Consider the following 55,734-nt stretch of genomic DNA (forward strand, 5'->3'; position numbering starts at 1 on the left):
CCGCGTTCGCGGTCAAGCTGCTGGGCGTCACGGTCTACCGCTACCGGCATTCGGCGGTCGAGCACTGGCGCGGCGACTGCCTGCGCCGGCTCGATGCCGACACCAACGACGACGGCGACCGCTCCGAGGTGCGCGCCGAGCGCGAGGCGGAGGGCGACGGCCCCGCGCTGGTGGTCGTCACGCCGCGCGGGCGCAGCGCGATGCCGGGCTGCGTGATGAGCTTCGCCTACTGGAACCCCGCGATGCGCGCGCAGCAGCAACTGCTCAATGCGCAGACCGGCAAGCTCGAGCCGGTGCGCATCGTCGCGCTCGACGAGGGCCGCGTCGAGGTGCGCGGCCGCGGCGTGGCGGCCCGGCGCTGGCGCGTCAGCGGGCCCGAGCAGCCGATCGACCTCTGGTATGCGGTGGCCGACGGCGAATGGCTGGGCCTCGATGCCCAGGTGCGTGGCGGCAAGAAGCTCAGCTACCGGTTGAAGTAGGCTTCGCGGCCAGCGCGCTCAGCACCGCCGCCGTCATCGCCTGCACGCCCGTCGTGATCGAGGGCTCGGGCACCGGCGCGAAGAACGGCGAGTGGTTGAAGGGCAGGGGCTTGCCGCCTTCCTTCTGCGAGTTGGCGACCTCCTTCGGATCGTTCACGCCGATGAAGAAGAAGAAGGTGGGCACGCCGTCCACCGCGAAGTCCGAGAAGTCCTCGCTGGCGGTGATCGGCGGCACCTGCACCACCTTCGCGTCGCCGAGCTGCGCCTTGAGCGCGGCCACGGTGCGCTGCGCGAGCGCCTGGTCGTTGATCACCGCGGCGTTGCCGCGCGCCGGGTCGAGGCCGATGGCCGGCTCGGGCGCGCCCGCCATCGCGGCCGAGGCCAGCGCGGTGCGGCGCACGCCGTCGATCAGCTGCTTGCGCACCTGCGGCTTGTAGCTGCGGATGGTGCCGCGCAACAGCGCCGAGTCGGGAATGATGTTGCCGGCGGTGCCGGCCTGGATCGCGCCGACCGTCACCACGCCGAATTCGGCCGGGTCCTTCTCGCGGCTCACCACGGTCTGCACGTCGGTCACGAAATGGGCCGCCTGCACGATGGGGTCGATCGCATGGTGCGGTGCCGAGCCGTGGCCGCCGCGGCCCTTGAAGTCGATCTCGAAGCCGTCGGAGGCCGAGGTGATCGGCCCCGCGCGGTAGCCGACGTAGCCGTACGACGAGGGCGAGGTGTGCAGCGCGAAGGCGGCATCGGGCTTGGGGAAGCGCTTGTAGAGCCCGTCGGCCAGCATGCCCTTGGCGCCGCCGCTGGCCTCCTCGGCCGGCTGCGCGACGAACACCAGCGTGCCCTGCCACTGGTCCTTGAGCGCGAGCAGCGTGCGCGCGGTGCCGACCCAGCTCGCCATGTGCACGTCGTGGCCGCAGCTGTGGGCGACGAAGGTCTCGCGGCCCTGCCAGGTGGCCTTGGCCTGGCTCGCGTAGGGCAGGCCGGTCTTCTCCTGCATCGGCAGCGCGTCGAGCTCGGTGCGCACCAGCACCGTGGGGCCGGCACCGTTGCGCAGGACCGCGACCACGCCGGTGCGGCCCACGTGCTCGGTCACCTCGAAGCCGAGGGCGCGCATCTGCTCGGCGAGCTTGCCGGCCGTGCGCACCTCCTGGAAGCCGAGTTCGGGATGGGCGTGGATGTCCTTGTAGAGCGTGTCGAGCTGCGGATAGGCCTCGCGCGCGAGCGACTCGATGCGCTGGGCGTTGGGGGCGGCGCCTTGCGCCATGGCGGCGGGCACGGCGGCGCAGGCGAGGCAGGCGGCGAGGGAAAGCTGGCGAAGGGAATGCATGAAGGGACCTGTCTCCTGGGTGAGGTGTGTTTGCTTGTTCTGGAAAGGGACCGGCCGCGAATCTAGGCAATGGCTTGCCAGGCGTCCAATGCATTGTTCTATCCACAGCCATAATTCCGATGCATGAACAGGCCCCTCCATGCCATGACCTTCGTGCAGTTGCGCCACTTCCTGTCGGTGGCCGAAACGGGCTCCTTCACGCGCTCGGCCAAGGCGCTGTCGATCACGCAGCCCGCGCTGAGCCGCAGCATCCATGCGCTCGAGGAGGTGCTCGGCCGCGCGCTGTTCGACCGCGTGGGCCGGCGCAGCGAGCTCTCGCATTTCGGGCGCGAGATGCTCGCGCGCGCGCGCCACCTGGTCGGCGATGCGCAGGAACTGGTGGCCAGCGCGCGCGGCGGCGGCGGCGCCCACCTGCGCGTGGGGCTCGGCGCCGGGCCCGGCGCATTGCTGGCCACGCCGCTCTTGCAGCGCATGGCCTACCGTGGCGCGCCGGTGCGCATCGACATCCTGCGCGGCGACACCGACCGGCTGGTGCAGGCGTTGCGCCAGCGCGCGCTCGATGCGGTGGTGGTGGAGTTCCGCACCGTCACGCCGAGCATCGATCTGCGCGTCGAGCCGCTGGTGGAGATGGGCGGCGCCTTCATGTGCCGGCGCGGCCATCCGCTCGCGCGCAAGCGCGGGCCGATGACGTTCCAGAGCTTGAAGGACTACCCGCTCGCGTCCACCGGCCTCGGGCGCGACGTGGTGCGCGCGATGGTCGATGCCTACGGCCCCGAGGCGCATCCCGACCAGTGCGTGACCCTGCGCTGCTCGGAGCTGTCGAACCTGGTCGAGCTCGCGCGCGACAGCGACGCGATCCTGCTCGCGGTGCGCGCGGTGGCGCCCGACCTCGTCGCACTGCCGGTGCACCCGCCGCTGGGCCGCGCGCGCTTCGGCCTCGTGACCCTGGCCGGCCGCAGCGAGGCGCCTGCCTTGCCGCTGCTGCGCGAGGTGATCGCCGAGCGCATGCCGGCCGAGCCCGGCTGAAGTCGTTTCAGGCAGGCAGCGCGTCGGCGCCGATGCGCTCCCACAGCCGCGCGACCGCCGGCCGCGCATTGAGCCGCGCGCGCCAGGCCACGATCGCGACCTCCACGTCCCAGGCGCCGTCGCCCACCGGCACCAGTTCGCCGAGCCGGCCCGCGACGAAGGAGCTGTCGGGCAACCAGGCCATGCCCATGCCCTGCTGCGCGAGGTCGCCGAGCACGTCGGTCATCTCGGACTCGAAGGCCCGGTAGCCGGTCAGCGGTTGCGCCGACTGCTCGATCGCGGTCGCGACCACGCGCGCGAAGTAGCCGCTGGGCGAGTACATCAACAGCGGCAGCGGATGGGTCGCGCTGCCCGGCAGCGCGAAGCGTTCCGAGGCTGCGAGCGCGCGCGACACGTAGGGCCGCACGCGCTCGAGGCCGAGCTCGCGACGCTCGAAGCGCGTCGCATCGAGCTGCAGCGGATGCGCCGCCTGGTGGAAGCCGATCAGCACGTCGGCCGAGCCCGCGCTGAAGGCCGTCAGCGTGTCGTGCACGTTGCCGACCTCGAGGCTGCAACTGAGGTCGCCCGCGCCCGACCAGCGCGCCCACCAGCCCGGCAGCCGCGTGCTGGCCAGCGCATAGGTCGAGGCGATGCGCACGTGGTTGCGCGCGGGCGCGTCGCCGATCTCGGTGCGCGCATCGGCGATCTGGTCGAGCAGGCCGGCGGCCACCTTGCGGAAGCGCTCGCCCGCGGGCGTGAGCCGCGTGGGATAGGCCGCGCGATCGATCAGCTTGGCGCCCAGCCATTGCTCGAGCGCCTGGATGCGGCGGCTGAACGCGGCCTGCGAGACGTTGCGCATCTCGGCCGCGCGCGTGAAGTTCTGCACCTCGGCCAAGGTGACGAAATCCTGAAACCAGCGTGTGTCCATCGCGCCTCTTGCTCCTTTGCGTGCGGCGCATTCTGCAAGCCGCGTGCCCATCGGTTGCGTGCATGGGCGATGCGTGCGGCGCATCGCGCCCGGATGCAAACTCGACATTGGACCGCGTGCGCGGGCCTCGCGACCATTGGCGAATCCACTCACCACTTCAGCAAAGGATTCGGACATGAGCGAACAACTGCGCGCGGCCGCCAAGGAATACATGGTGCGCTACGGCGGCGACACCTTCCCCTACCTGTTCCGCAGCGCCCGCGGCGCGGTGGTGGTCGACGACACGGGCCGCGAGATCCTCGACTTCACCTCGGGCCAGATGTGCGCCACCATCGGCCACAACCATCCGGCCATCGTGCGCGCGGTGCACGAGGCCGGCGAGAAGGCCTTCCACCTGTTCAGCGGCATGATCCCCGAGGTGGTGGCCGAGCTGGCGCAGAAGATGGCCACCGACTGGATGCCCGCGCCGCTCACCAAGTCGCTGTTCGTGAACACCGGTTCCGAGAGCAACGAGGTCGCGCTGCGCATGGCGAAGATGTACACCGGCGGCTTCGAGATCCTGGCCGTGGGCGGCTCCTGGCACGGCGTGACGGGCGGCACCAGCGCGGTGTCGTTCGCGAGCGACCGCAAGGGCTACGGCGTGCACGTGCCCGGCGTCTACCTGATGCCCGAGCCCAACGCCTACCGGCCCTACATCCGCGGCATGTCGGGCGAGGAATCGGCGCTGGCCTGCCTCGAGCTCGGCCTCAAGATGTACGACATGGCCTCGACCGGCCGGCGCGCCGCGATCATCATCGAGCCGATCATCAGCGCGGGCGGCGTGCTGGTGCCGCCCCGGTCGTACATGCAGGCGCTGCGCCGCGCCGCCGACGAGCGCGGCATGCTGCTGATCTTCGACGAGGCCCAGACCGCGTTCGGCCGCATCGGCCACCGCACGGCCTCCGACTTCTACGGCGTGGTGCCCGACATCATGTCGGTGTCGAAGACCATGGGCGGCGGCCTGCCGCTGGCCGCCGTGGCGACCAGCCCGCGCATCGAGCAGGACGTGCACGAGAAGGGCTTCACCTTCTACACCAGCCATGTTTCCGACCCGCTGCCCGCGACCGTCGGCCTGGCGGTGCTCGACACCATCCGCAGCGAAGGCCTGATCGAGCGCGCGCGCACCACCGGCGCCTACCTGCGCGGGCAACTGCTCGAGCTGCAGCGGCGCTACGAGGCGATCGGCGACGTGCGCGGCGAGGGCCTGCTGCTCGGCGTGGAGCTGGTGCAGGACCGCGAGTCGCGGCTGCCCCATCACGAGCTCGGCGCGCGCACCACGAAGAAGTGCTTCGAGCTCGGCCTGAGCATGAACATCCGGCGCCGGCCCGAGCGCGGCTCGGTGTGGCGCATCGCGCCGCCGCTCAACGTGGCGCACGAGCAGATCGACCGCGCCATCGAGATCCTCGACCGCGCGCTGCGCGAGAGCCTGGACGAGATCGCCCATCCCGCGCCGGTGGCGCTCGCGGCCTGACGCGCCGGAGGACGCCATGAAGACCCCGAATCGAATGCTCGCGGGCGCCGTGCTCGCGACCGCCGCGCTGGCCGCGCTCGCGCAGGAACCCGGCGGCACGCTCGCCAAGGCGAAGGCCGCCGGCACCGTCGTGATGGGCGTGCGCGAAGCCTCGCCGCCGCTGTCGTACGCGGTGGGCGGCGGCTACGTCGGCTACCACGTCGAGCTCTGCGAGCAGATGCTCGCGAAGCTGCTGCCCGGCGTGGCGGTGCGGCCGATGGTCGTGACCTCTCAGAATCGCGTGCCGCTGCTGCAGAACGGCACCGTCGACATCGAGTGCGGCTCGACCACCAACAATGCCGCGCGCCAGCAGCAGGTGGCCTTCGGCAGCACCACCTACATCACCGAGGCGCGCTTCGCCGTGCGCGCGGCCAGCGGCATCGAGTCGGCGGAGCAGCTCAGGGGCAAGACCGTGGTCACGACCGTGGGCACCACGCTCGTGCAGCGGCTGCGCAAGCTCGAGCAGGACAACAAGGGCATGGCGCTGAACATCGTGCTGGCCAAGGACCATGCCGAGAGCTTCCTGCTGCTCGAGAGCGGCCGCGCCGATGCCTTCGCGATGGACGACAACACGCTCGCGGGCAACATCTCGAACGCGCGCAACCCGGCGGACTTCCGCATCGTCGGCAAGCCGCTGGGCATCGAGCCGATCGCGATCATGATCCGCAAGGACGACCCGGCCTTCAAGCGCGCGGTCGACGGCTACCTCGCGAACGCGATGGCCTCGGGCGCGCTCGAGAAGCTCTATGCGCGCTGGTTCATGGCGCCGATCCCGCCGCGCAACGCCGTCATCAACATCCCGCTGAGCGATTCGCTCAAGGCGGCCTTCCAGTCGCCCAACGACCGGCCGGCCGAGGCCTACGAGGAGCGGCTGCCCTGAGGAGCGTGCGGCGGCCTCAGCGCGCGGCCGCCGCCACCGGCGCATCCGCCGGCGAGGGGCTGCGCCCGATCAGCCAGGCGCAGAAGGCCGACACCACGCCCGCGAACAGCACGTACAGGCAGATCTGCCACGGCTCGCCGCCGCCCGACTTGAGCAGCGCGGTGGCGATGATCGGCGTGATGCCCGAGGCGAAGATGCCCGAGAACTGGTAGACGAAGGAGATGCCGGTGTAGCGCACCTTGGCGTCGAACAGGTCGCAGAACAGGGCGGCCTCGGGGCCGTAGACCGAGGCGTAGAGGATGCCGAAGGGGATCACGATCGACAGCCACACCAGCAGCACGTTGCCCTCGCTGTGCGTCATCAGCCAGAAGCCCGGGAAGGCCGACACCGCCGTGATCAGCGAGCCCCACATGTAGACCCGGGGCCGGCCGAGCCGGTCCGACATGCGGCCGAAGAAGGGGATGGCGAAGCACATCACGATGGCCGCGGCCATCACGCCGAGCAGCGCGTCGGTGCGCCCGAGCTTGAGCGTGCCCGTGAGGTAGGCGATGGAGAACACGCCGAAGATGTTGAAGAACACGCCGTCGATGTAGCGCGCGCCCATGCCCTTCAACACATTGCCCGGGTAGCGGCGCAGCATGTCCATGAACGGGATGCGCAGCTCGGCGTTGCGCGCCTTCACCGCGGCGAACTCGGGCGTTTCCTTCACGTGCAGCCGGATGTACATGCCCACCGCCACCATCAGCCCCGAGATCAGGAAGGCGATGCGCCAGCCCCAGGCCATGAACTGCTCGTCGGTCAGGAGCCACGACAGCAGCGCGACCACGCCCGAGGCCAGGCACAGGCCGATGGCCAGCCCGATCTGCGGCAGCGAGGCATAGAAGCCGCGCTTCTCCTTCGGTGCGTATTCGTAGGCCATGAGCACCGCGCCGCCCCATTCGCCGCCCAGGCCGATGCCCTGCGCCACGCGCAGCACCAGCAGCAGCAGCGGCGCCGCGATGCCGATCTGCGCGTAGGTGGGCACCAGGCCGATCAGGAAGGTGGCCACGCCCATGATCATCAGCGTGATGATCAGCATGCTCTTGCGCCCGATCTTGTCGCCGAAGTGGCCGAAGATCACGCCGCCCAGCGGCCGCGTGACGAAGCCCACGGCGAAGGTGGTGTAGGCCAGCAAGGTCGCCACCACCGGGTCGCTGCCCGGGAAGTAGAGCTTGTTGAACACGATGCCGGCCACCACCCCGTAGAGGAAGAAGTCGTACCACTCGATGGTGGCGCCCACCAGCGCCGAAATCACCACCCTGCGAATCGTTTTCTCGTCGTCGCGTGCACTGCTCATGTGTTGTCTCCGATGAGTGTTGTCGTGGCGGCCTCTTGGTCTTCGCTCTCGGCGGGCCGTGCGGGATGCGTTGCTGCTAGTGCGCGGCCGAAGCCGCCCTGTGGTCCTCTCTGATCATGTCGACGGCCTTCTCGGCCATCATCACCGCGGGGGCGTTGGTGTTGCCCGACACCAGCGTGGGCATGGCCGAGCAGTCGACCACGCGCAGGCCGCCGATGCCGTGCACGCGCAGCCGCGCATCGACCACCGCGAGCGGGTCGTGCCCCATGCGGCAGGTGCCCGTGGGATGGAAGATGGTGGCGCCGTTGTTGCGGCAGAACTCGAGCAGCTCGGCATCGCTCGCGGCCTGCGCGCCGGGCTTCACCTCGCGCTTGACGTAGGGGCGCATCGCGGGCGCCTCGGCGATGGCGCGTGCGGCCTTCACGCCGGCCACCGCGGTGGCGCGGTCGAGTTCGGTTGCGAGGTAGTTGGGCTGCATCTCGGGCGGCTCGGCCGCGTCGGTCGAACGGATGCGGATGTGGCCGCGCGACTCGGGCCGCAGCTGGCACACCGAGAAGGTGAAGCCCGAGTAGGGGTGCACCTTGCCGCCGGCCATGTCGGCCGAGAGCGTGGCCACGTGGAACTGGATGTCGGGCGTTGCGGCCACCGGGCGGCCCGCCTCGTCCTTGAGCGCGCGCATGAAGCAGCCGCCCTGGTTGATGCCGATCGCGAGCGCGCCGCTGCGGTGCAGCAGCCATTCGAGGCCCAGGCCGAGCTGGCCGGCCCAGGAGTTGAGCTGGTCGTTGGTGGTGATCGGCTTGGTGCACTCGTAGCCGAGGCGGATCTGCAGATGGTCCTGCAGGTTCTCGCCCACGCCCGGCAGTTCGTGCACCGGCGCGATGCCGAAGCGATCGAGCAGCGCGCGCGGGCCCACGCCCGAGAGCTGCAGCAACTGCGGCGACTGGATCGAGCCGGCCGAAAGCAGCACCTCGGCGCGGCAGCGCGCGGTCTTCTCCACGCCACCCTGCCGATAGCGCACACCGGCCGCGCGCCGGCCCTCGAACACGAGGCCGGTGGCCAGCGCCTCGGTCTCGATGCGCAGGTTGGGGCGATGCCGCGCCGGCGCGAGGTAGGCCTTGGCGGTGCTGCAGCGCAGGCCGCGGTGCGTGGTGAGCTGGTAGTAGCCCGCGCCTTCCTGCGCGGCGCCGTTGAAGTCCTCGGTGCGCGGCACGCCGGTCTGCCGGGCGCCTTCGATGAAGGCCTCGATCAGCTCGTGCCGCGCGCCGATGTCCGACACCTTGAGCGGCCCGTCGCCGCCGTGGAACTCGTTCGCGCCGCGCTGGTTGCCCTCGGAACGCACGAAGTAGGGCAGCACCTCGTCGTAGCCCCAGCCCGGGTTGCCGAGCGCGGCCCAGTGGTCGTAGTCCTCGCGCTGGCCGCGGATGTAGATCAGGCCGTTGATCGAGCTCGAGCCGCCCAGCGTCTTGCCGCGCGGCCAGTAGATGCGGCGGCCGTTCATGTTGGGGTCGGGATCGGTCTCGAAGCGCCAGTTGTAGACCGGGCTCCACATGGTCTTGCCGTAGCCGATCGGCAGGTGGATCCACGGCGAGCTGTCGCACGGCCCGGCCTCGAGCAGCAGCACGCGCGTGGCCGGGTCCTCGCTCAGGCGCGCGGCCAGCACGCAGCCGGCCGAGCCGGCGCCCACCACGATGTAGTCGAAGACTTCTTCACTGCGAGAGTCAGGCATGCGTGCGGTCCGGCGATGGAACAATGGCCTCGATCCGCTGCATCCTAGGTTATTGATTTTCGGAACGCAATGTTCCATTTTAGAGGTTTACCCGCATGCCCCGTCCCGCGCGTTCCGCTGCCGCCCCTGTTGCCGCGCCCGTGGTTGCCCCTGTCGAGGAGCCCGTTTCCGGTTCCTCGGCCGAGCGCAGCCTGCGCCTGCTCGCGCTGCTGGCCCACGAGGGCCGCGCGCTGTCGCTGGCCGATCTCGCGGCGCAGCTGGGCCTGCCCAAGGGCACCGCGCACCGCATCTGCACCCAGCTGCTGGCCACCGGCTTTCTCGCGCGCGACCTCGACGAGCGCTCCTTCGTCGTCGGCCCCGCGCTGCGCCAGCTCGCCTTCGACACGCTGAACCACGGCAGCGTGCGCGGCCTGCGCCACGAGGTGCTGGCCGCGCTGGTGCAGGAGGTCGGCGAGACCTGCAACCTCACCACGCTCGACGGCGCGCGCGTGCTCTACCTCGACCGCGTCGAGGCCCAGTGGCCGCTGCGCCTCACGCTCGACGTGGGCTCGCACGTGCCGCTGCACTGCACCGCGAGCGGCAAGCTCTTTCTCGCGCAGATGCCGAAGAAGGCACGCGACGCGATGATCGACGGCCTGCCGCTGCCGCGCATGACGGCCAGCACCCTCACCGACCCCGCCGCATTGCGCGCCGAGTGCGACGCGATCGCGCAGGACGGCTTCTCGCGCGACCGCGAGGAGTTCATGGCCGGCCTGGTGGCCGTGGCCGTGCCGGTGCGCGACGCGGCCGGCGCGGTGCGCGCCGCGCTCGCCGTGCATGCGCCGACCGCGCGCATGTCGATGGCCGATGCCGAGCGGCGCATCGATGCGCTGAAGGCCGCGGCGCTGCGCATGGGTGGGCTGCTGTGAGCGACGGACGGTGCGCGCCGCGGGCCCGCGGTGCTTGGCGGGGCGTGACAAAGCGCACAGAATGAAGCTGACCGTGCGCCGTTGCCGCACGGTTTCTTCCATGCGAACCCATCTTCTTGCCGCCACGCCCTTGCGCACGCTGATCGTCTCGGCGGTCTTCGTGCTGGGCGCGTCGGCGAGCTCGGCCGAGGTGGTGCGCTGCCTCGATGCCAACGGCGCCACCGTCTACACCGACGGTGCCTGCCCGAGCGGCACGCGCTCGTCGCGGCCCGTGCAGATCGCCGAGCCGCCGCCGCCTTCGGCCCTGCAGCCGGCCCCGTCCGCGCGCGTGCCCGACTACGCGCCGCCGCCCAGTGCCGCCGCGCCGGCGCCACCTTCGAACCCGGGGCTGTCGATCATTCCGCGCTATCCCGACGAAGGGCGCGCGGCGCAGGCCGATCCGGAGCCGGTCTATCTGTGGGGGCCCGATCCCTATCCTTACCCGCCACCACGGCGTCGCGTGCAGCCTCCGCCCCCGCATGTGCACGACCCCGGTCCGGGTCGCCGGCCCTGCGCCCACATGGCGGGGCTGCGCCGAAACAACTGCTGAGGCGCCCGCTTCAGCGCCACTGCAGCAGCAGCGACCAGGGTTGCCGGCTCATGTGCCGATCGATGCATCCCGCCGCGTCCGTCGCGCAGCCTTCGGGCAGGTAGCTTGGATCGAGCGTCCGCGTGCCCGGCGCGAAGTCCAGCCGGCGCAAGGTGACCGACTGCAGCACGTTGCCGCCGACCGCGTCGAAGCCGCGTGCGTCGACGGCCGTCACCACGTCGCAATGCATCGGCAGCGCCGCGCCGCCCGTGGGCCGCGTCGCGAGCACCGTGCCGATCTTGGCGAAGCTGTCGAGCGCCGAACGCGCGCCGCGCGTCTGGCACACCAGGTCGCCCACGCGCGGCGGCGTGCGTGCGAGATCGCAGGCCCGCAGCGCGAAGCGTGTGGCACGGCCCGCCGCTTCGTCGGCGCCGGCTTTCCAGGCCGCGCCCGCGTAGTCCACGTGCGCCTCGGAGAACACGAACTCGTCCGCGCCCAGGCCCGCCTGCCGCGCGAGCCAGCTGATGAAGGCGGCCGACCAGGGCGTGTCGATCACCGCGACGCGGTCGATCGCCGCCGCCATCGCGCGCAGCTCGGCCGCGTCGAGGCCCTGGTCGGGCCCCACGCCCAGCCCCATCAGGCGCGACGCGCTGGCCTGGTTCAGCGCCTCCAGCAGCAGCGTGCGATCGGCCGGCCGCAAGGCACCGAAGCGCACCAGCGAGGGCAGCTTCACGCGCGGCTGGTCGACCGCGTCCCAGTAGCCGAGCACGCGCTGCCATGGCGCGGGCGCGAAGCGCGAGACGCGGCCGTCCTCGGCCTCGGAACTGCCCGCGTCGACCATGCGGCCTTCGGCATCGAGGGTCTGGGCGCCGAAGGCCTCGTGCTCGCGTTGGGCGGCGGCGGCCATCGCGAGGGCGCGCGGGGGCGGCGGCATATTCGTGGCGGCATCGAGGCACGCCGAGGCCGCGGCGGTGCCGGCCGATGCGAGCAGCAAGGCCGCGGCCGCCAGCCGCAGCCGCGCACGAGGGAGCAGGGAGAGGAACAGCATGCGGCTTCGAGCATAGCCAGCAGCCGGCACGGCCGCGCGGGATCCTCGATGCGGCCAGCTCTTCTTTGAAGCCTTGTGTCGCCGGCGCTACCATGCGCCCCAAAAAACGGCAGGGAGAATCACATGGCTGGATGGGACGAAGGTCTCCGGGACGCGGTCGTGACGGCGGCCGCGGCCGCATCGGATGCGTCGCGCTGGCGAGAGGTGCTGGCGGCCCTTGCCCGGCGCTTCGGCGCCACGGCGGCGGCCTTGCACACGCCCGGCGCGCCTTCGCCCGAGCGCTCGCTGTTCGCGCAGGTGGGCCTGCCGGAAGACAGCCTCGCCACCTATGTCGCGCACTGGGCCACGCAGGACCCCTGGTTCGCCGGGGCCGACGCCCGGGGGATCGCCGACCGGACCGGCTTCTGCGGCGTGGGCCGCGAGATGTGCGATTGGACGGCACTCGACCGGCTGCCCTTCTACAACGAGTTCGCCAAACCCAGTGGCGTGCGCGGCCTGGCGTTCCTGGTGCTCGACGATGGCTCGCAGTCCGTGCGGTCGCCATTCGCGCTCCTGAGCCTCTACCGCGCGCCCGGCCTGGACGAATTCAGCTTCGCGGACCGTGACGCGCTGCGCTCGGTGCATGGCCCGCTGCAGCTCGCGTTGCACGCGCACTGGGCCTTCGATCGCACGCGCAGCGACCGGCGCATGGCGGTCGATGCACTCGCCGCCACGCCGAAGCCGCTCTGCGTGCTCGCCGCCGATGGCCGGCTGCTGCATGCCAACCCGCTCGGCGCGGCGCTGCTGTCGCGGTCCGGATGGATCGCCACGGCCCAGGGCGGCCGGATCGTGAGAGTCGGTGGCTCGGACGCGCAGGCTTTCCAGGCGGCGCTGCGCTGTGCCGCGGCCGGCATGGCACAGGTGCTGCCGGCATGGATGGCCGAGGCCGCCCCGGTGCCGGCACGCATCGCGCTGGCGCGTCTGGTGCCGCTGGGCGAGGACAACGCCTGTCGATCGGCGTGGCCGCAGGCGCGCGTGCTGCTGATGCTCGACATGCCCGAGCCCGATCGCCCGCAACGCCACCTGCGCGCGATCGCCGAGCGCTACCGCCTCACCGCCGCCGAGGCGCGGCTGCTCGCCCACCTGGCCGATGGCGCCAGCGCGGCGGAGATCTCGGCGCGTCTCGAGGTTTCCGTCCACACGGTGCGTGCCCATCTGCGCCACCTGTTCGACAAGACGGGCGCGCGCCGGCAGAGCGATCTGGTCCGGCTGTTCCTGGCCGGCACCGAGGTGAGCCGGCCGTGGCCATGAATGCCCGCACCGATCGGTTGCTCGATGCGGTGCTCGCGGCATCGGCCGCGGTCTCGGAGTCGGGACGGTGGGGCGAGATGCTGGCCCTGCTGGCGCGGCATTTCGGCGCCACCGCCGTGGCGCTGCATACCGTGGGAGAGGCCATCGAGGAACGTGGTCTGGTGGCCGGCTTCCAGCTGCCGCCCGACATCTGGGCCAACTACGCCGGCGGCTGGCACGCGCAGGATCCGTGGGTGGCCGCGCTGCATCGGCGCCATGCCGGCAGTGGCGAGATCCTGATCGGGCGCGAGGTCTGCGATTGGTCGGTGCTCGAGCGCACCGACTATTTCCACGGTTTCTGCATACCGCATGGGCTGCGCTCGTTGCTCGCGCTGGTGATCGATGGCCGGCATCCCGCATCGCAGGGCACGGCGGCGCTGCTTTGCCTCTATCGACGGCCGGGGCTCGAGGAGTTCAGCCACGACGATCGCCGGCAACTGCAGCGGATGCACCAGCCGCTGCGCCTCGCGCTGCAGGCCCATCGCGCGCTGGCCGATGCGCGCCGCCACGGACAGGTCGCGGCCGACGCGCTGTCGACGGTCCCCAAGGCGCTGCTCGTGCTGGATCTCGCCGGCCGCGTGCTGCATGCCAATGCGCCGGCCGAAACCATGCTCGCGGACGAACGATGGATAGGTACCCATGCGGGGCGCCTGGTGCGCCTGGGGCGGCTCGGCGCCGAGGAGGTCTGCGTGCTGCTGCGCCGGGCCGTCGCCGGGTTGCTGCAGACGCACGTGGTCTGGTCCGATGCGCACGAGCCCGATCCGGTGCAGGCGTGTGCCGTATTGCGCTGAATGCCGATCGCGCCGCACAACGCGGTCGGCCTCGCCTGGCCCGGCGCGCGGGTGCTGCTGCTGGTCGACAGGCTTGATAACGACATGGCGGACCGGCGGTTGCCGATGCTGGCCCGGCGCCATGGGCTGACACCGGCCGAGACCCGCGTGCTGGCCGAGCTCGCGCAAGGCGCGAGGCCCGCGGAGATCGCGCAGCACCTGGGCGTGTCGATCCACACCGTCCGTGCGCACTTGCGGCAACTGTTCGACAAGACCGGTTCACGGCGCCAGGCCGAACTGGTGCGGCTGGTCGGCATGGGTCTGCAGCTGCCCGATTGACGCGGACCGGGCATCGTTCATTTGAACGATGCCCGCGCGATCCGCGCCATCAACACTTCGTCGCAGAAGCAGCCGCGAGGGAGGCTTCGTTTTCACGACGAACAAGGGAGCATTCGATGACACGCACGATCGGTTTTTCGCGCACGGGGACAGGGCTGGCCTGCATGGGCCTGCTCGCACTGGGGGCCTGCGGTGGTGGTGGGGGCGGCGGCATCGCCGCGGGGCTGGTGGCGCCGCCCGCGCCGGTCGGCCCGGTCTCGGTGGCCGGCAAGGTGCTCGTGCTTGGCCCCATCGGCAACGCCGTGGTGTGCGTGGACCGCAATGCGAACGGCGCCTGCGACGCCGATGAACCCACCTCGGGCAAGACCGCGGCCGATGGACGCTATGACATCAGCTACACGCCGGCCGATGCGGCCGAGGCCGCGCGGCTCGCGGCCGCGCCGCTGCTGGCGCGGATCGCGCCGGTGGCGGCCGCCGATGGCGGCTCCTACGAAAGCGACGGCACCGGTCGCCAGTTCCCGTTGGCCACCCGCGCCTACCATCTCGGCGCGCCGGCCGGGCAGCACGCGCAGGTCAATCCGCTCACCACGCTCGTGCAGTCGGCCGTCGCGGCGGGCGTGGCCGTGGAGCACGCGGCGGCGCTGGTGGCGGCGCAACTCGGCATCCCGCTGGCCGACATCGCCGACTACCAGGGCCTGCCTGCCGGTGAAGGCTTCGGCGACGACGCCCGCAGCGCCGCGTGGTTGACCAGCCTCGCGCTCGATGCGGGCGCCACGCTCGACGTGGTCGATCCGGCGGCGGCGTCCGCTCCCGTGCCCGGCGAAACGCTGGCACGGCTGGAGTTCACCGATCCGGACAACTACTACCTGCAGACCTACACGACCGATGGCGTTGTCGATGCGCAGGGCCGCACGCGGATCGTGGACAGGCGCGAGGGCAAGAGCGCGGGCGTCGCGACCGTCCCCGCGCGGCTCTACCGCCAGGTCCGCCTGAGCCCTTCCGGCTGGTTGCGCTGCGACGAGCGCAGCGCCTTCTTCAATACGCAGGGCACGCCGCAACGCACCGAGTTCTGCGGGAGCAGCGCTCCCAGCCTGGCTTTCACCCTGTCGCGGGACATCGCGGGCCGCAAGATGGCCGAGGTCGTGGCGGAGTTGCAGGCCCTGCCCGATCGCGACCGGACCCTCTTCGGCCTGGACCCGTCCACCGCGTTCGCCGATCCCGCCGCCACCTTTCCTGCCGGCTCGCTGGTCCGCACGCGCGTCGGCCTCGACGTGCAGCCTCCGTACCTGATCAACGACGTCACCACGGACGCGCTCGGCTTCGCCACGCTCGACGCGCTGATCGCGGGCCGGCCCGCCGGTGGCGTCAACCTCGCCAACGGCGGCGGCACCGCGAGCCTCGGCCTGGCGCAGGACGACCGCCACATCCTGCGCGTGGCCTTCGTGGATGCGAGCACCGTGCGCTACTACACCTGCGACTGGACCCAGGCCACCTCGACCATGCGCAACTGCATCGCGGGCGGCACGGGTGGCTACCGCATCGCCACGGTCAATGGCGCGAGGCTGATCGAACTGGATCCCGCCAGCTATCCGCCGACCTACGTCAACAACCGGCGCAGCTTCGCCGAGTACGACGGGGCGGTGTACATGGTGCGGCGGACCAAGCCCCAGCTCGCCTACAACATGGCGAGCCTCCAGCGCCTGAACGGACCGGCCTGGCAGGCGCTGAAGCGACAGATCGGGCTGTGAGGCGTGCCATGCCCATCGCCCGATGCATTGCTGGCGCCGTCCTCGCATTCGCGCCGCTGTTCGTGGCAGCGCAAGATGCGGCTGCGTCGCCGTCCTTCGATGGTGCCTGGACCGCGTCGCTCAAGTCCCCGACCGGTCGCGAGTACCGGGCCGACCTCACGCTGGAGCGTGGCGCCGGGCTCTGGCAGCTCGCGATCCGCAGTACCGCCGACCCCTGTACCGGCCTGCCCACACCGGCGCGCTGGGCTCCGGCCGAGGGCCAGGGGGTCGAACTGAGCCTCCTCGGTTCCCTGGCACTCACCGGCTGTGCCGACAGCATCATCGTTTTCCAGCCGGTGGACGCGAAGACCTACCGGGGACGCGCGCGCGGTGGCTTCGACATCACGCTGACGCGTCGCTAGCGCTTCCGGTTGACGCCGGGACACCGCTTTCGCCACACTGATGCGGGGAGGACGCAGCCGCGCCAGGCGTTGCCGGCGCCTGCCTCGGGGAGAAGAACATGCACATGCGTGAAAGCATTCCGCTGCGCCGGGCGATGGAGGCCGTTCATCATTTGCACGAGCCGCGGTCGCAGCCCTGGCTCGATGTCCTCGAAGGCGTGCGCCAGCTGATCGGTGCCGACACCGCGACCTTCATCATGTTCGACGGCGGCGGCGGGCTGCTGCGCTTCGAGCAGCAATGCGTGGATGCGCGCGCCGAGCGCGACTACGTCGAGCATTTCCATGCCATGGACATCGTGGCGCCGCTGGGCCGGGGGCTGCCCGAGGGCACCTGGCTCGACACCGCGGAGCGCTTCTCCCAGCGTGAGCTGGACCGGCAGCCCTTCTATGCCGACTTCATGCGCGTGCACCGGATGCGGCAGATCGTGGCCTTCATGGCCGTGGAGACGCCGCAGCGGCGAGCTGGCCTGTCGGTGCAACGCAGCCGTCCCTCGGGCGACATACGGCGGCGTCTCGATGCCGAGCCGATGCGCGTATTCATGGCTGCCCTGCAATCCGCCGTGCGGCAGCGGCAGCGCGACGCGGCGCTGTCGCTCGCGCTGGTCGATGCCAGCTTCGGTGCCTTCAACGAGGCCGTCTTCCTCGTCACGCCGGGAGGCGCGGTGCTGCACATGTCCGAGTTGGCCGGCGCATGGCTCGCGGAACGCGGGGCGCTGCAAGTTCGCGGGGGCTGCCTGCGACATCCCGATGACAGGGCGCAGGGCCTGTTCATGCGGCGGCTGCGCGCAGCGGCCGGCGGTGCGGCGGTGCGCATGTTGCTTGCCGCGCCGCTCGGTCGGACGCACCGGCTCGATATTGCGCGCGCCGATCTTCAGCTCAGCGTCAGCGGCGAGATCCTGCTCATGGTTCGTGTCTGCCGCGAGCGCCGCGAAGCAGGCGCGAGCCCGGAACTGCTGGAGATCGCGTTCGGCATCACACCCTCGGAAGCCCGCGTGCTGGCAGCCCTGATGAGTGGCCTGGCGCCGAAGCAATACGCGGGCACCCATGCCGTGTCCTATCACACGGTGCGCGCGCAGATCGCATCGCTGATGGAGAAGATGGGCTGCAAGCGGCAAGCCGATCTGATCGGCAAGGCCTGGACCCGGGTCTGAATCGCACGGTACCCTTCGCTCCTGGCCGCACCGGGCGGCCCCATGACGGAGCAACTATGGCGGACAAGATCCTGGTGTTCTACGGTTCCTACCGCGCCGACCGCATGGGCGTGCGGCTCGCGGACTATCTGGTCGAGCGGCTGGCCGCGCGCGGCGCCGAGGTGGAGCTGATCGATGCCAAGGCCGTCGACCTGCCGATGCTCGACCGCATGTACAAGGAGTACCCGGCGGGCACGGCGCCCGAGGCGATGGAGACGCTGGCGCGCAAGATCCGCGCGGCCGACGCCTTCGTCTTCGTGACCGGCGAATACAACTGGGGCCCGCAGCCCGGCCTCAAGAACCTCACCGACCACTTCCTCGAGGAGTGGTTCTGGCGGCCCGCGGCGATCGCGAGCTATTCGGCCGGCCGCTTCTCGGGCGTGCGCTCGGGCACGGTGTGGCATTCGATCCTCTCCGAGATGGGCATGATCGTGGTGTCGAGCACGCTCTCGGTCGGCCCGATCTCGCAGACGCTCGACGCGCAGGGCCAGCCCACCGGCGCGCCCGGCGCCTCGCTCGACCGGGCCTTCGGCCGCTTCGCCGACGACCTCGCGTGGTGGACCGAAGCGGCGCGCGAACAGCGCGCGCGCAAGGCACCGCCCTATTGACCTTCTTCGAGGAGACCCGCCATGCGGCTCACGCCCTTCCTGATGTTCACCGGCCAGGCCCAGGCCGCGATGGACTTCTACCTCTCGCTGTTTCCCGAGGCACGCATCACCGAGATCGAGCGCTACGGCCCCGCGGGCCCGGGCGCCGAGGGCACGGTGCTCAAGGCGCGCTTCGAGCTCGGCGGCCACAGCCTGCTGTGCATCGACAGCCCGCCCGTGCATGCCTTCGGCTTCACGCCGTCGATCTCGCTGTTCATCGACTGCGACGACGAGGCGCAGCTGCGGCGCCTGTTCGACGGGCTGGCCGAGGGTGGCCAGGTGCTGATGCCGGTCGATGCCTATCCGTTCAGCCGCCTCTACGGCTGGGTGCAGGACCGCTTCGGCGTCTCGTGGCAGCTCAACCTGCCCTGAGGCGCGCGCTGCTTTCGTCGCCGGGGGGGCTGCCTCCGTGCCGCAGGCGATAGGCCGAGGGCGTGCAGCCGAAGGCCGCGCCGAACGTGCGCGTGAAATGCGGAATGTCCTGGAAGCCCCAGCGCAGCGCGATGGCCGAGACCGGCCGCCGGTCGGCGGGGTTCGCGAGGTCCTGCGCGCAGCGCGCCATGCGCTGCGCGCGGATCCACGCGGCCGGCGTGCTGCCCTCGTGCGCGAAGGCCAGGTGAAGGTAGCGCACCGAGACGCCGAAGCGCCGCGCGATCGAGGGCACGTCGAGTTCGGGTGAATCGAGCGCCTCGAGCACGTGGGCCTTGACCCGGCGCACCAGCAGCTGGCGGTGCGCATCGCGCATCGGCGGCGCAGGCGCCACGCCGGCGTCCGCCGCGCGTGCCGACTCGGCCACGAGTTCGCACAGCAGCACTGCCAGCCGCTCGGCCGCCGGCCCCGCGGGCAGCCCGCCGCCGTCCATCAGCGACTGCATGAAGCCCGAGGCCGCGCGCCCGATGCCGGCCGGCCCGCCGAGCGCGCGCGCGAACAGGGCGCGCGGCTCGCTGACGCGCGGCAGCAGCAGCTCGCGCGGCACGCGCAGCGACAGCACTTCGAAGCGCGTGTCGAAATGCAGCGTGTAGGGCCGCGCCGTGTCGACGATGCTGAAGGCGCCGGGCGTCATGCGCGCCTCGCGGTGGCCCTGGCACACGATGCCCTGGCCCGCGACCTGCAGGTTGACGAACAGCCGGTCCTGCGGATCGCGCCGGATCTGCGAGAAGTCGCGCACCACGGTGTGGGCCTCGGCGCGGATGCGCGCCACGTTGATAGCGCCGATGCCTTCCATGTCGACCCGGCTCGCGAAGCCCGCGCCGCGCTCGGCCGAGCGCGGATCGAGCGCCGCGAAGGCTTCGCACACCACCTCGCGCCAGTAGGCGAACTGCTCGGGCGCGGCGACGGCTTCGGTGGACCAGGACTTCATGTGCGCACCTGTGGGCGGGCGGTTGGGACACCCATCATCGCGATGGCACGCGGGCCTTGCAAGCCGCGCGCCCGTGCTGCGCGTTCCGGCAAGGCGCCGTGCACGAAACGACAAGGCCGACCGGGGGTGGCGCGGCCAGACTGCGGCCACCCATCACCCGACCGGATTTCCCATGACCATCGACTTCACCCTCGACCCCGCGCGCCGCGCGCTCCAGCTCGATGCGCGGCGTGCCGCCAGCGAGGTGCTCTCGCAGGTGCGCGCCGCCACGCGCGGGCTGCACACGCCCGGCGAGCGCTTTCGCGCCACGCGGCCGATGTACGAGGAGATCATCCGCCGCGGCTTCCTGCGCCGGCTCATGCCGCAGCCCTTCGGCGGCGAGGGCACGGGCATGGTCGACCTCGCGATCGTGGCCGAGGAGTTCCATGCGGTCGACTGCAATGTCTCGCTGACGCTGTTCGCCAACCTGCTGGGCCTGGCGCCGCTGTTCATCGCGGGCACGCCCGAGCAGCACCGGCGCCTGCTCGCGCCCTTCCTCGCCTGCGAGGGCGCGCCGCTGGCCGCGCTGGCCAACAGCGAGCCGGGCGGCAGCGCGAACTTCGCCGCGCCGCGGCCCGGCGAGGGCGTGCGCACGACGGCTGTGCGAGGCGAGGGCGGCTGGCGCATCCACGGCACCAAGCAGTGGGTGTCGGCCGCCACCGGCTGGGACGGCGAGGGCGCCGACCTGCTCAGCGTGGTCTGTCGCACCGACCCCGAGGCGCCGCCCGAGGCCGCGCTCTCGATCCTCGTGGTGCGGCGCGGCGCCCCGGGCCTGGTGCCGCTGCACGACATCGATGCCATGGGCCACCGCGCGCACCTCGTGCCGCGCTTCCGGCTCGAGGGCGTGACGGTGCCCGATGCCGACGTGGTGGGCCCGGTGGGCGGCGCGCGCGACATCGTCGAGGCCAGCTTCTCGGGCACGGCGGCGCTGGTCGGCATCATGGGCGTGGGGCTGATGCGCGCGGCCTTCGACGTGGCGCTGCGCTTCGCGAAGACCGAATGCCGCGGCGGTGCGCTGCCCATCGTCGAGCACCAGGCCGTGGGCTATGCGCTGGCCGATGCCAAGACCACCATCGAGGCCGCGCGCTATCTGGGCTGGAAGGCCTGCGACGCGATCGATCGCCAGCTGCCCGGCGCGCTCGAGCTCGCGCTGCAGTCGAAGATCTTCGGCTCCGAAGCGGCCGTGCGCGTGATCACCGACCTGATGCGCGTGGTGGGCATCGACAGCTACGACCACGAGCTGCCGCTCGCGGGCCTGTTGCAGGACGCGATCGCGCTGCCGCTGTTCGACGGCGGCAACATGGGCGTGCGCCGGCGGCAACTGCATGCGCTGCTGCGCGCAACGGACTACGACCCCCTCACGGCCGCTGGCATCGCCTGAGCACGCTGGTCAGCTTCGGCTGGGTGCCGAGCCGCAGAATCCCGTCACCAAGAAAGCGGGAAGCAAAGCACCATGCCCAATGCCGTCAAGACCATCCGCGCCTTCAACGCCGACCGCGATCCCGAACGCCTGGCGATGAAGTACGCCAACCTGCGCTCGAGCCCCTTCGTCTTCCTGCGCGGCACCTGCCACCTGTTCTACGACCGCCTGCCCTCGGGCGCGCTGTTCGCCAAGGCGCCGCCGGCCTGGCTGTGCGGCGACGCGCACCTCGAGAACTTCGGCAGCTACAAGGGCGACAACCGGCTGGTCTATTTCGACCTCAACGATTTCGACGAGGCCGCGCTCGCGCCCGTGACCTGGGAACTGGTGCGCTTCCTCACGAGCATCCTCGTGGCCGGCGATGGCTTGAGCCGCAGCGCCGCCGAGTCCGCCGCGCTGTGCAGGGTCTTCCTCGACGCCTACGCGGGCGCGCTCGCGCTCGGCAAGGCCCGCTGGGTCGAGCGCGACACCGCGACCGGCCTCGTGCGCGAACTGCTCGACACCCTCAAGGCGCGCACCCGCCCGGCCTTTCTCGACCGGCGCACCGAGCGCAAGGGCCGCCGGCGCCTGATCCGCTGCGATGGCAAGCATGCGCTGCCGGCGAGCGACGCGCAGCGCGAGCGCGTCGTCAAGCTGGTCGACCGCTTCGCGGCCTCGCAGCCCAATCCGGATTTCTTCAGGGTGCTCGACGTGGCGCGGCGCATCGCCGGCACCGGCAGCCTCGGCGTGGAGCGCTACATCGTGCTGGTCGAGGGCAAGGGCTCGCCCGATGCCAACTACCTGCTCGATCTCAAGCAGGCACTGCCGTCCTCGCTGGCGCCGCACCTGAAGAAAACGGCGCAGCCCGCCTGGGAATCGGAGGCGCACCGCGTGGTCGCGCTGCAGCGCCGCATGCAGGCCGTGTCGATGGCCTTCCTGCATCCCATCGTGACGCGCAAGGCCTCCTATGTGCTGCGTGGCCTGCAGCCCAGCGAGGACCGCGTGAGCCTCGACGCGCACCGCACGCGGCCCGCCGACATCCGCGCGGTGATCGACGACATGGGGCAGCTCATGGCCTGGGCGCAACTGCGCAGCGCGGGCCGGCAGGGCTCGGCCATCGCGGACGCCCTGGTCGACTTCGGCGCTTCGGCGAAGTCGTGGCGCGCGGACCTGCTCGACGCCGCGCAGCAGTGCGCCGCGCAGGTGGCGACGGACTGGGCGCTGTACTGTGAGGCCTACGACGCGGGCGCGCTGCTCAGCCGAACAGCCCGACCACCGAGCGCACCACGCTGACCGCCGCCAGCACGATCAGCAGGTTCAGCACATGCCGCCTGAACTGCTCGGGCGACACCCCCTTGAACGAGCGCTGCCCCCACCAGATGCCGGCCAGCATCGCGGGCGCGAGCCACAGCGCCCACTTGAAGGTGTCGGGCCCGAGCAGCCTGCCGGTGGCGTGCGCGGCCGGCATCAGCGCGGCGCTCGCGAGCGAGACCACGTCGCTGAACAGCAGCAGTGCGATCAGCGTGGCGCGCAGGGCGGCCGGTGCCATCGCGGTGGTGCTCAGCAGGACCGCGATGGCGATGCCGCCGATGGCCGCCACGCCGTTGATGAAGCCCGAGGCCAGGCCGGCGCCGAAGCGTACCGCGCGCGTGGGCACCAGCGTGGCGCGCGCGCCGCTGCGCAGCAGCAGCGCGGCGGCCATCAGCAGCGCGCCGATCAGAAGCCGCAGCGGCGTCTCGGGCAGCCAGGCCAGCAACGCCACGCCGAGCGGGATGAACAGCAGGTTGCCGAGCATCAGCCAGCCCAGCCAGGGCATGTCGACGTCGCGCGCGATGCCGCGCAGCTGGCTCAGGCTCGCGAGGATCTCGAGCATGAAGATCGCGGGCACCACCAGCGCGGGCGAGACCACGAGCGACATGCCGGCCACCGTGATGGCCGAGAAGCCGAAGCCCGCGAAGCCGCGCACCACGCCGGCCGCGAACACCACGCACAGGCTGTAGGCGAGCAGCAGCGGCGCCAGCGGCGGCGTCAGCAGGTCGGCCGGGTTCATGCCGCGAACAGCGGCAGCAGCTTGAGCCGCTGCACCTTGCCCGAGGGCCCGCGCGGCAGGTCGGTCACGAAGCGGTAGTGGCCCGGCGCCTTGTAGCGACCGAGCGCCTCGGCGCTGAAGGCGCGCAGCTCGTCCTCGCCACAGGCGCAGCCTTCGCGCAGCACGATGCACACGCCGACCTCCTGGCCGTAGTGGCGGTCGGGCACGCCGACGGCCGCGGCCTCGAGCACGGCGGGATGCCGCAGCAGGGCCTCGTCGATCTCGCGCGGCGCGATGTTCTCGCCGCCTTTGATGATCAGTTCCTTGATGCGTCCGGTGACGAAGAAGAAGCCGTCGGCATCGCGGTGGCCGAGGTCGCCGGTGCGCAGCCAGCCGTCGGGCGTGAAGCTGGCGCGCGTGGCCTCCTCGTTCTTGTAGTAGCCGCGCATCACGTTGGGCCCGCGGATCGCGAGCTCGCCGGTGCTGCCGTCGGGCACTTCGGCGAGTGACGCGTCGATCACGCGCGCCTCGCAGCCCGAGGCGCGGCCGACCGAGCCCAGCTTGCGCCGCGCCGGGTCGAGCGGGTTCGAGAACGAGGGCGCGGCGGTCTCGGTGAGGCCCATGGTCTCGACGATGCCGATGCCGAACAGGCGCTCGAAGGCGCGGTGGTGCTCGGGCGGCAGCGCGGCCGAGGCCGAGCGGCAGAAGCGGATCGCGGCCGTGCGTTCGCGCGCCGGTGCCTCGCCCTCGAGCAGGTACGAGATCATGGTCGGCACCACGTTGATCCAGCTGCAGCCGGCCTGCGCCGCCTGCTCCCAGAAGCGGCCGGCCGAGAACTTCGGCGGCATCGCGAGGCTGCCGCCGTGCGCGAGCGGCGCCAGCATGGTCACGCAGAAGGCGTTGATGTGATAGAGCGGCAGCACCGCGAGCACGCGGTCGGCGCTTCCCAGTTCATGCTCGGCGCTGATCGCCTGCGCATTGGCCGCGAGGTTGCGCTGCGTGAGCATCACGCCCTTGGGCTGGCCCGTGGTGCCCGAGGTGTACATCAGCAACGCGACCGCGTCGGGCGAGGGCGCGAGATGTTCCTTCCCTTCGCCTTCTCCCGGCAGCGCGAGCCCGTCGGGATCGGCCACCAGCACCGACACCGGCCGGCCGATGTCCGCGAGCATCGCGCGCACGCGTTCTTCCCACTCGGGCGCCACGCAGACGACTCGGCAGTCGGAGTGCGCGAGCACGTAGCGCATCTGCTCGGGCTGCGACAGCAGGTTGACCGGGTTCACGACCATGCCCGCATGCATGGCGCCCAGCAGCAGCCGCAGCGTCTGCAGGCCGTTGGGCATCACGACCGAGACCGTGTCGCCGGGCCGCGCGCCGGCCGCCTGCAGCGCGCCGGCCACGCGGCGGCAACCGAGCGCGAGCGCGGCGCAGTCGATGCGCGCCTCGCTCTCGGTGGACAGCGCATACACCGCGCCCGGCTGGCGCGCGGCGACCTGCTCGATCAGGCCATGGACGGTGTCGCCGTCGCCCGCCGCCATGCTCAGTGCGCTCCGTGCCGCGCGAAGAAGGCGCCGAAGATCTGTTCCTCGCTCGGCACCTGCTCGGCGATCGGCCGCGACACGCGCGTGATGTTGAGGTAGTGCCGGTAGTTCATGTTGTCGGAGAAGTTGTTGCGGCCCCAGGTGCCGCAGCCCATCGAGAGCGAGAAGGGCAGGCCGTTGTCGAAGCTGCCGCCGGTGGCGATGCAGTGCGCCTGGTCGACGATCACGCGCGACACCGGCAGCGTCAGGCCGAGCTCGAGCGCGCGCTCGGGCACGGCCGAATGCAGCCCCACCGAATGGCCCGCGCCCTCGTAGCCGTAGATGCGCTCGACGATCGAGGCCGCCTGCGCGAAGTCGCGCGCCGCATAGACCGCGAGCACCGGGCTGAGCTTCTCGCCCGAGAACGGATGGTCGTGGCCCACGCCGTCCTCGGCCACCATCAGGATGCGCGGGTCGGCCTCGGCGATTGCCTGCCAGGCCGCGCGGTTGGCGCCGTCCACCTCGGCGGCGCGCTCGGCGATGGCGCGCGCCGACTGGCCGATGACCGCGGGCGAGAGTTTGCCCCCGGGCCACATCAACTGCTGCAGCGTGGCCTTCTGCGCCTCGCCGAGCATCACGGCACCACGGTCCTTGAGGGCGGCGAGCAGGCGCGCGCGCACCGCGTCGACGACCACCAGGCTGTTCTCCGACGAGCAGCTGGTCGCGTTGTCGAAGGTCTTCGAGCGCACGATGCGGTCGGCCGCGGCCTCGGTGTCGGCCGTCTCGTCGACGATGCCCGCGACATTGCCGGCGCCCACGCCGAAGGCCGGCGTGCCGCTCGCATAGGCGGCGCGCACGTTGGCCTGCGAGCCGGTGGCCACCACCAGGTCGCACAGCCGCATCAGCTCGGCCGTCGACTGCTTGTTGACCGGCGCGGACAGCAACTGCACCAGGTCGCGCGGCGCGCCGATGCGGTCGAACTGCTGGTGGATGAATTCGATGAGCCGCGCCGCGGTGCTCCAGCCCTTGGGCGAGGGCGCGACGATCACCGCGTTGCGGCCCTTGAGCGCGTTGATGATCTTGTTGGCCGGCGTCGCGCCCGGGTTGGTCGAGGGCGTGATCGCGCACACCACGCCGACCGGCCGCGCGATCTCGACGATGCCGCGCGCCGGGTCCTCGGCGATCACGCCGACCGAGCGCGCGCCCTGCAGGTCGCGCAGCAGGCCGAAGGTCTTGCGGTGGTTCTTGCGCACCTTGTCCTCGACGTTGCCCACGCCCGTGTCGGCCACCGCCAGCTCGGCCAGCTCGCGGTTGCGCGCGGGTTCGATGATGGCCCAGCCGGCGGCCGTCACCGCCATGTCGACCTGGGCCTGCGACCAGGTCTCGTAGATGCGCTGTGCCGCGCGGGCACGTGCCACGAGGTCGACGATGGGGCTGGAGGCTTCTGAGGAGGATGCGGAGGGATTCATGGCATGAAGAAGAAAAACTAGTCGACGCGGATGTTCGCTTCCTTGGCGAGCTTGCTCCAGCGCACGAGTTCCGTGGAGACCACCTTGCCGAGCTGCTCGGGCGTGCCGCCCACGCCTTCGCTGCCCTGGGCCAGCAGCTTGTCGCGGATGTCGGGTTCCTTCACCACCGTGTTGATCACGCGGTTGAGCCGGTCGATCGCGGGTTGCGGCGTCTTCGCGGGCACGAACACCGCGTACCAGGAGTCGACGTCGAAGTCGGGGACGCCGGCCTCCTGCATCGTCGGCACCTCGGGAAAGGCGGCGCTGCGCTTGGTGGTCGACACGGCCAGCGCCTTGAGCTTGCCGGCCTTCACGAACTGCGCCGCGGCGGGAATGGACACCCACAAGAGCGGCACCTGCCCGCCCATCACGTCGACGACCGCCGGGCCGCCACCGCGGTAGGGCACGTGCGTCATCTGCGTGCCGGTGCGCAGCTTCAGCAGCTCGCCCGCGAGGTGGCCGGGCGAGCCGTTGCCCACCGAGGCGAAGGAGATGCTGTCGGGCCTGGCCTTGGCCAGCGCGACCAGCTCGGCCACCGTGCTGGCCGGGAACTGCGGATTCGCCACCAGGATCTGCGGCAGCGAGGCCACCAGGCCCACGGGTGCGAAGTCCTTCGCGGTGTCGAACGAGAGCTTGGCGTAGATCGCGGGGTTGATGGTGTGCGAGGACAGCGTGAACAGCACCGTGTAGCCGTCGGCCGGCGACTTGGCGACGAGTTCGGTGCCGATCGAGCCGGCCGCGCCGCCGCGGTTGTCGATCACGACCGGCTGGCCCAGCAGCGCCTGGAAGCGCTCCTGCACGATGCGCGCGATCACGTCGGTGCCGCCGCCGGGCGGGTAGGGCACGATCAGCTTGATCGGCTTGCTGGGGTAGTCGCTCCCGCTCTGCGCGAACGCGGCCAGCGGCGATGCCAGCGTCGCGGCGGCCAGCAGCCCCGCGCGCAACCAGGGGGCGAACAAGGACAGTCTCATGCGGGTCTCCTTCTCGTTGTGGTGGCGGGGGCGGTGGCGGGGCGGTAGCCCAGCGTGGCGCTGGCGTCGCGCGCGCAGGCCATGATGCGTTCGGAGAGTTCGCGCGCCTGGGTGCGCGCGAAGCGGATGGAGGGCACGCTCATGCCGACGGCGGCCACGGCCGTGCCGCGCGCGTCGAACACCGGCACGCCGAGGCCGCAGACGCCCAGGCGCCATTCCTCGCGGTTCTCGGCATAGCCGCGCGCGCGGCTGCGCTCCAGCTCGGCCTGCAGCGCATCGAAGTCGACGATGCTGTGCGGCGTGTGGGGCTGCAGCGTGCCGAACAGCGCCCGCAGCGCGGCGGCGTCGAGCCGCGCGGCCGCCAGCATCGCCTTGCCCGAGGCCACGCAGCAGGCCGGCGCGCGGCCGCCGATGCGCGAATAGGCGGCCACGGGCAGCGGGCTGTCGAACTTGTCGAGGTAGACGATCTCGGCGCCGTCGAGCACCGCGAGATGGATGGTCTCGCCGCTGGCCTGCGCCAGTGCCGCGAGGTGCGGGCGCAGCAGCGCGCCGATGTCGGCCGCCTCGGAGACCATCGCGCCGAGCTCGAACAGCCGCAGGCTCGGCCGGTAGGCACTGGTGTCGGCGTCCTGCACCGCCCAGCCGCATTCCACCAGCGTCTGCAGCGTGCGATGGGCATTGCTGCGCGCCATGCCGAAGGCATTGGCAACGTCGGTCACGCGGCAGGCGCGTGCCTGGCGCGCCATCCATTCCATGACGGCGAGGCCTTTGGCGAGCGTGGAATCCATGCGTCTCCGTTCGTCCGACTTTTTGCGTGTTCCAAATGTTGGAACAGCGTTCGGATAATTGAAACTCAATGTACAAACGCCGATGACGCTTGTCAACGCGACACTTTCGGCTGACATGGGCTCTGGGAGGCTGTCGAATGCGGGTAGCCGGACGCAGAGGACGCGAAGGTTTCGCGAAAGACGCAAAAGGAACTCAAGAAGAAATCTGGTTTTCCCTTTCGCGTCCTTTGCGAAACCTTCGCGTCCTCTGCGTCCGGAAGTCCGCTCCTGTATTCAGTGCCTATGCCGCCCCGCCATCAACCCGATCACCTCGCGGAAGATCGCATTGCCCGTCGAGGCCGCGAGGTCCAGCACGTGGCTGTGGCTGTAGTAGGGGCTCAGGTCCAGCCCCACGCCGATGCCCGCGATCGCGATGTCGCGCTGCTGCTCCTGGCGCGCCAGCACCTCGCGCAGGTGGTGGTCGAGGTAGTGCGGATCGTTGGCGAGATGGGTCGCGCTGTCCATCGGCGAGCCGTCGGAGATCACGAGCAGCAGCTTGCGCTCCTCGCCGCGCGCGCGCAGCCGCGTGCAGGCCCAGTCCACGGCCTCGCCGTCGATGCCCTCGCGGAACAGCTCGGGCCGCAGCAGCGCGGCCATCGGCGCGCGCGCGCGGCGCCAGGGCGTGCCCGCGGCCTTGAACACCAGGTGGCAGCGCTCGTTGAGCCGGCCCGGGTGCGCGGGCCGGCCCGCGCGCAGCCAGTCTCGCTGCGCGCGGCCGCCGTTCCAGGCGCCGGTGGTGAAGCCCAGCACCTCGCTGGCCACGCCGGCCTGCTCGAGGGCGCGCGCGAGCACGTCGACCAGCATCGCGACCGATTCGGCATGCTCCTTCATCGAGCCCGAGCAATCGATGAGGAAGCTGACCACGCAATCGGCCAACGGCTCCTCGCGCTCGACGCGGAACAGCCGCCGCTCGGCCGGCGAGGCCACGAGCCGGGCGAGCCGGCGGCCGTCGATGCGGCCTTCCTCCTGGCCGCCGTCCCAGCCGTCGCGCTCGGGCACGGCCAGCAGCGCGCGCAGTTCGCGCGCGAGCCGCGCCAGGTTCACGCCCTGCGCCGCGATGCGGCGGTCGAGCCGTTCGCGCAGCTCGGCCAGCAGCTCGCGGCGCACCAGCGTGGCGGCCTCGTGCTCGCGGTCGTATTCGGTGGTGAACACGCGGTAGGCGGCGCCGGCCTCCTCGAGCAGCCGGCTGCGCCCGGACTGCGCGCTGACATGCTGCTCGACGATCTCGCGGTCCATCTCTGCGACCAGGCTGAACACGCTGCGCTTGTCGTCGGTGTCGTTCTGGCGCGCATCGGGTGCTTCGTCATCGCCGCCGGCTTCATGCAGCATCGTGGCGACCGTGCGCGCGATCGCCAGCGCATGCACGGCATACGCGGCCTGGTCGAAGCGATCGCGCCGCAGCCCGCCCAGCGCATGGCCGATGCGCGGCGCCAGCGCGAAGCGCGTGGCCTCGAGCATGTCCTCGGTTTCCTCGACCACCTGCTCGCCGCTCACGCGCGCACGGCAGATCTGCGCCACCGCGTACAGCAGCAGGCCGCGCGCGGTCTCGGTCAGGCCCGAGTGGTGGAAGGCCAGCGACCACTGTTCGTGGCGATGGCGCAGGTTGCGCCGCATGCCGGCCATGGCCTTGGGCACCAGCGCCTCGGCGCGGAACTGCTCGAGCATCTCGAACAGCATGCGCTCCACCGGCTCCTCGGGCTGCAGCGTGCGGTGCAGCGTGGCATCGGAGCCGGCGATGCGTAGCGCGAGGCCATCGGCCACGCCGCGGAACGATTCGAAGTCGTCGGTCTCGGGCGAGGGATGCAGGTGCGGCGCGAACCACGGCAGCGGCATGCGGCCGCGGTGCAGGCGCCGGCCGCGGAAGTGCAGGTCGCGCTCGCCGCTGAAGGCGCGCACCACGCCCGCGCAGAGTTCGGCGACGCGTTCCTCCTGCCGAACCTTGCGGATGTCCTGCTGCGTCATGGCGCGCCGCGCTCAGCCGTCCGCGAGCCGGTGCGATTCCGCGAGCTCGCGGTCGAAGCAGCGCTGGAAGTACTCGGCCACCAGCGGCCGCTCGGCCTCGTCGCACTTGTTGACGAACGAGAGGCGGAAGGCCAGTGCCACGTCCTTGAAGATCTCGAGGTTCTCGGCCCAGGTGATCACGGTGCGCGGCGACATCAGCGTCGACAGGTCGCCGGCCGCGAAGCCCTTGCGCGTGAGGTCGGCCACCGCCACCATCGCCGCGACCGTGGCGCGGCCCGCCGCGTCGGCCAGCGAGGGCACGCGCGCCTGCACGATCGCGATCTCCTCGGCCGTGGGCAGGTAGTCGAGCGAGGCGACGATGTTCCAGCGGTCGATCTGCGCATGGTTGAGCCGCTGCGCGCCGTGATACAGGCCGTTGAGGTTGCCCAGGCCGACCGTGTTGGCGGTGGCGAACAGCCGGAAGAAGGGATGCGGGCGCAGCACCTTGTTCTGGTCGAGCAGCGTGAACTGGCCGTCGCGCTCGAGGATGCGCTGGATCACGAACATCACGTCGGGCCGGCCCGCGTCGTATTCGTCGAAGATCAGCGCCACCGGCCGCTGCAGCGCCCAGGGCACCATGCCTTCCTGGAACTCGGTGACCTGCTTGCCGTCGCGCAGCACCACCGCGTCCTTGCCGACCAGGTCGAGCCGGCTGATGTGGCCGTCGAGGTTGAGCCGCACGCAGGGCCAGTTCAGCCGCGCCGCCACCTGCTCGATGTGGGTCGACTTGCCGGTGCCGTGCAGCCCCTGCACCATCACGCGCCGGTCGCGCATGAAGCCCGCGAGGATCGCGAGCGTCACGTCGGGGTTGAAGCGGTAGACCGCGTCGATCTCGGGCACGTGCGCGTCGCGTTCGGCGAAGGCGGGCACCTGCAGGTCGGCGTCGATGCCGAAGGTCTCGCGCACGCCGACGAGGCGCGTGGGTTGGAGGGCGGCGATATCGTTCATGGGGCGGGTGGGTGTGGGGGTGTCAGGCCTGCGCACGGCGCGCGGGCGCCGCATCGGCATCGATGCGGCTCAGCGCCAGCGCCGCGCGCTGCAGCGCCGGCAGCAGCGTCTTCGCCTTCGCGATGTCGAGCCGCATCACGGGCGCCTGCACCGCGATGCAGAGGTTCGACGGACTCTCGCCCGTGGCCGGCACCAGCGCGGCGATGCACAGCAGGCCGGGCAGGAACTCCTCGTTGTCGATCGCGAAGCCGTTCTTGCGCACGCGCTGGATCTCGGCCTCGAGCGCCGCGGCATCGGTCAGCGTGCTCGCCGTGTAGGCCTCGAGCGAGGCATTCGCCAGCAGCCGGCGGCGCTGCGCCTGGCCCATCTGCGCGAGGAACATCTTGCCGCTGGCCGAGCAGTGCACCGGCACGCGCGAGCCCGGGTGCAGGTAGAAGCGCAGCGGCGCCGCGGTCTCCACGCGGTCGAGGTAGACCACCTCGCTGCCCGAGAGGGCCGTGAGGTTGCAGCTTTCGCCGATTTCCTCGACCAGCCGGCGCAGCACCGTGTGGCGCGCGCCGTGCAGGCTGTCGTTGAACAGCAGGTTCTCGGCCAGCCGGCGCAGCCGCGTGCCCATGCCGTAGTGGCGCCCGTCGCCCTCGCGCTGCAAGAGGCCCGCGCCCTCCATCTGCTGCAGCATGCGGTGCAGCGTGGGCTTGGGCAGGCCGGTCTCCTCCACCAGGCCCTGCAGCGAGTAGCGCTGGTCCTTGGCGGCGATCACCTCGAGCAGCGCGAACAGCCGCATCGCCGGGGTGTCGGCGCCCGTGGCTTCGGTGGCGGGCGGAAGCGACTTGACGATCTTCATGGCGGCGGATCATAGTCCTTTTGCAAAAAATAGAACATTACGTACCGATTTTCGGAATTTGTTTGACGCCGCCCGGCACCCGTCCTATAGTCCGCCCGATTCGCCAACCCCGAAATACGGAACTTCCCGTTCCGGCTTTTTGCAGTCCGCCGTCCAGCCCTTCATCCGCAGGAGACACCGACCCATGAGCAAGCAACCCACCCGCGAAGCCGTCACCGGCGTGCAGAAGATGACGCCCTCCGAGGCCTTCGTCGAGACCATGGTCGCCAATGGCGTGACCGACATCTTCGGCATCATGGGCTCGGCCTTCATGGACGCGATGGACATCTTCGCGCCCGCCGGCATCCGCCTCGTGCCCGTGGTGCACGAGCAGGGCGCGGCCCACATGGCCGACGGCTATGCCCGCGTGTCGGGCCGCCACGGCGTGGTGATCGGCCAGAACGGCCCCGGCATCAGCAACTGCGTGACCGCGATCGCGGCCGCCTACTGGGCGCACAGCCCGGTGGTGATGATCACGCCCGAGACCGGCACCATGGGCATGGGCCTGGGCGGCTTCCAGGAGGCCAACCAGCTGCCGATGTTCCAGGAGTTCACCAAGTACCAGGGCCATGTGAACAACCCCAAGCGCATGGCCGAGTACACCGCGCGCTGCTTCGACCGCGCCATCTCCGAGATGGGCCCGACCCAGCTCAACATCCCGCGCGACTACTTCTACGGCGAGATCACGACCGAGATTCCGAAGCCGATGCGCGTGGAGCGCGGCGCCGGCGGCGAGAACAGCCTCAACGCCGCGGTCGAGCTGCTGGCCAGCGCGAAATTCCCCGTCATCCTCTCGGGCGGCGGCGTGGTCATGGGCGATGCCGTGGAAGAGTGCAAGGCGCTCGCCGAGCGCCTGGGCGCGCCGGTGGCCAACGGCTACCTGCGCAACGACTCCTTCCCCGCGAGCCATCCGCTGTGGGCCGGCCCGCTGGGCTACCAGGGCAGCAAGGCCGCGATGAAGCTGATCGCGCAGGCCGACGTGGTGCTCGCGCTCGGTTCGCGCATGGGCCCCTTCGGCACCCTGCCGCAGCACGGCATGGACTACTGGCCCAAGGAGGCGAAGATCATCCAGGTCGAGGCCGACCACACCAACCTGGGCCTGGTGAAGAAGATCACCGTCGGCATCCACGGCGATGCCAAGGCCACGGCCAAGGCCCTGCTCGAGCGCCTTGCGGCCAAGACCCTGGCCTGCGACGCCACCAAGGCCGAGCGCGCCGCGAAGATCAAGGCCGAGAAGGAGGCCTGGGAGAAGGAGCTCGACGCCTGGACCCACGAGCGCGACCAGTTCAGCCTCGACGTCATCGAGGAAGCCAAGGGCGAGAAGACGCCCACCGGCGGCACCTACCTGCACCCGCGCCAGGTGCTGCGCGAACTCGAGAAGGCGATGCCGCCGCGCGTGATGGTCTCGACCGACATCGGCAACATCAATGCCGTGTCGAACAGCTACCTGCGCTTCGAGGAGCCGCGCTCCTTCTTCGCGCCGATGAGCTTCGGCAACTGCGGCTATTCGCTGCCCACCATGATCGGCGCCAAGTGCGCCGCGCCCGACCGTCCGGCCGTGGCCTATGCGGGCGACGGCGCCTGGGGCATGAGCATGGTCGAGATCATGACCGCCGTGCGGCACGACATTCCCGTGACCGCGGTCGTGTTCCACAACCGCCAGTGGGGCGCCGAGAAGAAGAACCAGGTCGACTTCTACAACCGCCGCTTCGTCGCGGGCGAACTCGAGAGCGAGAGCTTCGCGGGCATCGCCAAGGCCATGGGCGCCGAGGGCATCGTGGTCGACCGGCTCGAGGACGTGGGCCCGGCGCTCAAGAAGGCCATCGACCTGCAGATGAACCAGCGCAAGACCTGCGTGATCGAGATCATGTGCACGCGCGAACTCGGCGATCCGTTCCGCCGCGATGCGTTGTCGAAGCCCGTGCGCTTCCTCGACAAGTACAAGGACTACGTCTGATCGGACGGCGCCGCGCATGACCGACCAGCTGCTCACGCTCAACGCGGGCTCGTCGTCGATCAAGGTCGCGCTGTTCGACGCGGTCGGCGCCGACGGCAGCCTGCCCGCCGCGCACTGGTCGGGCCAGGCCGATGGCCTGGGCGCGGGCCTCGACGCGCGGCTGCGCATCCGCGATGCGCAGGGCCGCACCCTGCACGACGCGAAGCTCGAAGGCGATGCGCGCTCGCACCGCGGCGCACTGGCCGCGCTGCTCGACTGGCATGCGCAACAGGGTGGCGCCGGCCGCATCGCGGGCGTGGGCCATCGCATCGTGCATGGCGGCATGGGCTTCGTGGCGCCGGTGCGCATCGACGACGCCGTGCTCCATGACCTGGCCGCGCTCGAGCCGCTCGCGCCGCTGCACCAGCCGCACAACCTCGCGGGCGTGCGTGCCGCGATGCAGGCCTTCGCCGGCGTGCCGCAGGTGGCCTGCTTCGACACCGGCTTCCATGCGGTGCAGCCCGAACTCAACCGCCGCTTCGCGTTGCCGTGCGAACTGCACGACGCGGGCGTGCGGCGCTACGGCTTCCACGGGCTCTCGTACGAATCGATCGCGCACCAGCTCGCGCGGCAGGCACCCGAGGCCGCGAACGGCCGCGTGATCGTCGCGCACCTGGGCAATGGCGCCTCGATGTGCGCCATCGCGCAGGGGCGGTCGGTCGCCACCACCATGAGCTTCTCGCCGCTCGACGGCCTCACCATGGGAACGCGCTGCGGCCGGCTCGATGCGGCCGTGGTGCTCTACCTGATGCGCTCGCGCGGCATGTCGGCCGACGCGGTCGAGAAGCTGCTGTTCCGCGAATCGGGCCTGCTCGGGCTCTCGGGCGTGTCGAGCGACATGCGCGCGCTCGAAGCATCGGACGCACCCGCGGCCGCCGAGGCCATCGACCATTTCGTCGAGCAGGTGGTGCAGCACATGGGCAGCCTCGCGGCGGCCCTGCGCGGTGTCGATGCGATCGTGTTCACGGGCGGCATCGGCGAGAACGGTGCCGGGTTGCGCGCGCGGGTGCTCGAGGACTGCGCCTGGATGGGGGTGGAGCTCGATGCTGGCGCCAATGCCGGGGGGCAGGCGCGGATCTCGACGGGTAGCAGTCGCGTCGGCGCGTGGGTGCTGCGCACCGACGAGGAAGCGGTGATTGCGCGCCACACGGCGCGTGTGCTCGCCTAAGCCGGCAGCGGCACCACCGCCCCGCGCGGCACGCTCGCGCCGCAATGGCGCAGGAAGTCCGCAGTCGCGCGGCCCAGCAGCTTGTCGCGGTGCATCACGGTCGCGAGCCGGCGCGTGCCCGCGGGCAGCCTCGTGCGCAGCTCGATCAGGTGCCCGTCCTCCAGCGCCTGCGCCACCGTGTAGCGCGAGAGGCACGCCAGCCCCGTGCCCGAGGCCACCACGCGCTTGATGGCCTCGGTGCTGCCGAGCTCGAAACCCACCTGCACCTGCTCGAGGTTCTGGATCAGCCAGGCGTCGGTGACCTGGCGCGTGCCCGAGCCGTGCTCGCGCAGCACCCAGGTGGCCTGTGACAGCTGCCGGTGCGTGGCAACGCGGCCGGCCAGCGCATGGCCGGGCGCGGCCACGATCACGAGCTCGTCGGTGCGCCAGGCGCGCACCACCAGGTCGGGATGGGTCTGCGGCCCCTCGATGAAGCCGACATCGACATCGAAGCCCGCCACCGCGTCGATCACGTCGCGCGTGTTGGCGATGTGCAGGTGCACCTGGCTCTGCGGATGCAGCGCGGTCCAGGCCGACACGCGCTCGGGCAGCAGGTACTCGCCGATGGTGAAGCTGGCCGCCACGCGCAGCGGCGCCGCATGCTCGCCGCTGAACAGGGCCTGCACCTCCGCCGCCTGGTCGAGCAGCGCCTGGGCCTTGGGCAGCAGCGCGCGGCCGTTCTCGTTGAGCACCAGCCGGCGGCCGATGCGGTCGAACAGCAGGGCGCCGACCGAGCCCTCGAGGTCGGCCAGCGCGCTGCTGGCGGCCGATTGCGAACGTGCGATGCGATCGGCCGCGGCACGCGTGCTGCCGCCGCGCGCGGTGGCCACGAAGACCTCGAGCTGGCGCAGGTTGAGGCGCAGGCGGGTCGAGGAGTGCTGATCTGATTTTCCGGTCATCGTGAGCAATATTCTGCGCTTTTCCGTTCGATCGATGCTGCCTACCATCGACCGGGCCACGCTTGAAAACAAAGGACCGCCAGTGTTCAGTTTCCTGTCCCGCGAGCCCGTGCACGACCCGCTGGCGGCGCCCACGCCGACCGACCGGACCGAGGTCAAGACCACCACCTGCTACATGTGCGCCTGCCGCTGCGGCATCCGCGTGCACCTGCGAGAGGGCGAGAACGGGCCCGAGGTGCGCTACATCGACGGCAACCCCGACCATCCGCTCAACAAGGGCGTGATCTGCGCCAAGGGTTCCTCGGGGATCATGAAGCAGGTGTCGCCCGCGCGGCTCACGCAGCCGCTGCTGCGCAAGCCCGGCAGCGAACGCGGCGCCGGCGAGTTCGAGCCGATCGGCTGGGACCGCGCCTTCGAGATCCTGACCGAGCGGCTCGCGAAGATCCGTGCCACCGATCCGAAGAAGTTCGCGCTGTTCACCGGCCGCGACCAGATGCAGGCGCTCACCGGCCTGTTCGCGCGCCAGTTCGGCACGCCCAACTACGCGGCGCACGGCGGCTTCTGCTCGGTCAACATGGCCGCGGGCATGATCTACACCATCGGCGGCAGCTTCTGGGAATTCGGCGGCCCCGACCTCGAGCGCGCCAGGCTGTTCGTGATGATCGGCACCGCCGAGGACCACCACAGCAACCCGATGAAGATCGCCATCAGCAAGTTCAAGCGCGATGGCGGGCGCTTCATCTCGATCAACCCGGTGCGCACCGGCTACTCGGCCATCGCCGACGAATGGATTCCGATCAAGCCCGGCACCGACGGCGCGCTGCTGATGGCGCTGCTGCACGAGCTGATCGCGAGCGAGCTGATCGACCATGCCTTCCTCAAGCGCTTCACCAACGCGCCGCAGCTGGTGGTGCTCGACGACTGCGAGCGCGAGGGCCTGTTCGCCTTCGACCCCGAGCGCGGCCCGCCGGGCGACGGCCGCAACCCGCACAACAAGCTGGTGTGGGACAAGGCCAGCGGCAGCGTGAAGCCGGCCTACCCCGAGGGCATCGCGGACGGCTGCGACCCGGCGCTCGAGGGCCACTACACGCTGGCCGACGGCACGCGCGTCGCGCCCTCGTTCCAGCTGCTGCGCGAGCGCGTCGCGAGCTGCACGCCCGAATGGGCGCAGGCCATCACCGGCATCGATGCGGCGCGCATCCGCAAGCTCGCGCGCGAGATGGGCGAGACCGCGCTGCGCCAGGCCTTCGAGCTGCCGATCGCCTGGACCGATGCCTGGGGCAAGCGGCACGAGACCACGCAGGCGCGGCCCGTGGCCTTCCATGCGATGCGCGGGCTGGCGGCGCATTCGAACGGCTTCCAGACCGTGCGCGCGCTCGCGATCCTCATGAGCGTGCTCGGCACCATCGACGCGCCCGGCGGCTTTCGCCACAAGGCGCCGTACCCGCGCCACATCGTGCCCAACTACCGGGCCTTCAACGACCCCGGGATGATCCAGCCGAACACGCCGCTCAATGCGGCGCCGCTGGGCTTCCCGGCCAGCCCCGACGAGCTCGCGATCAACCCCGACGGTTCGCCGATCCGCATCGACCATGCCTTCTCGTGGGAGCATCCGCTGTCGGCCCACGGGCTGATGCACAACGTCATCACCAACGCGGTGAAGGGCGATCCCTACCGCATCGACACGCTGCTGATCTTCATGGCCAACATGGCCTGGAACTCGAGCATGAACACGATGGCCGTGCGCGAGATGCTCAACCGCAAGGACGAGCAGGGCGAGTACATGATCCCGTTCCTGGTGGTGTGCGACGCCTTCCAGAGCGAGACCGTGGCCTTCGCCGACCTGGTGCTGCCCGACACCACCTACCTCGAGCGCCACGACGCGATGAGCATGCTCGACCGGCCGATCTCGGAGTTCGACGGGCCGGTGGATTCGGTGCGCATTCCGGTGGTGCCGCCCGCGGGGCAGTGCAGGCCGTTCCAGGAGGTGCTGATCGAGCTGGCCTCGCGGCTGAAGTTTCCCGCCTTCACCACGGCCGAGGGTGGCCGCAAGTACGCCGACTATCCCGACTTCGTCGTCAACTTCCAGCCGCAGCCGGGCATCGGCTTCCTGATGGGATGGCGCGGCAAGGACGGCACCGAGCACCTGCGCGGCGAGCCCAATCCGAAGCAGTGGGAGGCCTATGCGCAGAACAACTGCGTGTTCCAGTACCACATGCCCGAGACCATGCACTACATGCGCAACTGGAACCGCGAGTACCTCGACTTCGCGAAGGACAAGGGCTGGCGCCAGCGCAACGACCCGGTGCAGCTCGCGCTGTACTCCGACACGCTGCAGAGCTTCCGCCTCGCCGCGCAGGGCAAGAGCCCGGGCCGTCAGCCGCCCGAGGGCCTGCGCGAGCGCATCGCCACCTACTTCGATCCGCTGCCCTTCTGGTATGCGCCGCTCGAGGAGGCCGCGACCGACACCGCGGCCTATCCGCTCAATGCGCTCACGCAGCGGCCGATGGCGATGTACCACTCGTGGGATTCGCAGAACGCGTGGCTGCGGCAGATCCACAGCCACAACTACCTGCACGTGAATCCCGTGACGGCCGAAGCCGCGGGCATTGCCGATGGCGGCTGGTGCTGGGTCGAGAGCCAGTGGGGCAAGGTGCGCTGCATGCTGCGCTACAGCGAGGCGGTGGAGCCCGGCACGGTGTGGACCTGGAATGCCATCGGCAAGGCCGACGGCGCGTGGCAGCTCGCACCGGGCGCCGACGAGGCGCGCAAGGGCTTCCTGCTCAACCACCTGATCAGCGAGGAGCTGCCGTGCGCGGGCACGGCCAGCGGGCGCATCAGCAATTCGGATCCGATCACGGGCCAGGCCGGCTGGTACGACGTGCGCGTGCGCATCCGGCCGGCCGAGCCCGGCGAGCCCGAGCAGAGCTATCCGCAGTTCGCGAGCATGCCGAGCGCGCCCGGGGTGCGGGGCAAGGCGGCGCAGGTGTTGACGTACTTTGCGGGGAGGGGGCGGAAATGATGCAGTGGTTGAAGGACCTGGTGGCGGGGGCCGCGCAGCCCCAGGCAGTGGCCGGTGCCTCCGGTGCATTCCTGCCAGCCTCCACGGGCGGGGCGGCGACGAGCCAGCGCGCCGAGCCCGGCGAGACCCTCGCCAGGCAGCTCGCCCTCGTGATCGACCTCAACGTCTGCGTCGGCTGCCATGCCTGCGTGACCTCGTGCAAGCAGTGGAACACCTCGGGCAGCGCGGGCCCGCTCGCGGACTTCGAGCCCTACGGCGCCAACCCCACGGGCACCTTCTTCAATCGCGTGCAGACCTACGAGGCCGGTTCGTTCCCCGGCACCGACACCGTGCACTTCCCCAAGAGCTGCCTGCACTGCGAGGACCCGCCCTGCGTGCCGGTCTGTCCGACCGGCGCGAGCTACAAGCGCAAGGAAGACGGCATCGTGCTGGTCGACTACGACAAGTGCATCGGCTGCAAGTACTGCGCCTGGGCCTGTCCCTACGGCGCGCGCGAGCTCGACGAGGAGCGCCAGGTCATGACCAAGTGCACGCTGTGCGTCGACCGCATCTACGACGAGCAGCTGCCCCAGGAAGACCGCAAGCCCGCCTGCGTGAAGGCCTGCCCCACCGGCGCGCGCCTGTTCGGCGACGTGAAGGACCCCGATTCGGAGGTCTCGCGCGCGATCCGCGAGCGCGGCGGCTATCCGCTGATGCCCGAGTGGGAAACCAGCCCCGCCAATCGCTACCTGCCGCGCCGCAACATGGCCGCGCCCGCGCAGGGCACGCCGGAGTAGCGCGCATGCATCCCGCCTTCTCGATCCTCTTCTTCACCACGCTGGCCGGTGCCGCGCAGGGCCTGGTGGCCGCGCTCGCGCTGGCGGTGCTGTTCGGCCTCGGGCTGTCGCCGGCCTTCCTCGGCGGCGCGCTGGCGCTGGCCGAGCTGCTGCTGGTCGCGGGCCTCGCGGCCTCGTTCATGCACCTGGGCCGCAAGACGCGCGCCTGGCGCGCGGTGCTGATGTGGCGCACCTCGTGGATGTCGCGCGAGGTGATCGTGCTGCCGGCCTTCATCGCGCTGGTCGCGCTGTGGTGGCTCGCGCTGCGGCTCGGGGTCGCCGCGCCGTGGTCGGTGCTGCTGCCCGTGCTGGTGCTGGGGGGCGCCATCGCGCTGTGGTACTGCACCGCGATGATCTATGCCTGCCTGCGCTTCATCCAGGAGTGGGCGCATCCGCTGACCATCGCCAACTTCATGCTGATCGGGCTGTCGTCGGGCCTGGTGCTGGCCTGCGCGCTGGCCGCCGTGGCCGGCGAGGCGCGCTTCGTGCAGGCCTTCGGCCCGTGGGCGCTGGCCTTCACGCTCGTGGCCTGGGCCGTGCGCGCGTTCACGCTGCGCCGCAATGCGCGGCTGCGCCCGCGCTCGACCCTGCAGTCGGCCACCGGCATCCGCACGCACAAGCTGGTGCAGAAGTCGATGGGCATGTCGGCGGGCTCGTTCAACACGCGCGAGTTCTTCCATGGCGCCTCGCAGCTCGCGCTGCGCCAGGTCAAGCTGGGCTTCCTGCTGCTGGCCTTCGCGCTGCCCGCGCTGCTGCTGGCCTGGGGCCTCGCGAGCGCGGCCGCGCTGCCGTGGCTGCTCGCGTTGCTGGTGCAGGCGCCGGGATTGCTGGCCGAGCGCTGGTTCTTCTTCGCGCAGGCACGGCATCCGCAGAACCTGTACTACCAGGTCGTGTCGTAGGACCAGCGCCCGTCGTCGGGCTCGCTAGGGGTTAGCACGCTGGCCGGATGCCGGGTGGTGATGCACAAACACGCGTTGCTTTCCGAACGACAGGTTGCCCCCTCCGATGACCGACCACCTGTATTTCTTCAGTGCGAATTCCTACGTCTACGCCTCGCGCAAGGACGACTTCCCCGCCACCTCCAGGCCCCATGCGGTGCTGCTGTTCTCCGTCGACGGCACGCCGCTCACGCTGCGCACGCCGCGGCGTCAGTTCGTGGGCGGCGCGATCGCGGTGGCGCCGCAGACGGTGCGCACGCTGAGCGTGTCGAACGCGGGCCTGGTGAGCATCAACCTGCCGCCGTCCTCGCCCTTCTTCAGCGCCTTCAGCGGCATCGTGCCGCTGGGCGCGCATGTGCTCGAGCGCAGGGCCTTCAGGCCCTTCGACGGCTTTCTCGCGGGCATGTACGAGGGCGCGCGCAAGCCCGCGCAGGCCGAGGAGATCTTTCGCGACCTGGTCTCGACGGCGGTGGAGCAGTTGCCGTGCACGCAGCGCATCGACACGCGCGTGCTGCAGGTGCTGCGCTACCTCGACGAGGAACCCGAGGCCACGCTGGTCGAACTCGCGCGTGCCTTCGAGCTTTCGCCGTACCGCATGTCGCACCTGATCTCCGATTCGCTCGGGCTGTCGTTCCGTGCCTACCAGGGCTGGCGCAAGCAGGTGCGCGTGTGCAAGCTCTTGTACTCAGGCCGCTCGCTCACCGACATCGCGCACGAGGCGGGCCTGAGCGACTCGGCCCATCTCTCGCACTTCTACCGGCACTGGTACGGGCAGAGCCCGTCGTACTCGCGCGACCGCGAGTCGGTGAAGTTCTTCTCCTGAACGCGCCCACCAAAAAAGCCGCCGCGGGGCGAAACCCGCGGCGGCTTTCTTCTTCATGGCGGCGCGTTCAGCGCGGCATCTGCTTCGTCGTCACGGTCGAGAAGCCGGTCTTCACGATCGAGGGAATGCCGATGTCGAGGTACTGGTCGGCATCGTCGTACTTCGGCCAGGTGACACCGATCTTGGCGACGTTGGGATCGCCCGTTGTGGCGAAGCGGGTCCACATGCTCATCACCTCGTCGCTGAGCTTGTAGTCGCGATCGCTCACGCCCGGATCGGGCGGGATGTCGGGGCTCGCGGGCAGCAGCGAGGTGCCGTAGATGCGCCCGACCGTGGCGAGCGAGCCGTACTGGTAGGACACCTCGAGACCGTGGTAGGCCGTCACGCCCGCGTTGGCCCAGTTCACCGGCACGTGCGTGAAGATGTAGGTGTAGATCGGCGACTTCTGCACCTTCACCATCTGCTTGAGGAAGTTGCCGCGCAGCGGGTTGGCCGCCGTGATCTCGGCGCCGCCGTTGCCCACCATGAAGGGCACGTCGCTGTGCTTGTTGTCGAGGATCAGGTTGCCGATGGTGTCGGGCAGCGACCAGTCGTCGACCGTGAAGGCCGTGGTGTAGCCGCTGCCGCTCGCGAACGAGGCCGCGACGATGTCCTGCCACGGCTTCTTGCGCAGCTCGTCGATGGTGGCCGCGCCCACCTTGGCCATCAGCTTCACGCCGTACTGCTCGGTCTGCGCGAGCGGCGTGCCGGCGGTGGTCCAGCCGGCTTCGGCGATGGCACGGTGGAACAGCCCCTTGGCCAGCGGCGAGGCCACGAGCCAGTTGGTCTTCATGCCGCCGCCCGAGTGGCCCCAGATGGTGACGTTGCCCGGATCGCCGCCGAAGCCCTCGATGTTCGCCTGCACCCACTTGAGCGCCGCGACCAGGTCGAGCTGGCCGTAGTTGCCCGAGGACTTGTTGGCCGACTCGGCCGTGAGCGTCGGATGCGCCATGTAGCCGAGCGCGCCGATGCGGTGCTGCACCGTGACCGACACCACGCCGTGATTGGGCAGGTTCGGCAGGTTGTCGCTCGCGCGGTTCACCGAGCCGGTGGTGAGGCCGCCGCCATGGAACAGCACCATCACCGGCAGCTTCTCGCCCTTCTTCTTCGCGGGCGTGGTGATGTTCAGGCGCAGCACGTCCTCGCCCATGCCCGACTCGGGCACGGCGTCGTAGACGGGCGACGCGGGGAAGGGCTGCGGCGCCATCTTGCTGTAGCTGGTGGCGGCATAGACGCCGTCCCACGAGGCCGGCGGCTGCGGCGGCTTCCAGCGCAGGTTGCCGACCGGCGGCGCGCCGTAGGGGATGCCCTTGTACTGGTGCACCCGCGTGTCGCCGTCGCCGACCGTTTCGCCCGAGACCTTGCCCGATGCGGTCTGGATCGGATCGGCGTAGGCGTTCGCGTCCACCGCGGGCGGCGGTGGATTGCCGCCGCCGCCCGATGCCGGCGGCAGCGGTATGAAGCCACCGCCGCCGCCGCCACCACCGCCGCATGCCACGAGGCCCGCGCTCAAAGCGAGGGCCGCCAGCCACCTGATCCCCGTACCTCTGTCCTGACGTTTCATGTCTCCGCACCTGGTTGTTGAGTGAGCCGGCATCGTAGGAACGCAGGTGCGCGCACGCTTGTACCGAGATGCTGTGCTGACGCGGGCGCGACAACAGCAACTCGGTACAAGCGCGAGCGGTGGGAATGTGCTTGCGCGGCACGCGCCGCGCGCGGAGTTCAGGCCTCGTGGTTCAACGCCAGCCCGGGCGTGGGCCAGTCGTCGATCGCGATCAGCCGCCCGCTGCCCGACAGCGTGACGAAGGCGGTGCGCAGGCCGGGGCCGCCGAAGCAGATGTTGGTGGTGTAGCGGTCGGGCAGCGGCAGGTGCTCGACCTGGCCGCCGTCGGGTGCCACGATGCTGATGCCGCCATGCAGCAGCGTCGCCACGCAGAGATTGCCGAGCGCATCGACCGCCATCGAGTCGAAGCGCTGGTAGTGCCCGCCCGGCGAGGCGCAGAGCATGCGCCCGCCATGCGGCGAGGGCCAGCCATCCTTGCGCACGCGACCCGGCGCCACGATGTCGAAGGCCCAGACGCGCGCGCCCTCGGTTTCGGCGTAGTAGAGAGTCTGGCCATCGGGCGACAGCGCGATGCCGTTGGGCGTCATCACGGGCCGCGCGATCGCCTGCGCGGCGGCGCCGTCGGCATGGCCGTAGAACAGGCCGCCGCGGTCCATGTCGCGCTCGCGCACCTTGCCGAGGTCGGTGAAGTAGAAGCCGCCATGCGCGTCGAACACGATGTCGTTGGGCCCGCACAGCGCGCCGCCCTCGACCGTGTCGTAGATCCGCTCCGCGCGGCCGGTCGCGAGGTTCACGCGCTCGATGCGCCCGCCCGAGTAGTCCTCGGCCTGGCCCACGGGCCGCACGCTGCCATCGGCCTCGGTGTGCCACTTGAAGCCGCCGTTGTTGCAGACGTAGACCGCGCCGTCGGGGCCGATCGCGGCACCGTTCGGGCCGCCGCCGAGGTCGGCCACCACCTGCACCAGGCCATCGGGCCGCACGCGCGTGAGCGTGCCGCGCGCGATCTCCACCAGCAGCACCGAGCCGTCGCGCAGGGCGATCGGTCCTTCGGGAAACTGCAGGCCGCTGGCGAGTTCTCGGATCTTCATCGTGTGTCTCCTGGAGGGCGTGGACGGCGAGCCGGCTTCATTGTGCGGTCGGGGCCGCGACGCGACAATGAGAGCCTGTCGAACGCATGCTGCGATGGAGGACACGTCGAATGGCGAAATTCGTTCTGGTGCCGGGCGGCTGGCACGGAGGCTGGGCCTTCGAGGCCGTCGGCCAACTGCTGGCGGGCGAAGGGCACGAGGTGCGCGCGCTCACGCTGTCGGGGCTGGGCGACGAGCCCGCGCGCGGCGCCAACCTCGACAGCCATGTCGACGAGGTGGTGCAGGCGTTGCACGAAGGCGATGCGCCCGCCGTGCTCGTCGGCCATTCGTATGCGGGCATGGTCATCACGGGCGCGGCGGACCGGGCGCCCTCGCGCGTCGGCGCGCTGGTCTATGCCGATGCCTATGTGCCCGCGCATGGCGACTCGGTGTGGTCGCTCACCAGCCAGGCCTATCGCGACCGCTTCATCGCAGGCGTGGCGGCCGATGGCCTGAGCTGCGCGGCGCCGGGGCACCTGGACAAGCGCTGCCGTTCCCATCCCATGGCCACCTTCCTGCAGGCGATCGCGTTGACGGGCGACTGGCGCCAGGTCCGCTGCAAGGCCTACGTGGCCGCCTTCGGCTGGGAAGGCAGCCCGTTCATCGCGCTGTACGAAGCGCTGCGGCAGGACCCCGAATGGATCACGCACCGCCTCGACTGCGCGCACGACATTCCGCGGCTCGCGCCCGAGGCCTTCGCGAAGATCCTGCTGAACTACGCGTAAAGCGTCTTCTGCATGAAGACGCTGAGCGGGTCGTCGGTGTAGCCGCCGAAGGGGCCGCGCCGCTCGTAGCCAAGCGAGGCATAGAGGGCGAGGGCCTCGGGCTGGAACGGACCCGTTTCGAGCAGAAGCAGCTTGCAGCCCGCGTCGATGGATGCGGACTCCAGCGCCTGCAGCAACTGGCGCGCGATGCCCCGGCCCCGAAAATCGGGCGCGACGTACATGCGCTTGATCTCGCCCTCCGCGGCGCCGAGCACCACCGCGCCGCAACCCATGGCCTGACCCGCCTCATCGCGCGCGACGAAGAACAGCACATGGGGCTGCTTCAACGACGCAAGGTCGAGCAGGTGCCGGCTTTCGGGTGGATAGAGCTTGTCCTGGTAGGCATCGAGCTCGGCGATCAGGGCGATCACCTCGGGCTGGTCGGGCGTTTCGCGTGCGATGGTCATCGGCGAAGGCTACCCCACGGCCTTGATGAGCCGGTCGCGTCCCGCCTTCGCGAGCATCGACGCGACGGCGCAGGAGGCCAGCCGTGCCGCTTCCGAATCGGCGCGGCTCGTGAGGATCACCGGCACCTTGGTGCCGAGCACGATGCCGGCCGCATAGGCGCCGCCGAGGAAGGTCAGGCTCTTCGCGAGCATGTTGCCGGCATCGAGGTCGGGCACGATCAGCACGTTGGCGCGGCCCGCCACCGGCGAGACGATGCCCTTGATGCGCGCGGCCTCGGCATCGATCGCGTTGTCCATCGCGAGCGGGCCGTCGAGCTGCGCGCCCGTGATCTGGCCGCGGTCGGCCATCTTGCAGAGCACGGCCGCGTCGAGCGTGGAGGGCACCTTGGCATTGACCGTTTCGGTGGCCGAGAGGATGGCCACGCGCACGGCCGGCATCAGCAGCGCATGCGCGAGGTCGATCGCGTTCTGCACGATGTCGACCTTCTCCTCGAGCGTGGGCGCGATGTTGATCGCGGCATCGGAAATCACCAGCGGCTGCGCATGGCCGGGCACGTCCATCACGAAGCAATGGCTGATGCGGCGTGAGGTGCGCAGGCCGCCTTCGCGGCGCACCACCGCGCCCATGAGTTCGTCGGTGTGCAGGCTGCCCTTCATCAATGCATCGACCTCGCCGCGCAGGGCCATCGCCACGGCCGCGTCGGCCGCGGCATGGCTGTGCGGCGCATCGACGATGGCAATGCCCGAGAGGTCGATGCCGATCTCGTGCGCTGCCGCTTCGATCTTCGCGCGCGGGCCCACCAGCGTGGGCGCGATCAGCCCCAGCGCGGCCGAGGCGAGCGCTGCCTCGAGCGACACGGCATTGGCCGGATGCACCACCGCCACGCGCAGCGGCGGCAGGCCGCGCGCGGTGGCGATCAGGCGGTCGTAGTGCGGATGGGAGGTGGTGGGATGGGGTGCGGCCATGCGGGCAACCTTACTTCAAAATTTTTTCAGCCGGCATGTTGACGGCGGCGTAAAGACTATTTACAGTCCGACTCCTTCGCGCAGCAGACTGCGCATTTTCGATTCCACACGCAGCACCACAGGACCCATCGTGACCACCGCAGCCCGCATTTGCATCGAAAGCCTCCGACCCGTTCCGGTCCGGCCGCTCGTGCGCGCTCTGCTGGCCGTCACGGTCGCTGCATGGCTGAACGAGAACCACAGGCTGCATCCGGGTGGAGGGCGCGCTTAGGCGACGACCTCCCAAGCGCTCTTCACCAAGAGGCCCGGACACCGAAAGGTTCCGGGCCTTTTTGCTTTGGCGCCTCATCACCGAACCCTTGACCCATGCAGCGATCGTGCTGCAGCGCATGAAGCCATAAGCCTCATGCACGCTCCTTCAAAATTCGAAACGCCGAGGCGGGGCCGCGATGGCGCGGCCCCTCGCCTCGGCAAGCAAGAGAAAACACATTCAGCCTCGGTGACGCAATTGGTAGACGTGTCCGCCTTAGAAGCGGAATTCTGGGAGTTCGAGTCTCCCCCGAGGCACCAAATTTCTCTGGGTTTAGGGTCTGTCATCAATCAAACGCCCTCGCGCTGGCCCCGCCATGCGGTGGATACGCGAAGGACGGCGCAGCCCATGGTCGCCCATGGGCAAGCCGGCCGACAAAGTAGCCGCCGTATGGCGGGGCCAGCCCGGAGGGAAGCCCTGTTGCGCGGTGCATTGCGGCGTTGCCCTTCGCTTACGTAGCGCGCTACGCAGCGCTCAGGGCGCCTTGCACTGCCCCGCGCAACAGGGCTTCGCGAGGGCGTTTGATTGATGACAGACCCTATGTCAATCAGGTAGACGGCCTGCCCTGGAAGCAGGAGGCTGCAGGTTCGAATCCTGCCACCCAGACCATCTTCGTTCTTATCGTGCGTGTGTAGCTCAACTGGCAGAGCACTGGTCTCCAAAACCAGCGGTTGAAGGTTCGATTCCTTCCGCGCGCGCCACCTCTTTTTCCTTCTGCGTCTCGTTCGTCTAGCGGTGAGGACGCCGGACTTTCACTCCGGAAATCGCGGGTTCGAATCCCGCACGAGACGCCATCCTCATCCCGCGTTAGCTCAATGGATCAGAGCACCTGCCTACGAAGCAGGGGGTTGCACGTTCGAGTCGTGCACGTGGGGCCATTCTCTTTTTCCCCGGTAGCTCAGCTGGTAGATGCGGCGCACTGTTAATGCGCAGGTCACACGTTCGAACCGTGTTCGGGGAGCCATCTTGCGGCGGGCGCGCATCACCACTCGTACCCCACGCCCACGCCCAGGCTCGTCTTTTTGCCGCTGAAGCCGCCATTGACCTTGTAGACCCAGTTGCCGTCCTTGGTGCGGTACGAGTAGCCGAAGGCCAGCGCGCCATAGCCAGAGTAGGAGCCCACGCCCAGCGACATCAGATTCTTCCCCGGCGTCATGGCCTGGGGCAGGCTGCTCATCGCGCTCGCGATGGCCACGCCGCTGTAGGCGATTCCCGCGGTCTCGCTCACCTGGTTCTGTACCTGCGAGAGTTGCTGCAGGTTCACCGCATCGCCCGGCAACACGCCCGGCGCCACGTTGCCGATGCGCGTGCCGCCCGGTGCCTGGCCGCCGCCCAGCGTGATCTCGTTGTAGTTGACCGAGCCGTCGGGGTTGGTTGCGTACTGAACGCTGCCGGCCTTGACCGTGTTGGCCGTGGCCTTGAGTTGCGCCACGTTGGTGGCGTCGCTGTCGGCCGTGCCCGCGGCCACCCCGGTGATCTGCCGGAACCGGCCCTTGGCCGCGTCGCCCACCGACACCGCGGCCTGCGTGCTCGTCGTGGCCCGGATGGCCGCGGCCTGCTCCGAGGTGGCGCTCGGCGGCACGTAGCCGGCGATGCCTGCGGCCGTCGATGCGACCGAGCCCGCGCCGAGTGCCACGCCACCGGCCTGCATGGCCACCGCACCGAATCCGATGGCGGTGCCTTGCGATGCACTCGACTGCGCCCCGGTACCGACCGCGATGGCGCCGTCTCCCGTGGCCTGCGCGCCGAAGCCCATGGCCACGGAGCCGTTGCCTATCGCCTTCGCGCCGTTGCCGGCTGCAAGGGCGTTGTCGCCCCTGGCCACCGACTGCGGCCCGATCGCCACCGACTCCTGGCCGATGGCCTGCGAATCGGCGGCCTTCGAGTTGGCGTGGAAGTACTTCGTGCCGTTGTCGTAGATGTCGGTCACGCGGCTGTTGGCGGTGCTCAGTCCCGTCGACAGGCTGCCGATGCCGCTGACCGAGCCGCTGATGCTCGTCGACAGGCTGTGGAGGTTGCTGTTCGTCGTGCTCAGTCCGCTCGAGAGGCTTTGGATGCCGCTGGTGGCGGTACTCAGGCCGGTGGAGGTCGAGGTCGACAGGCTCGCCACTTGGCTGTTGGTCGTGCTCAGTCCCGTCGACAGGCTGCCCAGATGGCTGTTCGTGGTGCTGAGGCCGGTCGAGAGGCTGTCGATGCTGCTCGTGGCGGTGCTCAGGCCGGTCGAGGTGGAGGTCGAAAGGCTGGCGATGCTGCTCGTCGCCGTGCTCAGGCCGCTCGACGTGGAGGTCGACAGGCTGTCGATGCGGCTCGTGGTCGTGCTCAGGCTGCTCGAGGTGGAGGTCGAGAGGCTGTCGATACGGCTCGCGGTGGTGCTCAATCCGCTCGAGGTGGACGTCGACAGGCTGCCGATGACGCTGTTGGTCGTGCTCAGGCCGATCGACAGGCTGCCGATGCCACTGGTGACGGTGCTCAGACCGATCGAAAGACTGCCGATCGAGCTGGCGGTCGTGCTCAGGCCCGTGGAGGTCGATGTGGACAGGCTGTCGATGCTGCTGGTTGCGGTGCTCAGGCCTGTCGAGGTCGAGGTGGAAAGGCTGCCGATGGCGCTGGCTGCCGTGCTGAGACCGGTTGACGTCGATGTGGACAGGCTGTCGATGCTGCTCGTTGCAGTGCTGAGGCCCGTGGAGGTCGATGTCGACAAGCTGCCGATCGAACTCGTTGCGGTGCTCAGGCCACTCGAGGTGGATGTAGAGAGACTGTCGATGCTGCTGGTTGCTGTACTCAGACCCGTGGAGGTCGAAGTGGACAGGCTGCCGATCGAGCTCGTCGCGGTGCTCAAGCCGGTCGACGTCGAGGTCGAAAGGCTGTCGATGCTGCTGGTTGCCGTGCTCAGGCCTGTAGAGGTCGAGGTGGACAGACTGTCGATGGAACTCGTCGCCGTGCTCAGGCCAGTCGATGTCGAAGTCGACAGGCTATCGAGGCCGCTGATCGCCGTGCTCAGACCCGTGGAGGTCGAGGTCGACAGGCTGTCGATACCGCTGATCGCTGTGCTTAGACCCGTCGAGGTCGAGGTGGACAGACTGCCGATCGAACTGGTCGCGGTGCTCAAGCCGGTCGACGTGGATGTTGACAAGCTATCGATGCCGCTGGTCGCCGTGCTCAGACCTGTGGAGGTCGAGGTCGACAAGCTGTCGATCGAACTGGTCGCGGTACTCAGTCCGCTAGACGTGGACGTCGACAGGCTCTCTATGCTGCTGGTTGCAGTGCTGAGGCCCGTGGAAGTCGAAGTGGACAGACTGCCTATGGAACTTGTCGCCGTGCTCAAGCCAGTCGACGTTGAGGTCGAAAGGCTGTCGATGCTGCTCGTCGCAGTGCTCATGCCCGTAGAGGTCGACGTGGACAGACTATCGATGGAGCTCGTCGCCGTGCTCAAACCACTCGAGGTGGATGTAGAGAGACTGTCGATGCTGCTGGTCGCCGAGCTCAGACCCGTGGAGGTCGAGGTCGACAGGCTGTCGATCGAACTCGTTGCGGTACTCAGTCCGCTAGACGTGGACGTCGACAGGCTCTCGATGCTGCTTGTTGCAGTGCTGAGGCCCGTGGAGGTCGAAGTGGACAGGCTGCCTATGGAACTCGTCGCCGTGCTCAAGCCAGTCGACGTCGAGGTCGAGAGGCTGCCGATGCTGCTCGTCGCGGTGCTCAAGCCGGTCGACGTAGAAGTCGACAAGCTATCGATGCCACTGGTCGCCGTGCTCAGACCTGTGGAGGTCGAGGTCGACAAGCTGTCGATCGAGCTCGTCGCGGTACTCAGTCCGCTCGACGTGGACGTCGACAGGCTGTCGATGCTGCTCGTTGCAGTGCTGAGGCCCGAGGAGGTCGAAGTGGACAAGCTGCCGATCGAACTCGTCGCAGTGCTCAAACCCGTTGACGTCGAGGTCGACAGGCTGTCGATGCTGCTCGTTGCAGTGCTCAGACCCGTGGAGGTCGACGTCGACAGGCTGCCGATAGAACTCGTCGCCGTGCTCAACCCCGACAGTATCGAGGTCGACAGATTGCCGATGCTGCTGTTCGTGGTGCTGATGCTGCTCGACAGCGAAGCGGTGACGGTCTTGACTTGCAGGACATTGACGGCGTCCTGGTCCGCGCTGCCAGCCGCCACACCCGTGATCTGGCGGTTGCCTACGTTCACCTCGCCCGACGAGGACTGCTTGCTCGACAGGGCGAAGGCGCCGTAGTTGCTCAATGCGCCCGTGTGGGTCACCGAGTCCGCGCCGAGCGCCACGCTGTTGGCCTTGGTCGCCTGGGCATTCCTTCCGATGGCACTGGCGCCGTCCGCGCGGGCACTGGCGCGGTCGCCCAGCGCGGTCGATCCGGTCGCGGTTGCCGCGGCGCCTGGTCCGAGCGCTGCGGCGCTGGCTCCGGTCGCGTTCGCGTCGGTTCCGATCGCCACCGCATACGTACCGCTGGCATTCGATGAATTGCCGGTGGCCACGGTGCCGGTGGCGGACGCGTTGGCGTTAACCCCCAGAGCGATGGATTGATCGCCGGTCGCCCGGGCGCCCGTGGGGTCGAAGTAACCGTCGGAAGCAGCGTCGTCGCCGCCGCCGATGGCGATGGCGCCCATGCCGGTCGCCCTCGTGGAGTTGCCCAGCGCGATGGCCCCGAACTTCGTGGCTCGCGAAGCATTGCCGAAGGCTATGGCGAGATCGGCCAACGCGCTCGACTGAAATCCAAAGGCAATCGAGGTAGAGCCAGTCGCGAGGTTGGTGGTGCCCAGGGCGATGGAGAAGTGCCCGCTGGCATTGTTGCCCAGGCCCATGGCCAGGGAGTTGGCGCCCAAGGCGGCGTTGTGGTTGCCGAACGCGAAAGCGTTCTGCTTCTCATTGGAAGTAGAGGCGTTGGTATTCCCTGCGACATTGTTGCCGCCGACGACGACAGAGCCGAAGTTCGCCGTGTTGTTGTTGCCCAGGGCCACGCCCAGCGCGCTCGACTCCGTCGTTTTTCCGTCTGACGGAAACACCTTGAAGGTGCTCTTCGTGGGATCGAATGCGTCGCCGAATCGCTGGCCTGTCGCGCCCGATGTCACCTTGTTGCCGGCGTTGGGATTGGAATACTGCGCACGAGCCGGCGCCACACCCGCAAGATCGGCCATGAGCATGGATGTCAGAGCAACGGCATACAGCGCCATCGATGATCCCGAAGGCGGGCCCGTGATCGAAGGGCTGGCGACAGGTCCGACATTGGTCTCTCCAGACTCCAAGGTCTTGCAGCTTTTCGCGGGTTTTCCGCGTGCCGACGAAATCTCCGACACCGCCACCCACGCTCCCAACGCTTCATTCCAAAGCGATCGATACGACTTGTTCATGAACCCACTCCCACCTCGTGCACGAAGCTTTTCTTGCTGATGTGAAGCGCCCAGCCTTCCCGGTGAACGCTCTCCGAATTCACGCCGCGCGCATGGCGCTCGACATGTGACCGTGTTGCAGGTCGGCTATGGCATGGTGGTCGAGCGATGCCTCGACAGGCGCTCGGCGGACGGCGGGATCCTGGAATGCAAGGCGTGTGAGCGCGCGGGAGTGAACTCCGGGTATTTGCGCGCCCCGGCGCCCACCTCGATCCAGCACGCGAAAACCGGCTGCCCGCCGACGAGCTGCGGTGACGCGGCGCGCCGTGCCTGAAAGCCGTAGCGACGAAGCAGGCGCTCGATGCCCAGCGGCGACACGGTGATCAGCCGCCGGATGCCGTGCCGGGCGGCTTCGGTCAGCACGGCCTCGAGCAACTCGACAGCGACCGGAGAAGAGAACTGCGAGAGCGCGTCGCCGTTGCCCGAGAAGAAGTCGGCGGCCGCGAACCGCGAGAGTTCCCACACCAGCGGATCGCAAGGAGGCTCGGCATCGCCCATCAGTTGGGGAAAGACCTCGCCGAGGAGATAAGGGCGCTCGGTCGGCAGCAGGCGTGCCGTTCCCACGATCTCGCCTGAAGCGTCGCGTGCCGCGACATAGAGGGTTTCGGCGTGGTCGAATTGGTCGAGCTCCAAGCCATTGCGAGCGCTCAATTCCCAGCCCAGTTTCTCGATGAAGACCCGGTGTCGATATCTCGCGATGGCCACCATGACATCGGGCGCAAGTGCAACCGGTTTTCCAGTCAGAATTTCCACGATATCCGCTCCCCGTAAAAAGTTGGGCAATTCCAACTTGGGGGCGAATTGGGCGTAACTACCAAAATTGGTGGTTTACGACCTCGTCGGATGGAGGCGATTGCAATTCGTGACGGATGTGCGGTTTATCGAAGAGTGATTGTCTAGAGCTACGATGCCGTAAAAAAGTCGCAAATGAATATTGTATGCAAAAGATGCGTCACATAGACTTTCGTCGAACCGAAGAAGGGCAATTCACTTTTGGGAAATTATCAGAAAACAATTATTTCTGTTTGCGTTTCATTTTTTTGGAATGCTTCTTGTTGGTGCGCTATCCCCAAATAATCGGCTCACTGGACTTGCAAGACAGAAGCGCGGAGGGTTCTGGAAAAATCATCTTCGTTGGGGAAAAAACCACGATTTGGCCGACCTCGTTTCCATCGAATAAGCAACTAAGTTGCAGCCGATTCTCTTTTGGTGACCCTGCCATGGCATTGAACAAGCCGAAGGATGAAGATTTGGATGTTCGATTTCATCAGGAAACGGTCCAATAAATATCATCGCTATGGATCCATGGATTGAAGAGCATTCGGAGGAACTGCTGCGGGCACGCGACAAGGAAGCCGCATTCGCGCAAATCGTCGCAGCGGCAAGAAACCTGGGGTTCGAGCATTGCGCGTATGGCTTGCGATGGCCGTTGCCGATTGCGAGACCGAAATTCCTGCTGCTCAACGATTACCCGGCAGGGTGGCGCGACCAGTACGAATCCGCAGGCTATCTCGCGATCGATCCCACCGTATCGCACGGTCGACGATCGCAGAACCCGCTGATCTGGAGCGACTCCGTATTCGCCGGGGTGCCAGAGATGTGGGAGGGCGCGCGCTCCTTCGGGCTGGCTGTGGGATGGGCGCAATCGAACTTCGACGCCCATGGCGTGGTGGGCATGCTGAGCCTGGCGCGCTCGAGGGAGTCCATCTCCGGCAGCGAATTGCAGGCCAAGGAACTGCGCATGCGCTACCTCGTCTGTGCCTCCCACCACGTGCTGTCGCGCATGCTTTCATCGCACGACGAAAGAGGGCCCGAAATCTTTTTGACCAAGCGCGAGATCGAGATCCTCAAGTGGCTGGCGGACGGCAAGTCCTCCAGGGAGATCTCGGACATCCTCCACATCGCCTTCGACACAGTGAACTTCCACGTGAAGAACGTCATCACGAAGTTCGGCACACCCAACAAGACCGCCGCGGTGGTGCGTGCGGTCTTGATGGGCCTCGTGGACTAGCGGGCGGTCAACCCGCCGCGCGATAGACCGGCTCGCGCACCAGCGCCCGCGCCACCCGCCACGCCATCCACAGCAGCGCGATCGGCAGCACCACGGTCTGCAGCGCGAACAGCGCGATCAGCTTCACGATGCGCTCGGCCCAGTCCGAGGCCGAGCGGATGATCTGGTCGTAGGTGGCCTTGAGATTCGGCAGCTTCGGCAGCCAGCGCTCGATGCGTTCCTTCCAGCCCTCCTGCGCATTCGGCTGCGCCTCCTGCGCGGTGTCGACCACGGCGGCCGGCGACTTCTCGATCAGCGCGAGGGCCGACTGGTACTCGTCGGCCATGAAGACGCGGTACAGCGCCTCGTTGGCCATGGCCGACAGCGGCACCGCGAAGCGCACCAGCAGCAGGCCGATCAACAGCGACTGCAGCCAGCGCGGCGAACGGCCGCTGTGCCAGCGCCAGGCGATCCATGCCAGCGCCACCGCGCAGACCAGCACCGACATGTAAGCATGCGCGCCGATCTTGAGCAGCACGAGCTGGATGCCGAAGGACACGCTGGCCGCCAGCATGATGGCCGCGAACTGTTCGATCAGTTCGTTGAGCGGCTTGAGCGCCTGGCCCGGCGCGAGGCTCACGCCGATACCGCCGGGGGTGGCATCGACCTGCGTGCCCTGCGCCACCGAGACCACCGCGCCGAGCGCGCGTGCCGCGGCGAAGGTGGTCAGGGCGCGCTTGAGTCCGTCCTCGACCTGCGCGCGCGCGGGCGTGTCGATCGGCGCGACCCAGCAACCGAGGAACACCACGAGGGCGACGGCGAGAAGGTAGACGCGCTGCAGCGGTCGGTTGGAGGTGGTGGTGCTGTTCATGGCTCGTGGTCGGGTGCGTGCGCGCGGTCGCGTGAAAGGGCGCGGCGGGCTTCTGGCATTCTCGCGGCGCTCGGTCGCCGCTCGAAAGAATCCCGCATGGCGGGGTCGGTCGGGGTGTGCGTTCGACGCCGCCCCGGGTTTCTTGTTCCCTTCGGAGTCCTCTTCATGACAACCACCGTTCAACCCCGCAAGATCGTCGTGCTCTCGGGCTCGGGCGTGAGCGCCGAAAGCGGCCTGCCCACCTTCCGCGACGCCAAGGGCCTGTGGAACAACCATCCGTGGCAGGAGCTCGCGAGTCCCGAGGGCTGGCAGCGCCATCCCGAGACCGTGCAGGCCTTCTACAACGAGCGCCGCCAGAAGGCCTGGGCCGCCCAGCCCAATGCGGCGCACGCGGCCATCGCTTCGCTCGAGCCGGCCTACGAGGTGGTCATCGTCACGCAGAACGTCGATGCGCTGCACGAGCGCGCGGGCTCCACGCAGGTGCTGCACATCCACGGCGAGCTCGCCTATGCGCGCGGCACCTCGGCGCGGCGTCATCGCTACCGCATCGACGGCACGGCGATCGAGATGGGCCAGCTGTGCGAAGACGGCACGCAGCTGCGGCCCGACATCGTGTGGTTCGGCGAATCGGTGCAGCACTTCGACGAGGCGCTGATGCACGTCGCCACCGCCGCGCGCGTGCTGGTGGTGGGCACTTCGCTCGCGGTGCAGCCGGCCGCCTCGCTCGCGCGCTATGCGCACCACAGTGCCGAGAAGGTGCTGGTGTCGCTCGAGATGGAGGAGGTGCCGCGCGGCTTCGACTTCATGCGCGGCAAGGCGACCGAGCAGGTGCAGGCGCTGGTCGCGCGATGGCTCGCGGAAGCGCCGCGACGATAGGTGGCGCCTGCCAGGCA

At 69.7% G+C, this 55,734-nt stretch carries 48 protein-coding genes, 5 tRNA genes and 1 pseudogene (1 of these 54 running past the window's edge); 31 read left to right on the forward strand and 23 right to left on the reverse strand.

From position 1 onward, the window contains the following. Positions 1-479, forward strand: the 3' portion of a protein-coding gene (locus ACODT0_RS14650) for a DUF6134 family protein (protein WP_489041576.1). The gene continues 184 nt to the left of window position 1, outside the view; the window shows 479 of its 663 coding nt (coding positions 185-663); its start codon lies beyond the left edge, outside the window; its stop codon occupies positions 477-479. Here ACODT0_RS14650 and ACODT0_RS14655 read toward each other — a convergent pair. Further along, entirely contained in the window at positions 460-1,806 is a 1,347-nt protein-coding gene (locus ACODT0_RS14655; RefSeq protein WP_489041577.1) for an amidohydrolase, read from the reverse strand. The two genes, ACODT0_RS14650 and ACODT0_RS14655, sit on opposite strands and share 20 nt — an antisense overlap. A 123-nt stretch (positions 1,807-1,929) precedes the next feature. Between ACODT0_RS14655 and ACODT0_RS14660 the strand changes: the two genes are divergently transcribed. Beyond that, positions 1,930-2,832, forward strand: coding sequence for a LysR family transcriptional regulator (locus tag ACODT0_RS14660; RefSeq protein WP_489041578.1), 903 nt, complete (start codon positions 1,930-1,932; stop codon positions 2,830-2,832). A gap of 7 nt (positions 2,833-2,839) precedes the next feature. Here the strand turns inward: ACODT0_RS14660 and ACODT0_RS14665 are convergent, their stop codons facing one another. Next, positions 2,840-3,739, reverse strand: a complete 900-nt coding sequence (locus ACODT0_RS14665) for a LysR family transcriptional regulator (protein WP_489041579.1) — start codon at positions 3,737-3,739, stop codon at positions 2,840-2,842. Positions 3,740-3,914: 175 nt separating this feature from the next. Here ACODT0_RS14665 and ACODT0_RS14670 point away from each other — a divergent pair, with 175 nt between their 5' ends. Together ACODT0_RS14670 and ACODT0_RS14675 are read left to right on the forward strand one after the other, a co-directional pair. Then, positions 3,915-5,249: an aspartate aminotransferase family protein gene (locus tag ACODT0_RS14670; RefSeq protein WP_489041580.1), complete on the forward strand. Its 1,335-nt coding sequence runs from the start codon at positions 3,915-3,917 to the stop codon at positions 5,247-5,249. Positions 5,250-5,265: 16 nt separating this feature from the next. After that, complete coding sequence (locus tag ACODT0_RS14675; protein ID WP_489041581.1) at positions 5,266-6,168, forward strand: transporter substrate-binding domain-containing protein; 903 nt, start codon at positions 5,266-5,268, stop codon at positions 6,166-6,168. A 16-nt stretch (positions 6,169-6,184) separates the two neighbouring features. Here the strand turns inward: ACODT0_RS14675 and ACODT0_RS14680 are convergent, their stop codons facing one another. Together ACODT0_RS14680 and ACODT0_RS14685 are read right to left on the reverse strand one after the other, a co-directional pair. Next, a complete protein-coding gene (locus ACODT0_RS14680; protein WP_489041582.1) occupies positions 6,185-7,504 on the reverse strand; it encodes an MFS transporter in 1,320 nt (439 codons plus the stop codon). A gap of 76 nt (positions 7,505-7,580) precedes the next feature. Continuing rightward, positions 7,581-9,230, reverse strand: a complete 1,650-nt coding sequence (locus ACODT0_RS14685) for a GMC family oxidoreductase (RefSeq protein WP_489041583.1) — start codon at positions 9,228-9,230, stop codon at positions 7,581-7,583. 95 nt (positions 9,231-9,325) lie between these two features. Between ACODT0_RS14685 and ACODT0_RS14690 the strand changes: the two genes are divergently transcribed. Together ACODT0_RS14690 and ACODT0_RS14695 are read left to right on the forward strand one after the other, a co-directional pair. Then, positions 9,326-10,138: an IclR family transcriptional regulator gene (locus tag ACODT0_RS14690; RefSeq protein WP_409976600.1), complete on the forward strand. Its 813-nt coding sequence runs from the start codon at positions 9,326-9,328 to the stop codon at positions 10,136-10,138. Between the two features lie 100 nt (positions 10,139-10,238). Beyond that, entirely contained in the window at positions 10,239-10,727 is a 489-nt protein-coding gene (locus ACODT0_RS14695; protein ID WP_489041584.1) for a DUF4124 domain-containing protein, read from the forward strand. Between the two features lie 10 nt (positions 10,728-10,737). On the opposite strand, the gene ACODT0_RS14700 is transcribed toward ACODT0_RS14695, so the two are convergent. Then, a complete protein-coding gene (locus tag ACODT0_RS14700) occupies positions 10,738-11,754 on the reverse strand; it encodes a DUF2272 domain-containing protein (protein ID WP_489041585.1) in 1,017 nt (338 codons plus the stop codon). Between the two features lie 123 nt (positions 11,755-11,877). Between ACODT0_RS14700 and ACODT0_RS14705 the strand changes: the two genes are divergently transcribed. The 8 genes from ACODT0_RS14705 to ACODT0_RS14740 all read left to right on the forward strand — a co-directional run bounded on the left by ACODT0_RS14705 (position 11,878) and on the right by ACODT0_RS14740 (position 18,589). After that, positions 11,878-13,044: a helix-turn-helix transcriptional regulator gene (locus ACODT0_RS14705; protein WP_489041586.1), complete on the forward strand. Its 1,167-nt coding sequence runs from the start codon at positions 11,878-11,880 to the stop codon at positions 13,042-13,044. Beyond that, positions 13,035-13,874: a hypothetical protein gene (locus tag ACODT0_RS14710; RefSeq protein ID WP_489041587.1), complete on the forward strand. Its 840-nt coding sequence runs from the start codon at positions 13,035-13,037 to the stop codon at positions 13,872-13,874. The genes ACODT0_RS14705 and ACODT0_RS14710 overlap by 10 nt, the downstream gene beginning before the upstream one ends. Beyond that, positions 13,875-14,192 carry a response regulator transcription factor gene (locus ACODT0_RS14715; RefSeq protein ID WP_489041588.1) on the forward strand — a complete coding sequence of 106 codons (318 nt, stop codon included), beginning with the start codon at positions 13,875-13,877 and terminating at the stop codon, positions 14,190-14,192. A gap of 116 nt (positions 14,193-14,308) precedes the next feature. Continuing rightward, on the forward strand, positions 14,309-15,940 hold the full coding sequence (locus ACODT0_RS14720) for a hypothetical protein (RefSeq protein ID WP_489041589.1): 1,632 nt from the start codon (positions 14,309-14,311) through the stop codon (positions 15,938-15,940). Between the two features lie 8 nt (positions 15,941-15,948). Further along, positions 15,949-16,341 (forward strand): hypothetical protein, encoded by a 393-nt coding sequence (locus ACODT0_RS14725; protein WP_489041590.1) that lies wholly within the window; start codon positions 15,949-15,951, stop codon positions 16,339-16,341. 98 nt (positions 16,342-16,439) lie between these two features. Next, positions 16,440-17,531, forward strand: coding sequence for a helix-turn-helix transcriptional regulator (locus ACODT0_RS14730; protein WP_489041591.1), 1,092 nt, complete (start codon positions 16,440-16,442; stop codon positions 17,529-17,531). A gap of 56 nt (positions 17,532-17,587) precedes the next feature. Beyond that, positions 17,588-18,178 (forward strand): NADPH-dependent FMN reductase, encoded by a 591-nt coding sequence (locus ACODT0_RS14735; RefSeq protein WP_093340313.1) that lies wholly within the window; start codon positions 17,588-17,590, stop codon positions 18,176-18,178. A gap of 21 nt (positions 18,179-18,199) precedes the next feature. After that, positions 18,200-18,589 carry a VOC family protein gene (locus ACODT0_RS14740; protein WP_261217506.1) on the forward strand — a complete coding sequence of 130 codons (390 nt, stop codon included), beginning with the start codon at positions 18,200-18,202 and terminating at the stop codon, positions 18,587-18,589. Here ACODT0_RS14740 and ACODT0_RS14745 read toward each other — a convergent pair. After that, the gene (locus ACODT0_RS14745) at positions 18,576-19,577 is read right to left on the reverse strand and encodes an AraC-like ligand-binding domain-containing protein (RefSeq protein WP_489041592.1); all 1,002 of its coding nucleotides are present in this window, start codon (positions 19,575-19,577) and stop codon (positions 18,576-18,578) included. The two genes, ACODT0_RS14740 and ACODT0_RS14745, sit on opposite strands and share 14 nt — an antisense overlap. 172 nt (positions 19,578-19,749) lie before the next feature. Between ACODT0_RS14745 and ACODT0_RS14750 the strand changes: the two genes are divergently transcribed. Together ACODT0_RS14750 and ACODT0_RS14755 are read left to right on the forward strand one after the other, a co-directional pair. Beyond that, the gene (locus ACODT0_RS14750) at positions 19,750-20,997 is read left to right on the forward strand and encodes an acyl-CoA dehydrogenase family protein (protein WP_489041593.1); all 1,248 of its coding nucleotides are present in this window, start codon (positions 19,750-19,752) and stop codon (positions 20,995-20,997) included. A gap of 72 nt (positions 20,998-21,069) precedes the next feature. Beyond that, positions 21,070-22,308, forward strand: a complete 1,239-nt coding sequence (locus ACODT0_RS14755; protein WP_489041594.1) for a DUF2252 domain-containing protein — start codon at positions 21,070-21,072, stop codon at positions 22,306-22,308. Here the strand turns inward: ACODT0_RS14755 and ACODT0_RS14760 are convergent. The 8 genes from ACODT0_RS14760 to ACODT0_RS14795 all read right to left on the reverse strand — a co-directional run bounded on the left by ACODT0_RS14760 (position 22,271) and on the right by ACODT0_RS14795 (position 31,660). Further along, on the reverse strand, positions 22,271-23,065 hold the full coding sequence (locus ACODT0_RS14760; protein WP_296738334.1) for a sulfite exporter TauE/SafE family protein: 795 nt from the start codon (positions 23,063-23,065) through the stop codon (positions 22,271-22,273). The genes ACODT0_RS14755 and ACODT0_RS14760 overlap by 38 nt on opposite strands. Further along, on the reverse strand, positions 23,062-24,579 hold the full coding sequence (locus ACODT0_RS14765; RefSeq protein WP_489041595.1) for an AMP-binding protein: 1,518 nt from the start codon (positions 24,577-24,579) through the stop codon (positions 23,062-23,064). The genes ACODT0_RS14760 and ACODT0_RS14765 overlap by 4 nt, the downstream gene beginning before the upstream one ends. Before the next feature lie 2 nt (positions 24,580-24,581). Further along, a complete protein-coding gene (gene sauS, locus ACODT0_RS14770; RefSeq protein ID WP_479670510.1) occupies positions 24,582-26,030 on the reverse strand; it encodes an acylating sulfoacetaldehyde dehydrogenase in 1,449 nt (482 codons plus the stop codon). A gap of 17 nt (positions 26,031-26,047) precedes the next feature. Then, positions 26,048-27,040, reverse strand: a complete 993-nt coding sequence (locus tag ACODT0_RS14775; RefSeq protein WP_296738342.1) for a tripartite tricarboxylate transporter substrate binding protein — start codon at positions 27,038-27,040, stop codon at positions 26,048-26,050. Continuing rightward, positions 27,037-27,828, reverse strand: coding sequence for an IclR family transcriptional regulator (locus ACODT0_RS14780; RefSeq protein WP_057594976.1), 792 nt, complete (start codon positions 27,826-27,828; stop codon positions 27,037-27,039). The genes ACODT0_RS14775 and ACODT0_RS14780 overlap by 4 nt, the downstream gene beginning before the upstream one ends. 273 nt (positions 27,829-28,101) lie before the next feature. Next, the gene (locus ACODT0_RS14785) at positions 28,102-29,829 is read right to left on the reverse strand and encodes a cobaltochelatase CobT-related protein (RefSeq protein ID WP_489041596.1); all 1,728 of its coding nucleotides are present in this window, start codon (positions 29,827-29,829) and stop codon (positions 28,102-28,104) included. Positions 29,830-29,841: 12 nt separating this feature from the next. Next, complete coding sequence (locus tag ACODT0_RS14790) at positions 29,842-30,816, reverse strand: AAA family ATPase (RefSeq protein ID WP_208509764.1); 975 nt, start codon at positions 30,814-30,816, stop codon at positions 29,842-29,844. A 22-nt stretch (positions 30,817-30,838) separates the two neighbouring features. After that, positions 30,839-31,660 carry an IclR family transcriptional regulator gene (locus ACODT0_RS14795; protein WP_413762737.1) on the reverse strand — a complete coding sequence of 274 codons (822 nt, stop codon included), beginning with the start codon at positions 31,658-31,660 and terminating at the stop codon, positions 30,839-30,841. A 184-nt stretch (positions 31,661-31,844) separates the two neighbouring features. On the opposite strand from ACODT0_RS14795, the gene xsc reads away from it, so the two are divergent. Both xsc and ACODT0_RS14805 read left to right on the forward strand, forming a co-directional pair. After that, positions 31,845-33,656, forward strand: coding sequence for a sulfoacetaldehyde acetyltransferase (xsc, locus tag ACODT0_RS14800; protein ID WP_489041597.1), 1,812 nt, complete (start codon positions 31,845-31,847; stop codon positions 33,654-33,656). A gap of 16 nt (positions 33,657-33,672) precedes the next feature. Continuing rightward, entirely contained in the window at positions 33,673-34,863 is a 1,191-nt protein-coding gene (locus tag ACODT0_RS14805; protein ID WP_489041598.1) for an acetate/propionate family kinase, read from the forward strand. On the opposite strand, the gene ACODT0_RS14810 is transcribed toward ACODT0_RS14805, so the two are convergent. Further along, positions 34,860-35,801 (reverse strand): LysR family transcriptional regulator, encoded by a 942-nt coding sequence (locus tag ACODT0_RS14810; RefSeq protein WP_489041599.1) that lies wholly within the window; start codon positions 35,799-35,801, stop codon positions 34,860-34,862. The genes ACODT0_RS14805 and ACODT0_RS14810 overlap by 4 nt on opposite strands. Positions 35,802-35,883: 82 nt before the next feature. Between ACODT0_RS14810 and ACODT0_RS14815 the strand changes: the two genes are divergently transcribed. The 4 genes from ACODT0_RS14815 (at position 35,884) to ACODT0_RS14830 (ending at position 41,399) form a co-directional block, all read left to right on the forward strand. Continuing rightward, entirely contained in the window at positions 35,884-38,823 is a 2,940-nt protein-coding gene (locus ACODT0_RS14815) for a molybdopterin oxidoreductase family protein (protein ID WP_422096270.1), read from the forward strand. After that, positions 38,820-39,599: a 4Fe-4S dicluster domain-containing protein gene (locus ACODT0_RS14820; protein WP_489041600.1), complete on the forward strand. Its 780-nt coding sequence runs from the start codon at positions 38,820-38,822 to the stop codon at positions 39,597-39,599. The genes ACODT0_RS14815 and ACODT0_RS14820 overlap by 4 nt, the downstream gene beginning before the upstream one ends. Positions 39,600-39,604: 5 nt before the next feature. Then, positions 39,605-40,537 carry a dimethyl sulfoxide reductase anchor subunit family protein gene (locus ACODT0_RS14825; protein WP_489041601.1) on the forward strand — a complete coding sequence of 311 codons (933 nt, stop codon included), beginning with the start codon at positions 39,605-39,607 and terminating at the stop codon, positions 40,535-40,537. Between the two features lie 106 nt (positions 40,538-40,643). After that, the gene (locus ACODT0_RS14830; RefSeq protein WP_422096272.1) at positions 40,644-41,399 is read left to right on the forward strand and encodes a helix-turn-helix domain-containing protein; all 756 of its coding nucleotides are present in this window, start codon (positions 40,644-40,646) and stop codon (positions 41,397-41,399) included. Positions 41,400-41,466: 67 nt separating this feature from the next. Here ACODT0_RS14830 and ACODT0_RS14835 read toward each other — a convergent pair whose 3' ends face one another. Further along, on the reverse strand, positions 41,467-42,951 hold the full coding sequence (locus ACODT0_RS14835; protein WP_489041602.1) for a carboxylesterase/lipase family protein: 1,485 nt from the start codon (positions 42,949-42,951) through the stop codon (positions 41,467-41,469). A 209-nt stretch (positions 42,952-43,160) separates the two neighbouring features. Next, positions 43,161-44,090, reverse strand: coding sequence for an SMP-30/gluconolactonase/LRE family protein (locus ACODT0_RS14840; RefSeq protein ID WP_296738373.1), 930 nt, complete (start codon positions 44,088-44,090; stop codon positions 43,161-43,163). 110 nt (positions 44,091-44,200) lie between these two features. Here ACODT0_RS14840 and ACODT0_RS14845 point away from each other — a divergent pair, with 110 nt between their 5' ends. Then, positions 44,201-44,854 carry an alpha/beta fold hydrolase gene (locus ACODT0_RS14845; RefSeq protein ID WP_489041603.1) on the forward strand — a complete coding sequence of 218 codons (654 nt, stop codon included), beginning with the start codon at positions 44,201-44,203 and terminating at the stop codon, positions 44,852-44,854. On the opposite strand, the gene ACODT0_RS14850 is transcribed toward ACODT0_RS14845, so the two are convergent. Together ACODT0_RS14850 and ACODT0_RS14855 are read right to left on the reverse strand one after the other, a co-directional pair. Then, entirely contained in the window at positions 44,845-45,300 is a 456-nt protein-coding gene (locus tag ACODT0_RS14850; RefSeq protein ID WP_489041604.1) for a GNAT family N-acetyltransferase, read from the reverse strand. The two genes, ACODT0_RS14845 and ACODT0_RS14850, sit on opposite strands and share 10 nt — an antisense overlap. A gap of 9 nt (positions 45,301-45,309) precedes the next feature. Next, positions 45,310-46,266 (reverse strand): phosphate acetyltransferase, encoded by a 957-nt coding sequence (locus tag ACODT0_RS14855; RefSeq protein ID WP_057597032.1) that lies wholly within the window; start codon positions 46,264-46,266, stop codon positions 45,310-45,312. Between the two features lie 493 nt (positions 46,267-46,759). Here ACODT0_RS14855 and ACODT0_RS14860 point away from each other — a divergent pair. The 5 genes from ACODT0_RS14860 (at position 46,760) to ACODT0_RS14880 (ending at position 47,540) form a co-directional block, all read left to right on the forward strand. After that, positions 46,760-46,836 (forward strand) — tRNA-Leu (locus ACODT0_RS14860). A gap of 365 nt (positions 46,837-47,201) precedes the next feature. Then, positions 47,202-47,277: transfer RNA gene (locus ACODT0_RS14865), tRNA-Trp, on the forward strand. A 17-nt stretch (positions 47,278-47,294) separates the two neighbouring features. After that, a tRNA-Glu gene (locus tag ACODT0_RS14870) sits at positions 47,295-47,370 on the forward strand. Between the two features lie 7 nt (positions 47,371-47,377). After that, positions 47,378-47,454: transfer RNA gene (locus ACODT0_RS14875), tRNA-Arg, on the forward strand. 9 nt (positions 47,455-47,463) lie between these two features. After that, positions 47,464-47,540 (forward strand) — tRNA-Asn (locus ACODT0_RS14880). 18 nt (positions 47,541-47,558) lie between these two features. On the opposite strand, the gene ACODT0_RS14885 is transcribed toward ACODT0_RS14880, so the two are convergent. From ACODT0_RS14885 to ACODT0_RS14895, 3 genes and pseudogenes are all read right to left on the reverse strand, one after another. Then, a complete protein-coding gene (locus ACODT0_RS14885; RefSeq protein ID WP_489041631.1) occupies positions 47,559-48,686 on the reverse strand; it encodes a YadA family autotransporter adhesin in 1,128 nt (375 codons plus the stop codon). A 1,995-nt stretch (positions 48,687-50,681) separates the two neighbouring features. Further along, positions 50,682-51,941, reverse strand: a pseudogene (locus tag ACODT0_RS14890) (ESPR-type extended signal peptide-containing protein); the annotation flags it as partial. 126 nt (positions 51,942-52,067) lie between these two features. Beyond that, complete coding sequence (locus ACODT0_RS14895; protein ID WP_489041605.1) at positions 52,068-52,769, reverse strand: acyl-homoserine-lactone synthase; 702 nt, start codon at positions 52,767-52,769, stop codon at positions 52,068-52,070. Between the two features lie 149 nt (positions 52,770-52,918). Between ACODT0_RS14895 and ACODT0_RS14900 the strand changes: the two genes are divergently transcribed. Together ACODT0_RS14900 and ACODT0_RS14905 are read left to right on the forward strand one after the other, a co-directional pair. Then, positions 52,919-53,266: a hypothetical protein gene (locus ACODT0_RS14900; RefSeq protein WP_489041606.1), complete on the forward strand. Its 348-nt coding sequence runs from the start codon at positions 52,919-52,921 to the stop codon at positions 53,264-53,266. A gap of 11 nt (positions 53,267-53,277) precedes the next feature. Beyond that, positions 53,278-53,991 (forward strand): autoinducer binding domain-containing protein, encoded by a 714-nt coding sequence (locus ACODT0_RS14905; protein WP_261217929.1) that lies wholly within the window; start codon positions 53,278-53,280, stop codon positions 53,989-53,991. 7 nt (positions 53,992-53,998) lie between these two features. Here the strand turns inward: ACODT0_RS14905 and ACODT0_RS14910 are convergent, their stop codons facing one another. Next, positions 53,999-54,841, reverse strand: coding sequence for a hypothetical protein (locus ACODT0_RS14910; RefSeq protein ID WP_489041607.1), 843 nt, complete (start codon positions 54,839-54,841; stop codon positions 53,999-54,001). 165 nt (positions 54,842-55,006) lie between these two features. Here ACODT0_RS14910 and ACODT0_RS14915 point away from each other — a divergent pair, with 165 nt between their 5' ends. Then, positions 55,007-55,717, forward strand: a complete 711-nt coding sequence (locus ACODT0_RS14915; protein ID WP_489041608.1) for an SIR2 family NAD-dependent protein deacylase — start codon at positions 55,007-55,009, stop codon at positions 55,715-55,717. The last annotated feature ends 17 nt before the right edge of the window (positions 55,718-55,734 follow it).

This window comes from Variovorax sp. FG153, assembly GCF_057809595.1.

Coding starts and splice junctions, on each gene's coding strand:
- ACODT0_RS14725 (WP_489041590.1), top strand. CDS start 15,949: ATGCCCATCGCCCGATGCATTGCTGGCGCCGTCCTCGCATTCGCGCCG.
- ACODT0_RS14705 (WP_489041586.1), top strand. CDS start 11,878: ATGGCTGGATGGGACGAAGGTCTCCGGGACGCGGTCGTGACGGCGGCC.
- ACODT0_RS14915 (WP_489041608.1), top strand. CDS start 55,007: ATGACAACCACCGTTCAACCCCGCAAGATCGTCGTGCTCTCGGGCTCG.
- ACODT0_RS14855 (WP_057597032.1), bottom strand. CDS start 46,266: ATGGCCGCACCCCATCCCACCACCTCCCATCCGCACTACGACCGCCTG.
- ACODT0_RS14760 (WP_296738334.1), bottom strand. CDS start 23,065: ATGAACCCGGCCGACCTGCTGACGCCGCCGCTGGCGCCGCTGCTGCTC.
- ACODT0_RS14755 (WP_489041594.1), top strand. CDS start 21,070: ATGCCCAATGCCGTCAAGACCATCCGCGCCTTCAACGCCGACCGCGAT.
- ACODT0_RS14750 (WP_489041593.1), top strand. CDS start 19,750: ATGACCATCGACTTCACCCTCGACCCCGCGCGCCGCGCGCTCCAGCTC.
- ACODT0_RS14850 (WP_489041604.1), bottom strand. CDS start 45,300: ATGACCATCGCACGCGAAACGCCCGACCAGCCCGAGGTGATCGCCCTG.
- ACODT0_RS14735 (WP_093340313.1), top strand. CDS start 17,588: ATGGCGGACAAGATCCTGGTGTTCTACGGTTCCTACCGCGCCGACCGC.
- ACODT0_RS14680 (WP_489041582.1), bottom strand. CDS start 7,504: ATGAGCAGTGCACGCGACGACGAGAAAACGATTCGCAGGGTGGTGATT.
- xsc (WP_489041597.1), top strand. CDS start 31,845: ATGAGCAAGCAACCCACCCGCGAAGCCGTCACCGGCGTGCAGAAGATG.
- ACODT0_RS14795 (WP_413762737.1), bottom strand. CDS start 31,660: ATGAAGATCGTCAAGTCGCTTCCGCCCGCCACCGAAGCCACGGGCGCC.
- ACODT0_RS14685 (WP_489041583.1), bottom strand. CDS start 9,230: ATGCCTGACTCTCGCAGTGAAGAAGTCTTCGACTACATCGTGGTGGGC.
- ACODT0_RS14660 (WP_489041578.1), top strand. CDS start 1,930: ATGAACAGGCCCCTCCATGCCATGACCTTCGTGCAGTTGCGCCACTTC.
- ACODT0_RS14730 (WP_489041591.1), top strand. CDS start 16,440: ATGCACATGCGTGAAAGCATTCCGCTGCGCCGGGCGATGGAGGCCGTT.
- ACODT0_RS14700 (WP_489041585.1), bottom strand. CDS start 11,754: ATGCTGTTCCTCTCCCTGCTCCCTCGTGCGCGGCTGCGGCTGGCGGCC.
- sauS (WP_479670510.1), bottom strand. CDS start 26,030: ATGAATCCCTCCGCATCCTCCTCAGAAGCCTCCAGCCCCATCGTCGAC.
- ACODT0_RS14825 (WP_489041601.1), top strand. CDS start 39,605: ATGCATCCCGCCTTCTCGATCCTCTTCTTCACCACGCTGGCCGGTGCC.
- ACODT0_RS14840 (WP_296738373.1), bottom strand. CDS start 44,090: ATGAAGATCCGAGAACTCGCCAGCGGCCTGCAGTTTCCCGAAGGACCG.
- ACODT0_RS14665 (WP_489041579.1), bottom strand. CDS start 3,739: ATGGACACACGCTGGTTTCAGGATTTCGTCACCTTGGCCGAGGTGCAG.
- ACODT0_RS14830 (WP_422096272.1), top strand. CDS start 40,644: ATGACCGACCACCTGTATTTCTTCAGTGCGAATTCCTACGTCTACGCC.
- ACODT0_RS14845 (WP_489041603.1), top strand. CDS start 44,201: ATGGCGAAATTCGTTCTGGTGCCGGGCGGCTGGCACGGAGGCTGGGCC.
- ACODT0_RS14695 (WP_489041584.1), top strand. CDS start 10,239: ATGCGAACCCATCTTCTTGCCGCCACGCCCTTGCGCACGCTGATCGTC.
- ACODT0_RS14775 (WP_296738342.1), bottom strand. CDS start 27,040: ATGAGACTGTCCTTGTTCGCCCCCTGGTTGCGCGCGGGGCTGCTGGCC.
- ACODT0_RS14765 (WP_489041595.1), bottom strand. CDS start 24,579: ATGGCGGCGGGCGACGGCGACACCGTCCATGGCCTGATCGAGCAGGTC.
- ACODT0_RS14740 (WP_261217506.1), top strand. CDS start 18,200: ATGCGGCTCACGCCCTTCCTGATGTTCACCGGCCAGGCCCAGGCCGCG.
- ACODT0_RS14805 (WP_489041598.1), top strand. CDS start 33,673: ATGACCGACCAGCTGCTCACGCTCAACGCGGGCTCGTCGTCGATCAAG.
- ACODT0_RS14675 (WP_489041581.1), top strand. CDS start 5,266: ATGAAGACCCCGAATCGAATGCTCGCGGGCGCCGTGCTCGCGACCGCC.
- ACODT0_RS14715 (WP_489041588.1), top strand. CDS start 13,875: ATGCCGATCGCGCCGCACAACGCGGTCGGCCTCGCCTGGCCCGGCGCG.
- ACODT0_RS14720 (WP_489041589.1), top strand. CDS start 14,309: ATGACACGCACGATCGGTTTTTCGCGCACGGGGACAGGGCTGGCCTGC.
- ACODT0_RS14905 (WP_261217929.1), top strand. CDS start 53,278: ATGGATCCATGGATTGAAGAGCATTCGGAGGAACTGCTGCGGGCACGC.
- ACODT0_RS14910 (WP_489041607.1), bottom strand. CDS start 54,841: ATGAACAGCACCACCACCTCCAACCGACCGCTGCAGCGCGTCTACCTT.
- ACODT0_RS14785 (WP_489041596.1), bottom strand. CDS start 29,829: ATGACGCAGCAGGACATCCGCAAGGTTCGGCAGGAGGAACGCGTCGCC.
- ACODT0_RS14810 (WP_489041599.1), bottom strand. CDS start 35,801: ATGACCGGAAAATCAGATCAGCACTCCTCGACCCGCCTGCGCCTCAAC.
- ACODT0_RS14780 (WP_057594976.1), bottom strand. CDS start 27,828: ATGGATTCCACGCTCGCCAAAGGCCTCGCCGTCATGGAATGGATGGCG.
- ACODT0_RS14670 (WP_489041580.1), top strand. CDS start 3,915: ATGAGCGAACAACTGCGCGCGGCCGCCAAGGAATACATGGTGCGCTAC.
- ACODT0_RS14690 (WP_409976600.1), top strand. CDS start 9,326: ATGCCCCGTCCCGCGCGTTCCGCTGCCGCCCCTGTTGCCGCGCCCGTG.
- ACODT0_RS14820 (WP_489041600.1), top strand. CDS start 38,820: ATGATGCAGTGGTTGAAGGACCTGGTGGCGGGGGCCGCGCAGCCCCAG.
- ACODT0_RS14900 (WP_489041606.1), top strand. CDS start 52,919: ATGCAAAAGATGCGTCACATAGACTTTCGTCGAACCGAAGAAGGGCAA.
- ACODT0_RS14790 (WP_208509764.1), bottom strand. CDS start 30,816: ATGAACGATATCGCCGCCCTCCAACCCACGCGCCTCGTCGGCGTGCGC.
- ACODT0_RS14745 (WP_489041592.1), bottom strand. CDS start 19,577: ATGAAGTCCTGGTCCACCGAAGCCGTCGCCGCGCCCGAGCAGTTCGCC.
- ACODT0_RS14655 (WP_489041577.1), bottom strand. CDS start 1,806: ATGCATTCCCTTCGCCAGCTTTCCCTCGCCGCCTGCCTCGCCTGCGCC.